General features: G+C 39.5%; 55 protein-coding genes and 2 riboswitches. Of the genes, 13 read left to right on the forward strand and 42 right to left on the reverse strand.

The window, feature by feature from the left end; translation table 11 throughout:
• Positions 1–226: 226 nt before the first annotated feature.
• The 24 genes from IEO70_RS07520 to IEO70_RS07635 all read right to left on the reverse strand — a co-directional run bounded on the left by IEO70_RS07520 (position 227) and on the right by IEO70_RS07635 (position 27300).
• Positions 227–1786 (reverse strand): Na+/H+ antiporter NhaC family protein, encoded by a 1560-nt coding sequence (locus IEO70_RS07520; RefSeq protein WP_190997760.1) that lies wholly within the window; start codon positions 1784–1786, stop codon positions 227–229.
• A 107-nt stretch (positions 1787–1893) separates the two neighbouring features.
• A riboswitch (Lysine riboswitch) is annotated at positions 1894–2081 on the reverse strand.
• A gap of 102 nt (positions 2082–2183) precedes the next feature.
• Positions 2184–2777, reverse strand: coding sequence for an HD-GYP domain-containing protein (locus IEO70_RS07525; protein ID WP_190997761.1), 594 nt, complete (start codon positions 2775–2777; stop codon positions 2184–2186).
• A gap of 50 nt (positions 2778–2827) precedes the next feature.
• Positions 2828–3127: a YunC family protein gene (locus IEO70_RS07530; RefSeq protein ID WP_190997762.1), complete on the reverse strand. Its 300-nt coding sequence runs from the start codon at positions 3125–3127 to the stop codon at positions 2828–2830.
• 110 nt (positions 3128–3237) lie between these two features.
• Positions 3238–4596, reverse strand: a complete 1359-nt coding sequence (locus IEO70_RS07535) for a bifunctional metallophosphatase/5'-nucleotidase (protein WP_190997763.1) — start codon at positions 4594–4596, stop codon at positions 3238–3240.
• A 48-nt stretch (positions 4597–4644) separates the two neighbouring features.
• Positions 4645–5469, reverse strand: coding sequence for a sulfite exporter TauE/SafE family protein (locus IEO70_RS07540; RefSeq protein WP_190997764.1), 825 nt, complete (start codon positions 5467–5469; stop codon positions 4645–4647).
• A 45-nt stretch (positions 5470–5514) separates the two neighbouring features.
• Positions 5515–6363, reverse strand: a complete 849-nt coding sequence (locus IEO70_RS07545; RefSeq protein WP_190997765.1) for a DUF72 domain-containing protein — start codon at positions 6361–6363, stop codon at positions 5515–5517.
• 602 nt (positions 6364–6965) lie between these two features.
• Positions 6966–8363, reverse strand: coding sequence for a Fe-S cluster assembly protein SufB (gene sufB / locus IEO70_RS07550; protein ID WP_190997766.1), 1398 nt, complete (start codon positions 8361–8363; stop codon positions 6966–6968).
• A 59-nt stretch (positions 8364–8422) separates the two neighbouring features.
• Entirely contained in the window at positions 8423–8860 is a 438-nt protein-coding gene (gene sufU, locus IEO70_RS07555; protein WP_190997767.1) for a Fe-S cluster assembly sulfur transfer protein SufU, read from the reverse strand.
• The gene (locus IEO70_RS07560) at positions 8850–10079 is read right to left on the reverse strand and encodes a cysteine desulfurase (RefSeq protein ID WP_190997768.1); all 1230 of its coding nucleotides are present in this window, start codon (positions 10077–10079) and stop codon (positions 8850–8852) included. Before IEO70_RS07560 ends, sufU begins: the two co-directional genes overlap by 11 nt.
• Complete coding sequence (gene sufD / locus IEO70_RS07565) at positions 10079–11383, reverse strand: Fe-S cluster assembly protein SufD (protein ID WP_190997769.1); 1305 nt, start codon at positions 11381–11383, stop codon at positions 10079–10081. The genes IEO70_RS07560 and sufD overlap by 1 nt, the downstream gene beginning before the upstream one ends.
• A 15-nt stretch (positions 11384–11398) precedes the next feature.
• On the reverse strand, positions 11399–12178 hold the full coding sequence (gene sufC, locus IEO70_RS07570; protein WP_190997770.1) for a Fe-S cluster assembly ATPase SufC: 780 nt from the start codon (positions 12176–12178) through the stop codon (positions 11399–11401).
• A gap of 1267 nt (positions 12179–13445) precedes the next feature.
• Positions 13446–14282 (reverse strand): MetQ/NlpA family ABC transporter substrate-binding protein, encoded by an 837-nt coding sequence (locus IEO70_RS07575; RefSeq protein WP_190997771.1) that lies wholly within the window; start codon positions 14280–14282, stop codon positions 13446–13448.
• A gap of 59 nt (positions 14283–14341) precedes the next feature.
• The gene (locus IEO70_RS07580) at positions 14342–15010 is read right to left on the reverse strand and encodes a methionine ABC transporter permease (protein ID WP_190997772.1); all 669 of its coding nucleotides are present in this window, start codon (positions 15008–15010) and stop codon (positions 14342–14344) included.
• Positions 15003–16028 carry a methionine ABC transporter ATP-binding protein gene (locus IEO70_RS07585; RefSeq protein ID WP_190997773.1) on the reverse strand — a complete coding sequence of 342 codons (1026 nt, stop codon included), beginning with the start codon at positions 16026–16028 and terminating at the stop codon, positions 15003–15005. The genes IEO70_RS07580 and IEO70_RS07585 overlap by 8 nt, the downstream gene beginning before the upstream one ends.
• A 126-nt stretch (positions 16029–16154) precedes the next feature.
• Positions 16155–16270: riboswitch (SAM riboswitch) on the reverse strand.
• Positions 16271–16432: 162 nt separating this feature from the next.
• Positions 16433–17749: an O-acetylhomoserine aminocarboxypropyltransferase/cysteine synthase family protein gene (locus tag IEO70_RS07590; RefSeq protein WP_190997774.1), complete on the reverse strand. Its 1317-nt coding sequence runs from the start codon at positions 17747–17749 to the stop codon at positions 16433–16435.
• Between the two features lie 118 nt (positions 17750–17867).
• A complete protein-coding gene (locus tag IEO70_RS07595; RefSeq protein WP_190997775.1) occupies positions 17868–18206 on the reverse strand; it encodes a hypothetical protein in 339 nt (112 codons plus the stop codon).
• A 97-nt stretch (positions 18207–18303) separates the two neighbouring features.
• Complete coding sequence (locus IEO70_RS07600; protein ID WP_190997776.1) at positions 18304–18618, reverse strand: thioredoxin family protein; 315 nt, start codon at positions 18616–18618, stop codon at positions 18304–18306.
• A gap of 10 nt (positions 18619–18628) precedes the next feature.
• A complete protein-coding gene (locus tag IEO70_RS07605; protein ID WP_190997828.1) occupies positions 18629–18985 on the reverse strand; it encodes a toprim domain-containing protein in 357 nt (118 codons plus the stop codon).
• A gap of 184 nt (positions 18986–19169) precedes the next feature.
• Positions 19170–19556, reverse strand: coding sequence for a glycine cleavage system protein GcvH (gene gcvH, locus IEO70_RS07610; protein ID WP_190997777.1), 387 nt, complete (start codon positions 19554–19556; stop codon positions 19170–19172).
• A gap of 56 nt (positions 19557–19612) precedes the next feature.
• A complete protein-coding gene (locus IEO70_RS07615) occupies positions 19613–19969 on the reverse strand; it encodes an arsenate reductase family protein (RefSeq protein ID WP_190997778.1) in 357 nt (118 codons plus the stop codon).
• Positions 19970–20397: 428 nt separating this feature from the next.
• Entirely contained in the window at positions 20398–22182 is a 1785-nt protein-coding gene (locus IEO70_RS07620; protein ID WP_190997779.1) for an acyl-CoA dehydrogenase family protein, read from the reverse strand.
• A 95-nt stretch (positions 22183–22277) separates the two neighbouring features.
• Complete coding sequence (locus IEO70_RS07625) at positions 22278–23456, reverse strand: acetyl-CoA C-acetyltransferase (protein ID WP_190997780.1); 1179 nt, start codon at positions 23454–23456, stop codon at positions 22278–22280.
• Positions 23457–23484: 28 nt separating this feature from the next.
• Positions 23485–25869 (reverse strand): 3-hydroxyacyl-CoA dehydrogenase/enoyl-CoA hydratase family protein, encoded by a 2385-nt coding sequence (locus tag IEO70_RS07630; RefSeq protein WP_268938725.1) that lies wholly within the window; start codon positions 25867–25869, stop codon positions 23485–23487.
• Positions 25870–26130: 261 nt separating this feature from the next.
• Positions 26131–27300 carry an FtsW/RodA/SpoVE family cell cycle protein gene (locus IEO70_RS07635; RefSeq protein WP_190997782.1) on the reverse strand — a complete coding sequence of 390 codons (1170 nt, stop codon included), beginning with the start codon at positions 27298–27300 and terminating at the stop codon, positions 26131–26133.
• A 200-nt stretch (positions 27301–27500) separates the two neighbouring features.
• Here IEO70_RS07635 and IEO70_RS07640 point away from each other — a divergent pair, with 200 nt between their 5' ends.
• From IEO70_RS07640 to IEO70_RS07660, 5 genes are all read left to right on the forward strand, one after another.
• Complete coding sequence (locus IEO70_RS07640; protein ID WP_190997783.1) at positions 27501–28070, forward strand: TetR/AcrR family transcriptional regulator; 570 nt, start codon at positions 27501–27503, stop codon at positions 28068–28070.
• A gap of 189 nt (positions 28071–28259) precedes the next feature.
• The gene (locus IEO70_RS07645; RefSeq protein ID WP_190997784.1) at positions 28260–30431 is read left to right on the forward strand and encodes an MMPL family transporter; all 2172 of its coding nucleotides are present in this window, start codon (positions 28260–28262) and stop codon (positions 30429–30431) included.
• A gap of 190 nt (positions 30432–30621) precedes the next feature.
• Positions 30622–31332, forward strand: coding sequence for an ABC transporter ATP-binding protein (locus tag IEO70_RS07650; RefSeq protein ID WP_190997785.1), 711 nt, complete (start codon positions 30622–30624; stop codon positions 31330–31332).
• The gene (locus IEO70_RS07655) at positions 31329–32078 is read left to right on the forward strand and encodes an ABC transporter permease (RefSeq protein ID WP_190997786.1); all 750 of its coding nucleotides are present in this window, start codon (positions 31329–31331) and stop codon (positions 32076–32078) included. Before IEO70_RS07650 ends, IEO70_RS07655 begins: the two co-directional genes overlap by 4 nt.
• A gap of 55 nt (positions 32079–32133) precedes the next feature.
• Entirely contained in the window at positions 32134–32691 is a 558-nt protein-coding gene (locus tag IEO70_RS07660; RefSeq protein ID WP_190997787.1) for a PadR family transcriptional regulator, read from the forward strand.
• 115 nt (positions 32692–32806) lie between these two features.
• On the opposite strand, the gene IEO70_RS07665 is transcribed toward IEO70_RS07660, so the two are convergent.
• The 10 genes from IEO70_RS07665 to IEO70_RS07710 all read right to left on the reverse strand — a co-directional run bounded on the left by IEO70_RS07665 (position 32807) and on the right by IEO70_RS07710 (position 38377).
• On the reverse strand, positions 32807–32956 hold the full coding sequence (locus IEO70_RS07665; protein ID WP_190997788.1) for a hypothetical protein: 150 nt from the start codon (positions 32954–32956) through the stop codon (positions 32807–32809).
• Entirely contained in the window at positions 32947–33495 is a 549-nt protein-coding gene (locus IEO70_RS07670; RefSeq protein ID WP_190997789.1) for a sulfurtransferase TusA family protein, read from the reverse strand. Before IEO70_RS07670 ends, IEO70_RS07665 begins: the two co-directional genes overlap by 10 nt.
• 47 nt (positions 33496–33542) lie before the next feature.
• Entirely contained in the window at positions 33543–33839 is a 297-nt protein-coding gene (locus IEO70_RS07675) for a rhodanese-like domain-containing protein (RefSeq protein WP_190997790.1), read from the reverse strand.
• An 18-nt stretch (positions 33840–33857) separates the two neighbouring features.
• Positions 33858–34337: a DsrE/DsrF/DrsH-like family protein gene (locus tag IEO70_RS07680; protein WP_190997791.1), complete on the reverse strand. Its 480-nt coding sequence runs from the start codon at positions 34335–34337 to the stop codon at positions 33858–33860.
• Between the two features lie 154 nt (positions 34338–34491).
• On the reverse strand, positions 34492–34752 hold the full coding sequence (locus tag IEO70_RS07685; RefSeq protein WP_190997792.1) for a metal-sensitive transcriptional regulator: 261 nt from the start codon (positions 34750–34752) through the stop codon (positions 34492–34494).
• Between the two features lie 23 nt (positions 34753–34775).
• Positions 34776–35093: a rhodanese-like domain-containing protein gene (locus IEO70_RS07690; RefSeq protein ID WP_190997793.1), complete on the reverse strand. Its 318-nt coding sequence runs from the start codon at positions 35091–35093 to the stop codon at positions 34776–34778.
• A 305-nt stretch (positions 35094–35398) separates the two neighbouring features.
• The gene (locus IEO70_RS07695; RefSeq protein ID WP_190997794.1) at positions 35399–36049 is read right to left on the reverse strand and encodes an amino acid ABC transporter permease; all 651 of its coding nucleotides are present in this window, start codon (positions 36047–36049) and stop codon (positions 35399–35401) included.
• A 15-nt stretch (positions 36050–36064) separates the two neighbouring features.
• Entirely contained in the window at positions 36065–36718 is a 654-nt protein-coding gene (locus IEO70_RS07700) for an amino acid ABC transporter permease (protein WP_190997795.1), read from the reverse strand.
• A 104-nt stretch (positions 36719–36822) separates the two neighbouring features.
• Positions 36823–37632 (reverse strand): transporter substrate-binding domain-containing protein, encoded by an 810-nt coding sequence (locus IEO70_RS07705; RefSeq protein WP_190997796.1) that lies wholly within the window; start codon positions 37630–37632, stop codon positions 36823–36825.
• Between the two features lie 16 nt (positions 37633–37648).
• On the reverse strand, positions 37649–38377 hold the full coding sequence (locus tag IEO70_RS07710) for an amino acid ABC transporter ATP-binding protein (protein ID WP_190997797.1): 729 nt from the start codon (positions 38375–38377) through the stop codon (positions 37649–37651).
• A 372-nt stretch (positions 38378–38749) separates the two neighbouring features.
• Between IEO70_RS07710 and asnB the strand changes: the two genes are divergently transcribed.
• Complete coding sequence (gene asnB / locus IEO70_RS07715) at positions 38750–40636, forward strand: asparagine synthase (glutamine-hydrolyzing) (protein WP_190997798.1); 1887 nt, start codon at positions 38750–38752, stop codon at positions 40634–40636.
• 134 nt (positions 40637–40770) lie between these two features.
• Here asnB and IEO70_RS07720 read toward each other — a convergent pair whose 3' ends face one another.
• A complete protein-coding gene (locus IEO70_RS07720; RefSeq protein WP_190997799.1) occupies positions 40771–41970 on the reverse strand; it encodes an AraC family transcriptional regulator in 1200 nt (399 codons plus the stop codon).
• A gap of 280 nt (positions 41971–42250) precedes the next feature.
• On the opposite strand from IEO70_RS07720, the gene IEO70_RS07725 reads away from it, so the two are divergent.
• Both IEO70_RS07725 and IEO70_RS07730 read left to right on the forward strand, forming a co-directional pair.
• A complete protein-coding gene (locus tag IEO70_RS07725; protein ID WP_407948832.1) occupies positions 42251–42610 on the forward strand; it encodes a DUF485 domain-containing protein in 360 nt (119 codons plus the stop codon).
• Positions 42610–44169 carry a solute symporter family protein gene (locus IEO70_RS07730; protein ID WP_190997800.1) on the forward strand — a complete coding sequence of 520 codons (1560 nt, stop codon included), beginning with the start codon at positions 42610–42612 and terminating at the stop codon, positions 44167–44169. The genes IEO70_RS07725 and IEO70_RS07730 overlap by 1 nt, the downstream gene beginning before the upstream one ends.
• A gap of 98 nt (positions 44170–44267) precedes the next feature.
• On the opposite strand, the gene IEO70_RS07735 is transcribed toward IEO70_RS07730, so the two are convergent.
• The 3 genes from IEO70_RS07735 to IEO70_RS07745 all read right to left on the reverse strand — a co-directional run bounded on the left by IEO70_RS07735 (position 44268) and on the right by IEO70_RS07745 (position 47970).
• Entirely contained in the window at positions 44268–45209 is a 942-nt protein-coding gene (locus tag IEO70_RS07735; RefSeq protein WP_190997801.1) for a cation diffusion facilitator family transporter, read from the reverse strand.
• A gap of 210 nt (positions 45210–45419) precedes the next feature.
• A complete protein-coding gene (locus tag IEO70_RS07740) occupies positions 45420–46394 on the reverse strand; it encodes a 2-hydroxyacid dehydrogenase (RefSeq protein WP_190997802.1) in 975 nt (324 codons plus the stop codon).
• Between the two features lie 142 nt (positions 46395–46536).
• Positions 46537–47970: an NADP-dependent glyceraldehyde-3-phosphate dehydrogenase gene (locus tag IEO70_RS07745; protein WP_190997803.1), complete on the reverse strand. Its 1434-nt coding sequence runs from the start codon at positions 47968–47970 to the stop codon at positions 46537–46539.
• A gap of 351 nt (positions 47971–48321) precedes the next feature.
• Here IEO70_RS07745 and crcB point away from each other — a divergent pair, with 351 nt between their 5' ends.
• The 3 genes from crcB (at position 48322) to IEO70_RS07760 (ending at position 50943) form a co-directional block, all read left to right on the forward strand.
• Positions 48322–48696 carry a fluoride efflux transporter CrcB gene (crcB, locus tag IEO70_RS07750; protein ID WP_190997804.1) on the forward strand — a complete coding sequence of 125 codons (375 nt, stop codon included), beginning with the start codon at positions 48322–48324 and terminating at the stop codon, positions 48694–48696.
• Positions 48696–49040 (forward strand): fluoride efflux transporter FluC, encoded by a 345-nt coding sequence (locus tag IEO70_RS07755; protein WP_190997805.1) that lies wholly within the window; start codon positions 48696–48698, stop codon positions 49038–49040. Before crcB ends, IEO70_RS07755 begins: the two co-directional genes overlap by 1 nt.
• Positions 49041–50151: 1111 nt before the next feature.
• The gene (locus IEO70_RS07760; RefSeq protein ID WP_190997806.1) at positions 50152–50943 is read left to right on the forward strand and encodes a serine/threonine protein kinase; all 792 of its coding nucleotides are present in this window, start codon (positions 50152–50154) and stop codon (positions 50941–50943) included.
• 19 nt (positions 50944–50962) lie between these two features.
• Here the strand turns inward: IEO70_RS07760 and IEO70_RS07765 are convergent, their stop codons facing one another.
• The 3 genes from IEO70_RS07765 to IEO70_RS07775 all read right to left on the reverse strand — a co-directional run bounded on the left by IEO70_RS07765 (position 50963) and on the right by IEO70_RS07775 (position 54030).
• A complete protein-coding gene (locus IEO70_RS07765; protein ID WP_190997807.1) occupies positions 50963–51700 on the reverse strand; it encodes an exonuclease domain-containing protein in 738 nt (245 codons plus the stop codon).
• A complete protein-coding gene (locus IEO70_RS07770; protein WP_190997808.1) occupies positions 51690–52673 on the reverse strand; it encodes a DUF294 nucleotidyltransferase-like domain-containing protein in 984 nt (327 codons plus the stop codon). Before IEO70_RS07770 ends, IEO70_RS07765 begins: the two co-directional genes overlap by 11 nt.
• Positions 52674–52761: 88 nt before the next feature.
• A complete protein-coding gene (locus IEO70_RS07775) occupies positions 52762–54030 on the reverse strand; it encodes an ammonium transporter (protein WP_190997809.1) in 1269 nt (422 codons plus the stop codon).
• A 493-nt stretch (positions 54031–54523) separates the two neighbouring features.
• Here IEO70_RS07775 and IEO70_RS07780 point away from each other — a divergent pair, with 493 nt between their 5' ends.
• Together IEO70_RS07780 and IEO70_RS20500 are read left to right on the forward strand one after the other, a co-directional pair.
• On the forward strand, positions 54524–54796 hold the full coding sequence (locus tag IEO70_RS07780) for a hypothetical protein (RefSeq protein ID WP_190997810.1): 273 nt from the start codon (positions 54524–54526) through the stop codon (positions 54794–54796).
• 97 nt (positions 54797–54893) lie between these two features.
• Complete coding sequence (locus IEO70_RS20500; protein WP_328820891.1) at positions 54894–54992, forward strand: methyl-accepting chemotaxis protein; 99 nt, start codon at positions 54894–54896, stop codon at positions 54990–54992.
• A 231-nt stretch (positions 54993–55223) separates the two neighbouring features.
• On the opposite strand, the gene IEO70_RS07790 is transcribed toward IEO70_RS20500, so the two are convergent.
• On the reverse strand, positions 55224–57512 hold the full coding sequence (locus IEO70_RS07790) for an SH3 domain-containing protein (protein ID WP_190997811.1): 2289 nt from the start codon (positions 57510–57512) through the stop codon (positions 55224–55226).
• Positions 57513–57671: the final 159 nt, after the last annotated feature.

Below are 57671 nucleotides of genomic sequence, written 5' to 3' on the forward strand. Positions count from 1 at the left end.
TTGTTAAGCAAACTCATCCAATGATACTTAGCCTTCTATGAAGTTCGTGTTCCTCAGACCGGAAGTTTGCCGCCCGCTTCCTTCAGATTCCGCGTCACCACGGACACCCTTACGTTAAGCTAACTGTTACTTCTGCCTTCACAGCTCGGGACTTTCACCCTATAGATTGCACCCATGCCGGGCGCACTTAAAGAAAAGTCTGCCGAAATCAGGGCAGACTTTTCACTTATGCTTCTCGCTCACTATATTTTTTTAAAATAACTAACACAATAATACATAAGGCGACAACTGACACAAAACCAATCATTGCGCTTCCTGTAAGTCCAAGCACTAAGAATCCTGCTGCTGCAATAGCAGCAGAAGTTATCGCATAAGGAAGCTGCGTCAGCACATGATCGATATGATTGCAGCCTGCACCGGTTGATGATAGAATCGTCGTATCTGAAATCGGCGAACAATGATCACCGAATACAGCACCAGCCAAAACAGCTGCTAAAGAAGGAAGAAGTACGCTTGTATCAACTGTCGCTGCAATTTCTCCTGCAATCGGAAGCAATATGCCGAAAGACCCCCAAGATGTTCCTGTAGATAAAGCCATCACACCCGCTAATATAAAGAAAATAACAGGCAAAAAGGCAATGTCGATATTTATCGTTTGAACAATTCCCGCTAAATATCCTCCTGTCTCCAAGGCGTCGATTAAATCGCAGATAATCCAAGCAAATAACAGAATGAATACGGCAGGAACCATCGAACGAATTCCCTCGATCAGTCCCGTTATCAATAAGGAAGATTTCAGTGCTTTTTTCAGATATACTTGACGAAGAAATAAGAAGACCGTAACAACAAATCCGAACAGGCCTCCCATTACTAATGATGAAGCAACATCTGTGTTCTCAAACATTTTCAGAATTGTCACGGTACCTTCCGTAGCCTGACTCCCTGTCCAAAGCATTGCACCAACTGTACCGATAATCAGCGCGACAATCGGTATAATTAAATCATATATAGAACCTTTTTCGCTGACAGGCAAGCTGCTGCTCAGTTCTCCCGGAGCTTGTTTATCCGGACTGGCAACAATACCGTCAAATTGCGCGCGGTCTTCATGAACTTTCATTTTTCCGAAATTAATATTTCTCCATGCGGAGACGAAAACGAACAGCAAAGCTGCCAACACATAATAATTTATTGGAATCATTTGCACAAAGGCAGAAAAACCGCTAATTTCCAAGGCATTTGCCGATAAAATCGGAACGAGTAATGCGATAATATAAGCTCCCCAGCTTGAAATCGGCGATATGACACAAATCGGAGCTGCAGTTGAATCAATAATGTAGGCTAGTTTTGCCCGCGACACACCATTTCGGTCCGTAAGTGGTCTTGAAATTTGTCCGACAGCCAAACTATTAAAATAATCATCAATAAAAATAATAATACCTAAGCAGGCCGCTGTCAGTTGTGCACCCGCTCTTGTTTTTACCCGCTTTAATGCCCATTCCCCAAACGCTCTGCTTCCTCCTGATATTGAGATAAGAGCCGTAATGCAACCAAGCAATAATAAAAATAATATAATATTTACATTCCAGCTGTTGATGGATTCATCAACTACAAACAAACCTTTGATAGTTTCCCAAATAATTGATATCGTCTCTCCTAAACGAAAATCAGCAAGCATTATAGCCGCTGTAACACTGCCGATTCCCAGCGACAATAAAACCCTTCTTGTAACTAAAACCATCACAAGTGCTACAATCGGCGGAATCAATGAATAAATTGTACTTTCCATAGTAATCTCTCCTTTGACTGACCCAGAAGCCGAATTACACAAAACAAAAAAGAGCAATGATAGAAAACAACCTATCATTACTCTTCGTAATATATGTTATCGTCCATCGCTTCTGTAGCTCACCATTACATAGTTTTCTTTTCTTTGTAATGACAGTGTTGTCCTTATTTAAGACAACCCCAACAATACTTCATTTGACGTAAAGTATCATTTCGGCGATATCACCTTTCAACTATGTTCATCGTTGTCATCCTCACATAGATTACTCTTTAATATCGCATCCTCTCCCCCTTGCGGTGATAGTGATGTATATTTAATTGTTATTATATTAATATAACAAATAACTTGTCATAATACAATGTTTATTTAATAATATCATACTATTCTAACAAAACGATCATACAATTACACAACCGGTCACAACAATATCTAATTTTTCACTCAAATTAATTACATAAGGACTACTTAACTTTTTGCCGTCTTCCTCGATTATCTCAATTATTGGACGATCTCCCAAGCCTATGTTTTGTTTTTTGACAATTCCAACCGTACGATTACTTAATTCGACTGTTACGCCAACCGGATAGATCGCTACTGCGCTTCTAAACGCTTCGACTATTTGTAAATCAAATAACCGGCCGCACCCCGCATATAATATTTCCAGTCCTTCATGCGGTAACATTGCTTCGCGGTACACGCGATTAGAAGTGATTGCATCAAAGACATCCGCTACTGCTATAATTTTAGCATAGTAATGTATATCCTCATCCTTCAAGCCTTGCGGATAACCGGTTCCATCCAATCTCTCATGATGCTGATAAGCGCAGAGAGCGACGACAAGCGGTATCGTTTTCACTTCCTTTAATATTACAAAGCCGTACTCTGTATGCTTTTTAATGATAGCGAATTCCTCATCTGCTAACTCTCCAGGTTTCATCAAAATTTCACGCGGAACTTTTAGCTTGCCGACATCATGAAGAATCGTTCCCAATTTAACAAATGACCAATTATCTCATTGAAAAAACCGCTGATGTTCAGCGGTTACATATATAAAAGCGCATCCTTTCCGATCATCCCCTTATATACTCCGAGCTTCTCCGCTCCGGCAGTGACGGACTCTAAAGGCGCATTTAATAATTCTTCAATTGTTTTTACACCAACTGCTCTCCCGGCAATAATATTCCGATCTGCAAGTTTTTCATTTAATAAAGCGACATCAAGCGCACCGCACATAATATACCCATGTTCTGATGCAACAGCCAATAAATTCGTTTTAGGCAACTTAACCGATATTGCTGTAAATACCCGATTGTCTATTGTAATTGGGTTCAACTCAACCATATAACCCCTCCTTTTTCATACCTTCATTGAAACTCTTCAATATTTCCCGCATGAAGGAAACTAAAATGAGCTTCAAGATAAAATATGTAAAAGCAGTCCATAAGGTGAGATTAATGGGTTCTGAGACTTTCAGCTAATATATCACGCAAAAACTCCGGCAGGAAATACTGCTTCTTATCTGTCCTTGTAATGCTCGGAAAAAAGTAACCGAACGTGAACATATCAGGCAAGGCAAGCTTATATTGCTTTGCAGGCTGCAGTAGCTCTCCTCCAATATATATTTCATGTTTGCTTAGTATATGAATATTGCTGTAAATCATCATGCCAAAAATATTGCCTCTGAAACCGAAGCCTTTAATTTGCATATGCGGCCATTTCTCGTCCATTGACTGAACCAGAATCTCTTTCAATTCACTTCCGGAAACCTCTATCAAGCATGGATTGATCGGGTGCGGACAAATTTTATGAATATCATACGCCGTTACAATTCCTTCATCCAACCCATCTAACAGTAAGCCGGCATTTATAAAGGCACAATCGGCATCACACCATGCTCTTAAAGAATCGCACAATAACCTGACTAGAGGAGATTCATTGAACCATTCAACTCCAAGCGGCTTTTGAAGAGAACATATTTCGGTCATCATTTTTTCCTTGCCGATTTCATGTAATGAATGAACATATTCCTTCTCATGCATAGCAGCTGGCTGCTTGTTCATATCAAACAGTCTGGTTGAAACATCAGTCAGCTGATGTAAATCGTCCATAGATAATTCCGCATGTCCAACGTATGTACCGCCTTTTCCGGCTCCACATAATAGTGTCTGTTCAATCATCTTGCCCTGATGTAATATGTGATGTGTATGAGCTCCCAAGATGACGCTAATTTCCGGAATAGTTGCAGCTACTTGCTCATCAAATTCCAGGCCGAGATGTGAAAGCAACACAATGCAGTCACATTTGCCTTCCAACTCATTTACAACTCTGGAAATCTCCTCATAAGGTTCGGTAACCCTCCAGCCTAACTTTTCATAAAATACCCTAAAATAAGCAGTCGCACCAATAAAAGCTATGCGTGCACCTAGTTTCGTAACATGAATACTGTAAGGTTGAGCCCAGCTCGGACGCTGCCCGTTCGGATAAAATAAATTGGCTACCAAAACCTTAAACTGCGCCTCGTCATAGAGACGATCTAATGCAGCAAATGGGAAAGTGATTCCTTCATTGTTGCCGATTGTTGCATAATCACAGCCTAATTCGTTTAGAAGCTTTACGTTGCCCTTCCCTAAGAAAGCCTCTGTAAAGGGATGAAAGCGATCTGTATTATCGCCGATATCTAACACAATCGTCTCTTCTTCTGTGTTATTATGTTGCTCCTTCCGCTTGCGAATAAATTGTTGAATTCGAGGCCAATGTTCAAAATGGCTATGAAGATCGTTAATATAATAAAAATGTATGGTTTCTCCCATTACAATTACCTCTTTCTTGACATACAGCCGGTCTTTTAAGTAGATTTATTAACCGTAAATCCCTTCCCAAATAAGCTTCATACCAATTACAAGCAAAATTACCCGCAGAAGCGCAACAACTGTTTTGCTTTTTAATTTTGTGTTGATATATGCCCCTGTCTTCGCCCCGAACCACGCTCCCGGAATTAAAGCAAATGCATAGACCCACACAACATTTCCTAACGCAATGTGTGTAATAGAGTTTGTGATACTTGATAAAAAGACAATAAACATACTTGTCGCAACTGCCACATGAGGAGGGAATAAAAACAACAATATCATTGCCGGAACGATTAAAGAGCCTCCTCCAATTCCAAATAAACCAGAACAAAAGCCGACCAGGAAACAGATAAAAATCGCAATACCAGGCTTATATCCATAAGTATATTCCGCTCCATCCGAATCCTTGTATGTTTTTACTAATGTCGCCTTCTCGATGAGATTGACCGGCTTTAAACGTTCTCTTATAAGCAAAATAACTGAAACAATAATAACAAATGAGCCGAAGTACAAATTGAAGGCCTGTACATCAAGCATTTTATTGATAAAAGAACCGATAATTCCTCCGGGTCCGCTTCCGATGAAAAAAATCAATCCCGTTTGATAATCCACCCTTTTATGTTTAATATAGGCCAGGGTTGAAGAAAGTCCTGTAAAAATCATAATGACTGTCGATATTCCTACCGCTTTTTGCGGTGTCAAGTCACCCAGCATTCCTAATTGATGAAGATACAAGAGAGCGGGAACGATGATAATTCCTCCACCAAGTCCGACCAATGCACCAACAACCCCTGCACAAAATCCTGTAGCCAATAAAAGTATGATCCATTCCACGACAGTAGCCACCTTTACATTCTAATTCGAGCCAGCAAAGTCGTTTTAAAATAAATCCAATTGCTTAGGCGATAGTGTCGTATATTCAATCCCAAGCATGCTAATCATCTGCAAGGCATTTACTGCGGCATCTCCCCCGGAATTATTGTTAAACAGCATAAATATATCTTTCGATTGCGCTTGCAGGCGCTCAAGATATACCTTCCATTGCTGAAGCTCTGTTTCATTATATTTATATAAAAAGCGTACCGCTCTCCAATCCTCACCGGATGCCGGTTTATTCCACCCATACACATTTCGTCCGTGCATCCGTATAAGCGTTACATTCTTATCCGTCGGTTCCAATACAATCGGCACACTATTCTCTCCTGCTTGCGGCTCATCGCATATCGTATGAATCCAACCTTCGTTCCTCATAAACTGTATAGTTCTCTCACGAAATGCCGGCTTGAACCACGTTTGATTGCGAAACTCTAGAGCAACCGGGATATTTCCCATTTGCTGCTTACACCATCTTAAGTATTGCACATTCTCTTTTACGCACTTGAACCATGGCGGAAACTGAAACAAGACCATTGCTAATTTGCCGCCTTCCATATACGGCATAAGCGACTCCCGAAAAGCTTTGAACATTTCCTCCTTGCTTTCAAAAGGAATTTCGCCGCGATTATGTCCGGTCATCCCTTGATAGGCCTTCACAATAAACTTGAAACTATCCGGCGTCTCTTTTACCCATCTCGAACTGTTTCTTACCGGTTGAATCGCATAAAAGGCTGTGTCGACTTCAACAATCGGAAAATGCTCTGAATAGGCCTGAAGCCTATCCCGTGCCGCTATTTCAGTCCCGTATATATATTCATGGTCACCCCATCCTGTAACCCCGATATAAATCATATGTATCAACCTTCATTTAATTTTGTTGACCTTATTTTATCATAGAGTTTGAAGTGAGAGTTATCAGCAGGCTTTAATTAGTTGCTATAATCTTCAGGTCAATCATACTAGAAAAAATGAATAAATGTCATTTTATTACTTTTCCTAAGGAAAAAGAACTTGATTACTTGTTAATTTTCTATGAACTAAGTATCATTGTAATGCTTGCAATACTCAAACTAATTGAGGTTGTTAAGTAAAAATTGCTAAGGAGGAGAGAGACTATGGTTAGAATAAAAATGTATAAAAACTTCTATGGAAAAAAGCAGAAAAGGCTCGTTTTATTTAACCAACTTGTACTATATAAATGGCATGTGAAATAAAACTAATACTCACTATACTATCTAACATTTCTTTAATGGGATGTTTATATATACAGTGTCACCATTAGTTAATCACTAGTTCTCACTACATATGTCTAATACTTCAATATGATTAACAGATGAATGTGAACTATAGCATGAGAAAAGAGGAAACTATGCGATATCGTTTCCTCCTTCTTTATCCATAAATAAAAACGACACATTAAATTGTGTCGTTTTTTATTATAGTATCCAAGTAAATTAACCGATAGAACCTTCCATTTCAAACTTGATCAGGCGGTTCATCTCAACAGCGTATTCCATTGGCAATTCTTTTGTAAACGGCTCAATGAAGCCCATTACGATCATTTCTGTAGCTTCTTCTTCAGAAATACCGCGGCTCATCAAGTAGAATAATTGCTCTTCTGATACTTTCGATACTTTTGCTTCATGCTCTAATGAAATGTTGTCGTTCAAGATTTCATTGTATGGAATTGTATCTGAAGTTGATTGATTATCTAGAATTAGCGTATCACACTCGATGTTAGAACGAGCGCCATCTGCTTTACGGCCGAAGTGAACGATACCGCGGTAAGTTACTTTTCCGCCTTGTTTCGAAATTGATTTCGATACAATTGTAGAAGACGTGTTTGGTGCTAAGTGAATCATTTTTGCACCTGCATCTTGGTGTTGACCTTTACCTGCAAGAGCGATCGATAATGTCATACCTCTTGCGCCTTCACCTTTTAGGATAACGGCAGGGTATTTCATTGTCAGCTTAGAACCGATGTTTCCGTCAACCCATTCCATCGTCGCGTTCGCTTCACACACCGCACGCTTCGTAACAAGGTTGTATACGTTGTTCGCCCAGTTTTGGATTGTTGTATAACGGCAATACGCATCTTTCTTGATGATGATTTCAACAACCGCACTATGAAGTGAGTTTGTTGTATAGACAGGAGCTGTACAACCTTCTACATAGTGTACACTTGCGCCTTCATCAACAATAATTAACGTACGTTCGAACTGACCCATATTTTCTGAGTTGATACGGAAGTACGCTTGTAGCGGAGTCTCTAATTTGATTCCTTTTGGCACGTAAATGAAAGATCCGCCCGACCATACAGCAGAGTTTAGTGCTGCAAACTTGTTATCTGTCGGCGGGATAACCGTTGCCCAATGCTCACGGAAAATGTCTTCATTTTCTCTTAAAGCAGAGTCTGTATCTTTGAAGACAATACCTTGCTCTTCTAAATCTTCTTTCATGTTGTGGTAAACAACTTCAGATTCGTATTGAGCAGATACACCTGCAAGATATTTTTGCTCAGCTTCAGGGATACCAAGCTTATCGAATGTTTGCTTGATTTCGTCAGGAACTTCATCCCAAGAACGCTCTGATTTCTCTGATGGTTTTACGTAATACGTAATTTCATCAAAATTTAATGCAGATAAGTCACCACCCCACTGTGGCATAGGCATTTTGTAGAAGTGCTCTAATGATTTCAAACGGAAATCAAGCATCCACTGTGGTTCGTTTTTCATTTTAGAAATTTCTTCAACGATTTCTTTCGTTAATCCGCGTTCTGAACGGAAAATCGAAACGTCACGATCGTGAAACCCATATTTATAATCACCGATTTCTGGCGCTTTTTTCACCATAGGTCGTATACCTCCCATTTCATCAGAAGGAGGGTCTGTTTAACCCTCCCACTGTTAGCTTACTTTTCGTTCAGTCCCTTTTCCATCGCTTTCCAAGCAAGCGTTGCGCACTTGATGCGCGCAGGGAATTTTGAGACACCTTGAAGCGATTCAATATCGCCAAGGTCTAAATCATCATCTATTTTAACTTCTTTACCTTGCATCATATCAGAGAAGATATGGGACAATTTCATCGCTGTCTCCACATCTTTCCCTTTGATTGCTTGAGTCATCATACTTGCAGAAGACATTGAAATGGAGCATCCTTCACCATCAAACTTTACGTCTGTTACAATTCCGTTCTCGACCTTAAGCGTCAAGTGAATGCGATCCCCGCATGTCGGATTATTCATATCAATCGTTAAGTTACCTTCATCAAGCGACCCTTTATTGCGAGGATTCTTATAGTGATCCATGATCACCTGACGATAGAGATTATCTAAGTTATTAAAAGACATTGCTGAAATACTCCTTCGTTTTAACTAGACCTTCAACCAGTCTGTCAATGTCATCCTCAGTGTTGTATAAATAAAAGCTTGCTCTTGCAGTAGCAGAAGCCTTCAACCATCTCATCAATGGCTGTGCGCAATGATGCCCTGCCCGAACGGCAATCCCTTCAGCGTCTAAAACAGTAGCCACGTCATGAGGATGTACATCCTCTAAATTGAACGTAATTACTCCTGCTCGCTTCGAAGCATCCATAGGACCATAAATCGTCAATCCTTCTACTTCTGACATCTTTTTCAGAGCATAGGCTGCCAGTTTATGTTCATGCTGCTCGATCTTATCAAGACCAATACTTTCAAGAAAATCAATTGCTGCTCCCAGACCGATTGCTCCGGCAATGATTGGTGTGCCGCCTTCAAACTTCCACGGCAGCTCTTTCCATGTTGAATCGTATAAATCAACAAAGTCAATCATTTCTCCGCCGAATTCAATTGGGGGCATCGCCTCTAGTAAGTGTTTCTTACCGTAAAGCGCACCAATTCCAGTCGGTCCGCACATTTTATGTCCGGAAAGGGCATAAAAATCACAGTCTAAATCTTGAACATCTATTTTAATATGAGGAGCTCCCTGAGCACCGTCTACTACCATTACTGCCCCATTTTCATGGGCAATTTCAGCAATCTCCTTGATTGGGTTAATGACGCCAAGAACATTCGATACATGCATAATCGATACAATTTTTGTATTCGGTGTAATGATGTTTCGTGCATCATCAAGCGAAATTGTTCCATCTTCTTGAAGAGGAATGTACTTCAATGTCGCTCCCGTTTGCAGCGCTAATTGCTGCCAAGGAATAATATTGCTATGGTGCTCCATCATGGAAATGACAATTTCATCTCCCTGTTGGATGTTCGTGCGACCATAGCTTGCTGCCACTAAGTTAATAGAAGCTGTCGTCCCCTTAGTGAAAATAACTTCTTCCGTTGCTGAAGCGTTGATGAATTTACGTACTTTCTCACGCGCTCCTTCATAACCATCCGTCGCGCGTGTTCCAAGAGTATGAACGCCGCGGTGGACATTCGAGTTATACTCTCGGTAATACTTATCGATTGCTTCAATGACAACTTCCGGCTTTTGTGAAGTTGCGGCCGAATCAAGATATACCAATGGATGACCATTCACTTCCTGATCTAATATAGGAAATTGCTTACGGATTTCAGAAACGTTCATTAGCGAACTTTCCTTTCAATTACTTCAACTAATTGTTTCTTAACTGCTTCGATTGGCAATGCTTTTACAACCGGAGCCAAGAAACCGTGAATGATTAAACGTTCCGCTTCAACCTTCGGAATACCGCGGCTCATTAAGTAGTAAAGTTGTAAAGGATCAACACGACCAACTGATGCCGCATGCCCTGCCATTACATCATCTTCATCGATTAGAAGCATTGGATTTGCATCTCCGCGTGCTTTTTCACTCAACATCAATACGCGAGTTTCTTGCTCCGCATTTGCTTTTGAGGCACCATGCTCGATTTTACCGATTCCGTTAAAGATTGCTGAAGCGCTATCCTTCATAACACCATGGCTAAGAATGAAGCCTTCAGAGTTTTTACCGAAATGTCTGATGTTTGTTGTAAAGTTTTGTTTTTGTTCACCGCGACCGACAACAACTGTCTTCGCATTAGAATTAGAACCGTTCCCAACAAGGTTAGTCACATTCTCAGAGATTGTGTTACCATCGTTCATTTGTCCAAGAGCCCACTCGATTGTAGCATCGTTAGCAGCAACTCCGCGACGGTTAACATAAGTGACAACATCTTTCGTTAGTGTATCTACTGCACCGTATAAAACTTTCGCGCCATTTTCCGCAACAACTTCAGTAGCGATATTGGCAAGACCAGATCCTTCTGCAGTAGAAATATAGTTTTCAACATAAGTAACATAACTGTTTTCATCAGCAACTAACAGTACATGATTGAATAAAGACGCGTCTTTATTATCACGTAAGAATACTGCTTGCAACGGCTCTTTGATTTCTACATTTTTAGGAACATAGATAAAAATACCGCCGTTCATTAATGCTGCATGCAATGCTGTTAAACGGTGTTCATCAACATGAATGCCTTTAGTCATGAAATACTTTTGCACTAACTCGCCATGCTCACGAGCAGCTGTGAAAATATCAGTGAAAATGACACCTTGCTCTTTTAATGTTTCTGAAAGAGAAACAAACGCAGGCGTATTATTTCTTTGAATATATATATTATGCTTCTCTTCTGCATCTAGAAGCGCCTTCACTTCTTCAGGAAGCTCATCCAGTGATGAGAACGCTTGGCTGTCTACAGTGTGAGCAGCAAACTCTGTGAAGTTCCAGTTTTTGATATTTGTTTTATCTGGTTTTGGCATTTCAAGAGAAGTTAAGCTGTCATAAGCTTTTTCTCTTAGCTCCATAAGCCAGCTTGGTTCGTTATTTGTACTTGAGAAAGACTGTAATGTCGCTTTCTCAAGAGGTAGTTTTATTTCAGTAATCATTGAAATCCTCCTAACTTACGCTTCTTGGCCTACAGTTTCGTCTTCAATACCTAATTCTTGCTTGATCCAGTCATAGCCTTCTGCTTCCAGACGTTGAGCTAATTCAGGACCGCCTGATTTTACAATACGACCTTGCATCATAACGTGAACGTAATCAGGAGTGATGTAGTTCAATAAACGTTGATAGTGAGTGATGATTAAGCAGCCGAAATCTTCTCCGCGCATTGCGTTAATTCCTTTAGATACAACTTTTAATGCATCGATATCAAGACCTGAGTCGATTTCATCAAGAATCGCGATTTTTGGTTCGATCATCATTAATTGAAGAATCTCATTACGTTTCTTTTCCCCGCCTGAGAAGCCTTCGTTAAGATAACGTTGAGCCATATCTGGGTCCATTTCAAGGTATTCCATTTTCTCATCCATTTTACGGATGAATTTCATTAGTGAAATTTCATCGCCTTCTTCACGACGAGCATTAATTGCAGAACGTAAGAAGTCAGCATTTGTTACACCTGAGATTTCACTTGGATATTGCATAGCAAGGAAAAGACCTGCTTGTGCGCGCTCGTCAACTTCCATTTCCAATACATCTTCATCATCTAATGAAATGCTTCCGCTTGTTACCTCATATTTCGGATGACCCATAATCGCAGAAGATAAAGTAGATTTACCAGTACCGTTCGGACCCATGATTGCGTGTATTTCTCCACCTTTAACTTCCAGGTTCACACCTTTTAAAATTTCTTTATCTTCGATTGAAACATGTAAATCTTCAATTTTTAAACGTGACATATTTATACCTCCAGCAATTTCTTGTATATTAATTTACTTAAAATCCAGAATCGAATTCTCAATCTATTCTCATTCTCATATTATAACAAATATAATTTGGAAAGCAACAAATAAAACCCTATTTATCACTATACACGCAGTGTTTATTATTTACTGTTTTTTTAATATATCCTTCGTTCATTATATCACAGCTATTCATAAGAAAGAAAACGAGGGGCCATCACATACTTTTATCATCTTGAAATGATTTGCCGGTTGCTATTAAGCTTTTTTGGCAATCCGGACTGAGTAAATTAAAAGAGCCGGAAAATGAGTTTCCGGCTCTTTTAATTGCTGCTTTGTAAACAGCATGCAAATTCACTATTTCCAAATGCTTCTGCCATATTCATTCTTTATTTGAATACTTTCCATATGACTTTGCGTTCGTCTTCTTTCCACCTGTAATCTGACTTCCAGACTTCGGCAATATTCCGCATAGCTGACACCATGTGCAGCATGCATCGCTTTTTCCATGTCATTGGTTACATTCAAACTAAGTGTACGAATAGTGAATCATCCTTTCATTTACACGCTGTTTTTACAACGCTTTTCTATAACAATCTAACGCTAATCAATCAAGTGCACAAATGGCTTATACCCAGCTCAAAAAGCATATAAACAGCTGAATCCCAAGGTAAGCGTTTACAACCAATATTTTTATAAAATTCCATATGTATACAAAAAGAACCGCGACCAGTCCTTTTTTATCATGAATATACTACTCAGATTCACCTCGACAAAAAAGGAGACATGCGAAAATCGAAAAGCGGAAGCGGCCCGCAAGTAAGGAACAGCGACTAAGGGCGCTACGTCCTGTAGCAACGTCGCTGTGACTCTCGTCCTGAGAGCCTCCGACCTGCATAAGCCGAATCATGTAGGAAATTGTAAAATCTCCGGAATGATTTGGCTTATGACCTCGAGGGGCTGGCAGCTAGACAAGGACTAATATGGAACAGCGACCAAGAACGCTACATCCTCTAGCAACGTCGCTGTGACTCTCATCGTGAGAGCCTCACTCGAGAAACCCAATTCTGGTTTCTTTGGGGAGGCAGGAGGGGAACATCGGCTAAAGGCGCAACGTCCGCATGTCTTCACCGATATGACCTACATCCTGTACGCCTCCGAGCATGGCAGGTGTAAGGTTAGGCAGGAATTATATTCCAAAAGATATTTTCTCAATCAAAAAATCAAGGATCTAGACATAGTCTAGATCCTTGGTTTTTGTATATTACTCAGTAACCGGTACGACTGAACCGCCGTAAGTTTCAGTAATGAAATCTTGAATTTCTTTTGATTTTAGTACCTCTACTAGTGCTTTAATGTTCTCATTATCCGCATCTTTACTGTTAACCGCAATTACGTTCACGTAAGGGTTATCTGTAGAGCTTTCAATCGCAATCGGATCGTTCGCTGGATCTAAGCCTGCATCAAGAGCATAGTTAGAATTAATTAATACCGCATCGCCTTCACCGTTTTTGTAAACTTGCGGAAGAAGAGCTGCATCAATATCTGTTTTGAATTTTAGTTTTTTAGGGTTTTCGACGATGTCATCGACTGTAGCAGTTGTTTTATCAATTCCATCTTTTAATGTGATTAAACCTTCTGCTTCAAGTAATGATAAAATTCGGCCGTGGTCAGGAACAGAGCTACTCATGATGATTTCAGCGCCTTCAGGAAGTTCTTCAAGGCTATCATATTTTTGAGAATAGACACCAATCGGCTCGATATGAATACCGCCAGCATTGACAAAATCATAACCATTGTCAGCAATTTGTGATTCTAAATAAGGGATGTGTTGGAAGTAGTTCGCATCTAAATCCCCTTCAGCCAATGATTTGTTTGGTAATACATAGTCCGTAAAAGTAACAATTTCTAATTCAATACCTTTTTCTTCAAGTAAAGGCTCTGCTTCTTCCAAGATTTCCGCATGCGGCACATTTGATGCGCCAACTACTAGTTTTGAATTAGAGTCCTTATCAGAACCGGAATTCGAATCTGAAGTTCCACAAGCTGCCAGTAACAACGATAGTGCTAGAACAAGTAATAAAGTCCAGTTTTTCTTCATTTAAATCTGCTCCTCTTTTCTCAAAATGGTCTATTATAAGTTATAAAATAACTGCATAATCATCTTTTATCAATTTTTGTTGTAATTCGATCGCCGATAAATTGAACAATGAACACAATAATTAAAATGATAACTGTCGCTATTAGCGTTACATCATTGCGTCCTCTGGAGAACCCTTCTAAGTAAGCAAGATTACCCAGACCGCCGGCTCCGACAACACCCGCTACTGCTGTTGAACCCAGTAACGCAATCGTTGTAACCGTAATACCGGATACAATCGCAGGCATTGATTCCGGTAGCAATACCTTCCAAATAATTGTGCTTGTTTTCGCACCCATTGCTTTCGCCGCTTCAATTACGCCTTTATCAATTTCACGAAGCGCGATTTCTACCATACGGGCATAGAATGGTGCTGTCCCGATAATTAGAGCCGGTAAAGCAGCCTCCCAGCCGATCATCGTTCTTACTATCAATTTCGTAAAAGGAATAAGCAACACGATTAAGATAATAAACGGGATACTCCGGAAAATATTCACATATGCTCCGACAATGCCGTATATTAATTTATTTTCCCAAAGGTTTCCCTTTGATGTTAAAAATAAGACTAAACCTAATAAAATCCCAAATACAAACACAGCAATCACAGATATACCTGTCATAGACAATGTTTCAATCGTCGCTTCCCACATTTTCTCCCAGTTCACATTTGGCAAGTATGTTTCAAGCATTTGTGATCACCTCCACGCCGACACTTCTTTGTTGTAAAAATTCTACTGCTTCCTTTACTTCAGCAGCATCTCCGTCTATATGAACGAATAACGTTCCATAAGAACCCTTTTGGGTCTGCGAGATTTTACCTTGAATGATGTTGATGTCAAATGTAAATTGACGGATTAATTCATTCACTACCGGTTTTTCAGCATCATCACCTACAAATGTAAGTTTAACGACTGCACCTTTTCTATATTTCTTCAGAAGGTGCTCAATCGCATCTGCTGTTTCTTCCGGATCGGTAAGCTGCTTGACAAAGCGTTTTGTAATATCGGCTTGAGGATTTTGGAATACCTCGAGCACATCTCCAAGCTCTACTGCCTTCCCTGCTTCCATAACAGCAACACGGTGGCAAATCTTTTGGATAACATGCATTTCATGTGTAATAAGAACAATTGTTAAATTCAGTTTTTGATTAATATCTACCAACAGGTCTAAAATGCTGTCTGTTGTTTGCGGATCAAGGGCCGAAGTTGCTTCATCACAAAGCAATACTTTCGGATTGTTGGCAAGCGCTCTGGCAATGCCGACACGCTGCTTCTGACCACCGCTCAGTTGAGAAGGATACGCATCCTCTCTGCCTTCTAATCCGACGAGTTTAATAAGCTCATCGACACGCTTCATTCTTTGTGCTTTCGGAACACCTGTAATTTCTAAAGGGAAAGCGATGTTTTCTCTAACCGTTCTTGACCATAAAAGATTAAAGTGCTGAAAGATCATTCCGATTTCGTGTCGCGCTTCACGAAGCTGCTTGCCTTTAATTGAAGAAATCTCTTTATCATTTACAATAACCTGGCCTTCAGTTGGTACTTCCAAACCATTCAGCATTCGAATTAACGTACTCTTTCCCGCACCACTATAGCCGATGACGCCGAATATTTCGCCAGGGTTTATATCAATCGATACATGATCGACTGCTTTTAGCTTTTTAGACTTGTTCGAAAAGATCTTTGTCACATTCTTTATTGCTATCATATTCTTACACACCTCATGTCCTGACAATAATCACTATTATATAACTTATCCATTTGGGCTCAAAAAACGAAAAAACCTTTCTGCACAAAATGAGCAGAAAGGTTCACGAATTCTAAAGGATCCTTTCTCTCATCTATCAAATCAGCCTTAGCTGCTTTGTGTGAATTGGCACCATTTCAAACTGCACGTTTGACGGTTGCCGGGTTTCATAGGGCACATCCCTCCACCTCTCTTGATAAGAGCAATCATATATTAAGTTCATGTAATTTCATTTTAGTTAAGTAAAGTGAGTTTATCATTAACTTAAATATACTGTCAATAAAATTCGGACATTTAATGTGCAGTTAAATTTATGCAGTTGTATAGTCAGGTAATGAGCATGCTATATGCTTATTGATTTATTTTCAAGAAACCGTCGTTAAAGATGTTTTACCAGTCGCGATTTCCAATGCGCTTTCCAGCTCTTCTATTAAATCATCCGCATTTTCTATACCGATTGAAAGACGGACAAGATCTTCTGTTACCCCGGATTTTTTCAAATCCTCAGCTGACAGCTGCTGATGCGTTGTGCTAGCCGGGTGAATAATTAGACTTTTAGCATCACCGACATTCGCTACATGGCTCCAAAGCTCAATATTATCAATCAGTTTGGCTCCGGCTTCTCTGCCTCCTTCAATACCGAATACGACAACAGAACCGGCACCTTTCGGTAAATATTTTTTCGCCAAGTCATGATTTGGGTGATCAGGCTCATCCGGGTGCAATACCCATTTGACGCCGGGATGATTTTTTAAATAGGCGACAATCTTCTTCGTATTGGCGATATGCTCTTTCATGCGCACATGGAGTGTCTCCAGACCAAGATTGAATTGAAATGCATTATACGGGCTAATGGCGGGTCCGAAATCACGCAACAACTGAACACGAGTTTTCGCAATAAAGGCTGCTGCTCCAAGCGCTTCGCTGTAAACCAAGTTATTGTAGCTTGGATCAGGTGTTGTGAAGCCAGGAAACTTCTCCGAATTCCAATCAAACTTCCCGCCGTCGACAATAATGCCGCCCAGTGTTGTGCCATTGCCTAATAGCCATTTTGTAGCTGAGTGGATAACAATATCTGCCCCATATTCAATCGGCTTCAACAAGTAAGGCGTCGTAAATGTGCTGTCCACAATTAACGGAATACCATTTTCATGTGCGATATTTGCCACTGCTTCAATATCCAGCACATGCAGGCTTGGATTACCGATTGTTTCAGCGAAGATCGCTTTTGTATTCGGTGTTATAGCTGCCCGGAAGTTCTCAGGATTGTCCGGATCGACAAAGTGGACTTTTATCCCGTATTTAGGAAGTGTGTTGGCAAAAAGATTGTAAGTCCCTCCATACAGCGTGGACCCGGCAACAATTTCATCGCCTGCGCCGGCAATATTTAAAATCGCTAAAGAAATGGCTGCCATTCCGCTTGCTACAGCTAAAGCGCCAACTCCCCCCTCTAACTGAGCTACTCTTTCTTCAAATACAGTTGCCGTAGGATTATGAATACGTGTATAAATATACCCTGGTTCTTTTAATCCGAATAAATTCGCAGCATGTTCACTATCTTTAAACAAATAGGCATTGCTTTGGTAAATCGGTGTTGAACGAGCCCCCGTCAACGGATCAACTTGCAATCCTCCATGTATGCTAACTGTTTCAAAGCGGTACTTCTTCTCTTTATTAGCCATCCTCTTCTCACTCCTAATATTAGAAACTTCGATAACTATAACAATTCATATAAGCTTAATCGGAAATATATCACCATCCCGAATTTAAGTCAAATATTTATTATAATTTTCTGAATTATTATACAGCACTTTTCTCTCTACATAATAATAATATTGCTTCAATTAATAATATTTGTCGAAAGTTCCCCTTTATTTCAAGTTGCCCAAGCTTTTGCAATTTCCGCAGCGGAAACCGTCCTGTCAGCGCCTCTTCAATACATTGCTTCGATCCTGTAATGATAATTTGATGAGAGCTTTTATCTGTCTTTTTCGCATGACTGAGTCGCTCCGACAGGAATAGGTGCCACTGCTCCTTCTCTGATAAAAACACGATACTCGTGTTTGTCTTCTTTAAAAGCACTTGCAGCTGTGTGTGATTTTGGATATTCGCCAAAACAGATTGCAATTCTTTTATCAATTGCGTCACTCCTTTATAGTTCTCTTAAGGAGTGAATACAACATTTTATTGACTAATCCTTTTTTATTTCCTCGACATATTTCTTAATAGCAGACTCTTAATCAATGAGAGTACTATTAATCGTTTCTACTAGGTATGGAACGGATTGGAAGGCATAGATTTTTTGAATGACAACTCCGTTCTTAATTAGGAGCAAGCAAGGAACGCTTTCAATTTTCAACTCATATGCAAGCTCCTTCAAATAGTTAGCATCACTTTTGGCAAATGTAACTTCCTTTAGGATTTCCTTTGTAATCAGCAACATTTTAGAAGCGACTTGGCATGTGCCGCACAGGGGCGTATATACATACAAACAAAACGTATCCTTTGCCTGCAGCTTTTCTTCAACAGATTGTTTATTCCATTCATTCATCCGGCAAGTTTCATCCTTTATTTAAATACTGTAATTTGACTTCAAAATTGGCGCTCAACAATACTTTTGCAAGGTGATAGTCAGGCGCTTTCGCAACTTCTCTGTACGTTTTATCTATATAAAGATGACCGGCTTCAGGCATTTCCCGTTTGAATTGTTTGCGAAGTCTTTCGCCTGATTCATCTGAATCAACCAAAATATATACGTCCTTATGAAAAAGCTCTTCGATGAAGTAATCCATTTGATTAAAAGAAATTGTGCCGTTTGTGCAGAGAATCTCGATATCGTTCTTCAGCACCTTTTGTACCTTTTGCTTATCTGATTTACCTTCGACAATAATTACTTTGTTTAATTCAAGCTCATCCATCATAAAGCTCTCCTCTGGCCGCATCGCTCTTTACTTGTTAACATGCCCGAAAGGTTAGACATCTATCTAAAAATAAAAACTTTCTTATCTTTTTAAAAGGCAGTTAAAAAGGGCAGCCCGGAATCTGAATATTCCAGGCTGCCGCTTTATTGTGTCTCAGCATCGTAAGCTTTGGATCGTGAAATCAGTCTTCATTCACCATTGCTTCGTATTCATCAGCTGTCATTAGTTTTTCTAATTCGCTGGCATCTGAAGGCTCAATTACAACCATCCATGCTTTTTCATACGCTGATTCATTTACATACTCAGGGTTATCTGACAACTCTTCATTTACTTTTACTACCGTTCCGCTTACTGGAGCATATAGTTCCGATACAGTTTTGACAGACTCGACGCTGCCGAATGCTTCGTCTACTGTAATTGTATCGCCGACTTCCGGCAGCTCCACAAAAACGATATCCCCTAATTCTGATTGGGCAAAATCAGTAATTCCGATTACCATAGTATCGCCATCGACTTTAACCCATTCGTGTTCCTTAGAATAACGTAAATCTTTTAGTACCGTTGACATTCCTTACCCCTCCAATTTCTATGTTCCATTTCACTATATACTCTAGGGCAATTGTTTTACAACCAGTTTATCTTGAAATCATCCTCTTTAAAGCCGATTGTCACTTTTTGCCCATCCGTTACGATCGGTCGCTTAATCAGCATACCATCTGAAGCCAATAGATCCAGCATTTCATCCTCTGTGGAGGTCTTCAATTTATCCTTCAAACCAAGCTCACGATACTTCATTCCACTTGTGTTAAAAAACTTCTTTAATTCTAAACCGCTCTTCTTATAAAGATCGGCAATTTCCTCTCTGGAAGGAGGATTGTCAACAATATGAATTTCTTCAACTGCCAGCCCATTGCTTTCAATCCACTTCTTAGCATTTCTGCACGTTCCGCATTTCGGATACCAGTACATCTTCAGTCCCATAATTCATCGCCTTCCTACACTAAATTCACAAATATACATAACATTTTGTCACTTAAAAATAAAACTTATGTATTTCTTACTATAGTTATATCAAACCTCTGTTTAATTCACCACTATTAAGAAAAACCGTTACCGGTCCTTTTTCATTTTTGATTTCACTCCTTGATTTCACTTCAATGAAAAAGGAGACATGCGGCCAGACTAAGACAAACCGCACGAGAAACCCGGTTTTGGTTTCTTGGGTGGGTGGCTTAGGCCATAGCATGTCAGGTATAAGGTTAGACAACTATCTAATTTCAAAGTTGTACTTTCTTATCTATCAAGAAAAACCGATACCCGTCGTTTTTCGTACAACATTAAAAAGGACCTCCCGAATGAGCAATCTTTTCTCATCCATTCGGGAAAGCCCTATTTTGAGTTAAAGGATATTACAGTACGTATTTTTCAGCTTCAACTAAAAGCTCAGCAGCTTCACGCTTTTTACCGATTACGTTAATTGGAGTGTGACGCAAGAATTTACGCAAACCGCTTAACATAACGCGTAGCGTATCGCCTTCTTCTGTAGCAAGCAATGTTTCTTTCGCATGTTGCTCAATTTCATTGAATGCTTCTTGACAGAAGATTTGTGTGTAAAGAAGTTTTTGCGTATTTTGCTCTAATCCAGTCGCAGCAATTGCCTTTTCTGTACGCAATACAACTGATTCCATTGCATATGCAGCTGAAGCGATATCCGCGATATTTGATAAGATTTCTTGTTCTTTTTCTAATGCTGTGCCGAATTTTTGAGCAGCAACGCCTGCGATTAACAAACCGATTTTCTTTACATTTTTTACAAGGTGTTTTTCTTGTGCTAACGGCTCATCACCGACTTCCTCAGGCATTAGTGACATTAACTCGCCTTGGAGCGCTTGAGCAGCTTGCAGCAATGGCAACTCGCCTTTGAACGCTTTACGCAAGAATGTTCCCGGAACTAATAGACGATTAATTTCATTTGTCCCTTCAAAAATACGATTAATACGAGAGTCGCGATATGCTCTTTCAATTTCATATTCAGTCATGAAACCATAACCACCGTGGATTTGAACGCCTTCATCCACTACGTAATCCAATACTTCAGAAGCGAAGAATTTATTCAATGAACACTCAATTGCATATTCTGCGATAGCATTTGCAACTTTTTTCGGATCTTTAGCTTCTTCCGCTGACAGACTGCTCATACGCTCTTCGAAAAGACCGACTGTACGGTAAACAGAGCTTTCAGCCGCATAAATTTTAGAAGCCATTGTAGCTAATTTTTCTCTCGTTAAATTGAAAGAAGAAATTGGTGTCTTAAACTGTTGACGCTGATTAGCATATTTAACCGCAATTTCAAATGCATGCTTAGATGCACCAACACCGCCTACCCCTAATTTATAGCGTCCGATATTCAAAATGTTAAAGGCAATAACGTGACCTTTACCGATTTCACCTAATAAGTTTTCTTTCGGCACTACTGCATCCTGAAGAATCAATGTGCGAGTTGAAGAACTCTTAATACCCATTTTCTTCTCTTCCGGTCCAACAGATACGCCCGGGAATTCTCTTTCAACGATAAACGCTGTGAACTTCTCGCCATCGATTTTTGCATAAACAACAAATACATCAGCGAATCCGGCATTTGTAATCCATTGTTTTTCACCATTCAGTACATAGTGAGTGCCTTCTGCATTCAGTTTCGCAACTGTTTTAGCTCCTAAAGCATCTGACCCTGAGCTTGGCTCTGTTAAAGCGTATGCAGCCAGCTTTTCACCGGTAGCCAATAACGGCAAGTATTTTTTCTTTTGCTCTTCATTACCGAATAAAACGATTGGTAGTGAACCGATACCAACATGCGCACCATGAGAGATAGAGAAGCCGCCAGCTGGCGCCATTTTTTCAGTAATTAATGCAGAGCTGATTTTATCCAATTCGATACCGCCGTATTCTTCTGGTACATCAGCACCAAGAAGACCAAGATCTCCTGCTTCTTTTAGTAATCTTACAGAAATATCAAATTCATGATTTTCTAATTTTTCTACCTCTGGCAGTACTTCATTTTGAACGAAGTCTTCAGCAGTTTTTGCAATCATTTTATGCTCATCTGTAAGATCTTCCGGTGTGAATACACGATCTAACGCTACATCTTCAATTAAGAAACTTCCGCCTTTAATTAAATCTTTTGTTGTATTAGACATTTTATATTCCCCCTATGTTTTTTCGTTCATTTTGGACAAAAGCTGTGTTAGACAGTGAAGAGTAACAAAGCCTTTAATAATCGATTAACTGATTATTAAGAAATTAACTCAAATACTCCTGCAGCACCCATACCGCCGCCGATACACATTGTAACAACACCAAATTGCTCATTTCTGCGTTGCATTTCATGTAATAGAGTTAGCGTCAATTTAGCACCTGAGCAGCCAAGTGGATGTCCTAATGCAATTGCGCCACCATTTACATTCACTTTCTCTTCATCAAGTCCAAGCTCTCTTATTACTTGGATTGATTGTGAAGCAAATGCTTCATTTAATTCAAACAGCCCAATATCAGAAAGTTCTAAGCCGGCAATTTTCAATGCTTTAGGAATAGCTGCAACTGGTCCGATTCCCATAATTTCAGGTGGAACTCCCGCTACTGCAAAGGAGCGGAATTTTGCGATTGGCTGCAATCCTAGCGATTTCGCTTTTTCTGCATCCATCACCATTACTGCCGCAGCACCGTCACTTGTTTGTGACGCATTTCCGGCTGTAACTGTTCCAGTTGTAGAAAATGCTGGTCTTAGCTTAGCTAAACCTGCTACAGAAGTATCAGGACGAACCCCTTCATCTACTGAGAACTGAATATTTTTTTCAATAAGTTTGTAATCTTTCCCTACAGAACGAAGCGTAACATCAACCGGCACGATCTCATCTCCGAACTTTCCCGCTGCGATTGCTGCCGCCGCTTTTTGATGGCTACGTACAGCAAATGCATCTTGTTCTTCTCGAGTAATGCCGTATTTTTTTGCAACTTCTTCCGCTGTATGCCCCATGCCCATATAGTACTCTGGAGCCGATTGAGCCAATTTAATGTTTGGACGAACAACGTGTCCCATCATCGGTACTAAACTCATTGACTCAACGCCGCCTGCGATGACTGTGTCACTGTGACCAAGCATAATGCGCTCAGCGCCGTATGCGATTGTTTGCAGACCGCTTGAGCAATAACGGTTGACCGTCAAAGCCGGAACAGTGTGATGCAACCCTGCAAGCGCTCCGATATTACGCGCTACATTCAGGCCTTGCTCTGCTTCCGGCATAGCACAGCCAATAATTAAATCATCTATATTACCTTCGTAGTTTCCAGCACGTCTTAATGTCTCTTTAACTACTAATGCACCTAAATCATCAGGTCGAACATTTGCAAGCGTACCCTTCTTCGCTTTACCTACAGGTGTTCTGGCCCCCGCAACAATAACCGCTTCTCTCATGAACGTTCCCCCTTATCCTTTGTTTTGATTAATTACGTAACGGCTTTCCTTTCACAAGCATATGTTGCATTCTTGCTTGTGTTTTCGGATGCTGTATCAAACTGATAAACGCTTGCTTTTCAAGCTCCAATAAATATTCCTCATCCACTTCTGTACCGAACGGTAAATTACCTCCTGCGATTACATAAGCTAACTTTTCAGCAATTACCATATCATGTTCTGAAATATAGCCTGATAGCTTCAGATTTTGAGCGCCTAATAATAGAGCAGCATAACCTGTTTCCCCAACAACCGGTATCTTTTTACGTACTGGCGGTTTATAGCCAGTTTCAGATAAAGCCAGTACCGCTTGCTTCGCATCATAAAGCTGATGATCACTATTGACGCTGATGCCATCCGCTTTATTCAGGAAGTTGTTTTCACGCGCCTCTTCACCGGAAGTAGATACTTTCGCCATTGCAATTGATTCGAATACTTTATTCGCTACGTTTTGTAAGTCAAAAGTAACTCCGTTAGGCAAGCTGTCCAGATGCTTAATGTAAAGCTCTTTATTGCCACCTCCGCCTGGGATCAAACCTACACCTACTTCAACAAGACCCATATACGTCTCCATTGAAGCTTGGATGTGAGCAGCTGGCAAACATACTTCAGAACCGCCGCCAAGCGTCATGCCAAATGGTGCTGCAACAACTGGTTTTGTGCTGTATTTAATTTTCATCATTGCTTGCTGGAATTGACGAATAACCAGATCGATTTCAAAAATATTGTCATCTTGCACTTCCATAAGCATCATTGCCAAGTTAGCGCCTACGCAGAAATTTTTGCCTTGGTTTCCGATTACAAGACCTTTAAAGTTCTTCTCTACTTCATCAACTGAGTAATTAATCATTTGGATAATGTCCATACCGATTGCGTTGTTCGGAGAGTTGAACTCTAGCAACGCTACACCGTCGCCTAAATCTATTAAGCTAGCGCCTGAATTTTTCTTGATAACGCCATTTTTCTTTTTGAGCTGCTTCAAGTTGATTACTTTCGGATTTTCTTGAAGAAGCTTATATTCGCCATTGTTATAGAAGTAAAGATCTCCATTCTCTTCTTTATAGAATGAAGTCACTCCATCAGCGATCATTTTTTCGATCCATGCAGGAACTGTTTTTCCTTCTGCTTTTATCTTAGTTACAGACTTTTCTAAGCCGATGCTATCCCAAATTTCAAACGGCCCTTGCTGCCAGCCGAAGCCCCATTTCATCGCTTTATCAATTGCTACGATGTCATCAGCAATCGTACCGAGCAATTCAGCTGAATAAAGAAGTGTTGGAACAGTGATATTCCAAAGTAATTCCCCAGCACGGTCACCGCTATATAGTAGCGCTTTCAATTTGTTTGCAAGTCCTTTTTGCTGCTTGCTTAATTCTACTGAAGCTGCTTTTAATTTTTTACGTGCTTCGTATTCCAACGTCACTGGATTTAACTCTAAAATTTCTTTGCCTTGTTTCAGGAAGAAACCTTGACCGGATTTAGAACCGTACCATCCTTTTTGAAGCATTTTTATCATAAATTCAGGTATTGTGAAAACCGCTTTTTCTTCACCTTCGACTTGGTCATATACATTTTTTGCAACATGAGCGAATGTATCCAGACCTACTACATCAAGTGTACGGAAAGTAGCGCTGCTCGGACGTCCGATTAATGGACCTGTTACTGAATCTACCTCACCGACACTGTATTCGCCTTTTAGCATTTCTTGCACTGTTACAAGCAGACCGTATGTTCCGATTCGGTTAGCAATGAAGTTCGGTGTATCCTTCGCTTCAACTACCCCTTTACCAAGAACATCTTCACTGAACGTTTTCATGAAAGAAAGCACTTCCGAGTCAGTATGCTTCGTCGGAATAATCTCTAGCAATTTCAAATAGCGAGGCGGATTAAAGAAATGCGTGCCAAGGAAATGCTTTTGAAAATCTTCTGAACGTCCTTCAGCCATTGCCTCAACAGAAATGCCAGAAGTATTTGAACTAACGATGCTTCCCGACTTTCTATATTGATCAACTTGAGCGAAAACTTGTTTTTTAATTTCAAGGTTTTCGACAACTACTTCTATAATCCAATCAACCTCTGCCAAACGCTTCATATCGTCTTCAAAGTTACCAGCCTCTAATAGCGCCAAATTGCTTTTTGATGTAAGCGGCGCAGGCTTGTGCTTCAATAACTTTTGTATATTTGTTTGACTGATTCGATTTCTTACAGCTTTATCTTCTAATGTAAGGCCCTTTTTCAGCTCTTCCTCAGTCAACTCGCGCGGAACGATATCTAATAGCAAAGTCGGAATACCGACGTTGGCTAAATGAGCAGCAATTCCAGCTCCCATGACCCCTGATCCCAATACAGCAGCCTTTTGAATATTTCGTACCAAATTATTGTCCCCCTTCACCCGGTTCTTGAATGAATACTCATTCATTTTTTGGTCAAAAAAATTTAATCAAATCCTTTATATGTATAATATAAAATAAATTGGAAAATTAAGCAATAAATAAAAATACATTTTTCTACAAATGTGGAATTGCCCTTAAAAGCACCATATATCTTTGGGGAGGCCTGCAAATTCAAAGATTTTATGCTCTAAAAAAATAATAAATAAAGGCCGAATCAGTTAAATCTGATTCGGCCTTTCATATTACTTCTCAGTCGAGAACATATACTTTTTATAATGGTAGCCTATACTGAATATGAGACCCATGCCGAGCATGTTGCCCCAGAGCGAGCTTCCCCCGTAGCTTATGAAAGGCAGAGGGATACCGGTAATAGGAACTACACCAATTGTCATACCGACATTTTGGAATACGTGGAAGGTAATCATACTGATAATACCGACGCAAATATACGTATAAAATTGATTTTTCGTATCCATAGCTAATCTCATGATATGGTAAATCAATACGAAAAATAAGCTCAAGACAATACTTGTCCCAATAAATCCGTATTCTTCACCGATGACACTAAAAATAAAATCGGTTTGGCTTTCAGGTAGATATACTTCCCTGTTGCCGGTTCCTTTACCTGTTGTTTCTCCAGATCCGATTGCCAAGAGAGAACGGGTCAAATGATAACCGGCCGAACTTTCATAGTTATACGGATCAAGCCATGAATATATACGACCGAGCTGATACTGTTTAACCCCAAGATACTTCTCAATAAATGCCGGAAATTTCACGACAAGTAATAAAATCAAAGCCCCGATTGTTGCCCCTCCTCCATATATTGGCAAAAGCAACTTCCATGTGATGCCCGAAACAAATATCATTCCTGTTAAAATGGCAAGCATAACAATCGATGTTCCTAAGTCAGGCTGCAACATAACAAAAAACAGAGGAAGAGCCGTAACTAATCCAAGCTTAACAAGAAGCCAAAAATCGCTCTGCAATGTTTTCACTACATGCTTAGCATGATGGGTGACAATCACATTGGCCAAAGCGACAATCAGGAAGATTTTCATGAATTCGGAAGGTTGCAGTGACATACCGGGCAATCTATACCAACTCTTCGCTCCATTGATAACAGGAGCAATACTGCTCGGAGCAACTACCAGAAAAGCGAGCATAGCAATTCCAGCACCATATGCATACCATGATATGCGTCTAATTTGGTCGGAATCCAGTGTGATTACCGACAAGATAATGCCTATTCCGGCAACATAAAATACCATTTGCTTTAATAAGAAATTCTCTGAGTACTGTCCTGATGCCTGTGCACTGTAAATCGCTATGCCGCTGCAGATAGCGAGCAAGGTCAAAATCAGCACTAAAGTATAGTCTACTCTGGATGTTTTAAAATTGATTTTCTGCACTGCAAAATCTCCTTATTAAATTGATAAGGAATACTTATTTCCCTTTTGCATATAGTCTTACTTAATTATACTGCACACATTTAAAATCACAACTGAGAAACTCTATATGGTTTAATTTTCTTTCAATAGCATTTTAAAAACTACTACTAAATAACCGTTTCATGTCATAATGAAAGAAAAAAGAGAAGAAGGAGAAGAGAATGGCTCGAAAGAAAAAAATCGATCATAAGGAACTGATGATTGAAACAGAAAAATTGCTTTTGGAAACCGGCTATGACAGTTTTCATTTTCGCTTACTTGCCGAACGTTTAGGTGTTGGACGGAGCACACTTTATGAATACTACGCCAATAAAGACGATCTTATTACAGCATACGTTCATTCTTTCGCCTATGAACGTGTCGAAGAAAGCAAGCTTGTTTTAGAGATTGATGATTTGCAGGAACAGTTGAAGGCTTTTCTCCGTATCTTTTTGAAATATAACCATATCCAGCAAATTGTAACAATGATCACGCAAATGGAAGGTCAAAACAAGCCCCAAAATGAGGAAAATGTCATCCATATTAAGAAGCTGATTAAAGAAATCAATGCTGTAAGTCTGCAAATTATAAAAAAGGGACAGCGCGAAGGCAAAATCCGACACGATTTGGACGATATGTTCATATCTTATATGATGTTCCACCTCATCCAAATCCCAAACTTCCGACAAAAACCTGATGAAGAGCGCCTTGAGCAATTTGTCGACTTTTTATTGAATGGTGTCAGTACATAGTATTTGACGCCATTCTTATCCTCATGTCATAATTTATTCAGGTTGCCAAATAAATCAAATACTTTTGAAATTGGCGCTATTTTTTATACCATTATCGACACTTATGTCGGAAATACTTTTCTAATGAGAATCACAAATGATTTTTTCACCCACATCCGACACTAGTGTCAAAAAAGAAAGGGGTATTATATGTTTCAGTTTATCGCTCGATTATTCAGTTCCAAACAGGGAGTAGCAATTACATTGTCTTTATGGATAGTCCTGACTATCGCTCTTTCCTTCTTAGCTCCTTCTTCTCAGAATGAGAAATCAGCCAAGGAAGGAAGCGGTCTCCCGGACTCATCTTTATATGAACAGGCGCAAACCATCATTGATGAGAATTTTTCCAACGATGAAGGCACACCTGCCATTCTTGTATTTACATCGGAAAACACATTGACTGATTCTGAACTGGCAAGCATCGCAAAAGTGAGCAAAGCTGTTGCAGAGGCAAAAATCGCTCATGTTCAAGAGGTGTTGCCGCTTGATCAGTTGCCGCCTCAAATCATTCAGTCATTCATTTCTGAGGACGGCACCAGCATTACGATACCGATTATGATCGAGCCGAATATTGAAACCGAAGAAATTACAAAAGCCTTAGAAAGCATTGAGGAACAAGCAGCAAATAATGCATCTGACACACTTATCTTTAAAATGACCGGACCTGCTGCTATTGCCTCTGATTCTGTCAAACTATTCGAGCAGGCCGATGTTGTACTGATTCTCGCGACTGTCGCTTTAATTTTAGTATTGCTGATTGTCATATACCGTTCGCCATTATTGGCCATCATACCGCTTTTAGCATGCGGCATTGTCTATTTAGTTGTTGATCGCGTGCTCGGCTTGGCAGGAGCGGCCGGACTGTTTTTAGATGCCCAAACATTGTCGATTATGGCCATCCTGCTATTCGCAGCGATTACAGACTATTCACTATTCATTTTCTCTCGCTTCCGTGAAGAGCTGAAAACAGGGCAAGATAAATTTACAAGCATGAAAAAGGCGATGTCTAAAGTCGGAGAGCCAATTTTCTTCAGTGGAGCGACCATTATCGTTGCTGTTCTTATGTTATTTTTTGCTTCAGACGCTGCTTATCGAAACTTTGCACCGGTTTTTGCTATTGCCGTGTTCATTATAGGCATTGGCGGGCTAACTTTAGTTCCGGCCTTGTTCACGCTTTTTGGCAAAGCCGCTTTCTGGCCTTTCGTACCAAAGCCGGGAGATGAGGCAAAAAGCAGTTCAAAAGTTTGGTCAAAACTCGGAAAATTTGTCACAACTTATCCCAGAATCATCATTGCGGCTGTGACAATTATTATGATTGCATTCTCGATTAATATCGCTAACATTCAGTACTCTTTCAACATTCTCAAGTCATTCCCTGAAGATATGGAGTCACGGGAAGGCTTTGAAATTTTGGAGAGCAAATATTCACCCGGCAGCTTAGCACCGACAACTGTTTTATTGTCTTCCGAAACAGAATTACAGAATGAAAAGATTGCTGCTGTCATAACTGAACTGGAAAAGCAGCCAGGCATCGAAAGCATTTCACCGAATTCTGACGCTATTATGCAAAACAGCTCCAGCATTCTTTCGAAAGACGGAAAAGCAGCACAACTGCAAATCACTTTAATCGATGACCCGTACTCGCTTGAAGCGATTGAAACAATTCAGCGATTGCAAGACGATAGTGAAGACATACTGCAGGGAGCCGGCGTTGAAGAAGAGCTTTCCGTTTTCTATTCGGGCGAAACGGCTCTACAAGCAGATTTGCAAAGAGCTAATGACCGGGACACATTGTTAGTCGTCGTTCTCGTCACCATCTTGATTACCATTATGCTTGGATTGCTGACACGATCGCTTGTCGCTCCTCTATATATGATGGGCACGATTCTATTATCCTTCTTCTCCGCTTTAGGGCTAGGGATGCTTATTCTCGAAGGCTTGTTCGGAATAGAAGCAATGAGTTCACGCATTCCTTTGTATACATTTGTGTTTCTCGTAGCACTGGGAGTCGACTACAATATTATGCTCGTTTCCCGAATCAAAGAAGAAATCGGGCACTTTTCCATCAAAGAAGCAGTTGAAAGAGGGGTATCCTTTACCGGAGGCGTCATATCATCTGCCGGTCTAATTTTGGCTGCCACATTCGCTGTTTTGACAACACAGCCGATTATGGAATTGTTTATTTTCGGATTTATCGTCGCACTCGGGGTTATGATCGATACATTTATTGTCCGCAGCATGCTTGTTCCTGCCATCATTGTTGTTTTAGGCAAATGGAGCTTCTGGCCGCTGAAGAAAGAGAAAATGAAGCAATTGAATTAATAAAGTAATCCTTTTGCTTAAAAGGGGAAGCATTGGAGCAAGCCGGTCTTTCACAGGATCCGGCTTGCTTTATTTTATTTAAATTAGTGTTCGCCTATTCGTAAAAGAATTTTTGTAACTATTTACATTTTTTACCATTAGTTATATAATCAACGTTGAATATATAACGGTGATTATAGGAGGAAACTTTATGACTAATAATCTTGTTGTCATCAAAGGCATTGAAAAAGATGTTGGAGTAAGAATAATTGTTCAAGATATGTCCTTTACAATCAAGAAAGGAGAAACCATCGTGATTATCGGACCTAACGGCTCAGGCAAGACGACAACATTAGAAATGATTTTGGGCATCCAAAAACCGACAAGGGGAGAAATTGCTTATTGGACTAAAGATTTTCAAACAGCTGTTGGTGTCCAGCTGCAATCTACCCCTTTCTTTCCTGGTTTGACTGCAAAAGAGAATTTACAATTGTTTGCCTGTTTCTACAAAAAGAAATTACCGGAAGAAGAGATTGACTCTCTCTTAAAAACGTGCTCAATGCATGAGGCCAGAAATACAGATGTCGCTAAGCTATCAGGCGGTCAGCTGAAAAGACTTTCAATTGCCACAGCACTAGTTCACCACCCAGCTTTAGTTTTTCTCGACGAACCGACAGCCGCACTTGATCCACTCTCACGAAAAGAAATACACCAAACTATTTTAGATTTAAAAAAACAAGGAAAAACGGTTGTTTTAACCTCTCACGATATGGATGAAGCAGCTAAGTTATCTGACCGGATCTTATTTTTCCATAGCGGGTCACTCATTGCGGATGGATCGAAAGAAGAATTGTTCAGCCAATACCTCAGTCACGATTTAGAAGAATTATATATGTCTTTAACAAAAGGAGAATCAATATGAAAACACTATTTCATTTAATGTTGAAGGACACCTTGTCCGATAAAATCTCTTTAACATATGCCGTTCTTTTCCCACTAGGTTTAATGGTCGGAATTGATTTCTTTATAGACTCGCCTCATAATTCATTTTTGCTCCCGACTGTTATTAGCATCAGTTTGTTATTTTGGAACTTACAAGGCTTGGCCTTTCAAATATTTCGCCAAAAGAGTAAAGGTGTTTATCGCCTGATTAAAATTACGCCAATGAATATGACCGAATTTATCGCTGCAATGATGGCGGTCCGGACATTGATTTCCATTGTAATCAACCTTTTCATTTTCGTTATTGGTATTTACATTCTTGATATTTCCGTATCATTTTTACTTGTTCTACAGTGGTTATGTATTATGCTTGCAGCTTCGCTTTGCTTCTCAGCTCTTGGCTTTTTCATTAGCAATATCTCCAAAAACGAAGGGCAAATTAATGCTTTCAGCAATCTGCTATATTTGCCGATGGTCTTTTGTACTGAAGCTTTCTATTCGTTGCAAAATGCGCCTAGCTTTATCAGTTTCATCGGAAAATGCCTGCCTTTTCATTATGTCATCCAATCCCTTCAGACAACGTTAGATGAGCAGGCAGCATCAGTCCTAACCTATCTTCTACTCATCTTGCTATTTACATTTTTCTTTTTCATCCTTAGTTTATGGACGATTACCGGTCGGAATAAATTTACAATATTAGGAACAAAAGTCACTTCTGAAAAGTGAAATGTGATACAGTAGAAGCAAATATTCAACTTTATCTATTCAATATTGAGGTGTAATGATGACAAGACTTATGGTATTAGGATTATTACGATTAAAACCAATGTCAGGCTATGAAATTCAGCAGCTTCTTCAAGTGAGCCAATCCGATCAATGGGCTGGCATACTTCCAGGTTCCATCTATCACGCCTTAAAAAAATTAGATAAAGAAGGTCTCGTGAAAATTCATTCAGTGGAAACAACCGGCAATCGCTCTAAAGCGATTTATGAAATAACGGAGCAAGGCCAAGATGAGTATAAGCAGCTTTTGATCCAAGCCTTCACTTCGCCTTCTACTGTCTTACCAACTGATTTATATACCGGACTTTCGATGTTATCTTTGCCAAATCCGGCTATCGATTTAAGTGACATCATCAACGCTGTTCAAATTCAATTATCGCAACTTCACCGGCAATGGCATCAAATGAAAACCGGTATAGAGCAAAAAAAACAGTACTCCAACAATATCTTTCAACAATTCACATTTGAGCAAATCAATAAGCAATATATGCTGCAAATCGAGTCTCTCGAGCAATTATTGGAGATTTTGAAACAGCAAAACAGTTTACGGAGCTGATTTCCTTGAGTCAGTTCCTTTCTTTTATATATTTGTATTTACTGGACCATCAAAACTGATATTCTTCTACTTTTTGAATTAATTCTTCCGCTTTCGAAACAAATTCATCCTCAACTCAAACTAATTCGACCACAATCGAAATTAATTCTTCTACTTTCAAAATTAATTCATCCGCTTTTCCACATAATTCGTCCAAATTCAAGGTGCCATCCCTAAAATGCCAAAAAGCACCGCTCATCAAGCGGTGCTCTTTGCTTATTTCCATTGGCTCATGCCCGGAATAACATTGAGTACATTCGAGAAACCTTTTTCTGTTAACTTTTGCGCAGCCAAATCGCTTCTGCTGCCTGTACGGCATACTACGTAAATCTCATCGTCAGCATTCAATTCGCTCAAACGGTCATCCAATTCTCCAAGCGGAATCGAAATCGCTCCAGGAATCGAATGAAAGGCAAATTCTGCGCTTTCTCGCACATCAACAATTACGATCGTTTCATTCGTATCTATCTTCTTCTGCAAATCTTCATTACTGATGACATGCGGATGCTTCTTCTCTACTTCCTCGCCTTGAGATGATTTTCTTACATAATGCTTTAACACATCGCCATCTTCAATAGTACCGATGTATTGATGTCCAACGCGTTCAGCCCAAGCTTTAAGGTCCGCTGTCGATCCTTTATCTGTAGCTTGAATTTCTAAAACTTGACCGGCTTCTAATGTGTCGATTGTTTTCTTCGTGCGCACAATCGGCATCGGACAAGCCAAGCCCTTTGCGTCTAAGGTTACATCTGCTTTTATTGCCATAATTTCATCTCCTTTTATACCGTTAGTGGTATGTCCCAAGTCCAAGATTACTTTACTTCGCCTTCCCAATCCAACATTCCACCGGTCATGTTTGTTACGTTGAAGCCTTGGCTTTCAAGGAACTGAGTCGCTTGGCCGCTTCTTCCGCCCGAACGGCAAACCATGATGTACTCTTTTGATTTATCAAGTTCATTCATGCGGAATTCAATTAGTCCAAGCGGAATATTAACCGCACCCGCAATATGACCTTCTGCCACTTCATGCGCTTCTCTAACATCAATAAGGTTTAATGTTTTCCCTGCATTAATTAATTGTTCCACTTCTTTAGCGCTGATTTGTTTCATTTTAATCCAACCCCTTTATTAAATAAATAAGTTAACGTGTCCTTCTTCTGCATCCGCTAAATAAGCGGCAACTCCAGCGTATTCAATGCCGTCAAGCAGCTCTTCCTTCGCAAGTCCTAGTAAATCCATCGTCATTGTGCAAGCAACGAGTTTTATATCTTGCTCCTGAGCCATTTCAATTAACTGTTGAACAGTCAGAGTATTATGTTTTTTCATAATATCTTTGATCATTTTAGGACCGAATCCTGCAAAATTCATTTTAGAAAGTCCCATGTTTTCTGACCCTCGCGGCATCATTTTCGCAAACATTTTCTCCATAAAACTTTTGTTTACTTGAATCGGTTCATCTTTGCGCAATGCATTTAAACCCCAGAATGTATGAAAAATAGTTACCTCATGATCATAAGCTGCTGCCCCATTTGCAATAATGTATGCAGCCATCGCTTTATCATAATCCCCGCTGAATAGTACAATAGTTGTTTTTTTTCTCTCCGACATTTAAATCCCCCTAAGATTGTTATCTTAAATATACCCTTACAGGTATTTAAAATGCAATAAATATGCCTCTATAAAATTGTTTGCTTGCCACTGGTTAAAATTACCCGCCAGGGTATAAAGAAGACCAAAAATAAAAGAGCGTTCACTCCTTTATTTATCGGCTTTTCACTAATAAGTTCACAGCTTCCTTCACCAATGATTCTGCGTCTTCGCCTTTTTCATTGGCATTTTGCACACATTCCACCAGATTGGAACTAACGACAACTCCAATTGTACGATCGATTGCTGAACGAGTTGCTGATAACTGCGTAATAACTTCCTTACAGTCTTTGCTCTCTTCCATCATTCGCAAAATACCTCTTAGCTGACCTTCAATACGTTTCACTCGATTTTTCATTTGGTCAGTGTATTCCATATATTCAACCACCTTTCTCGAAATTACATAACAGAATATGATGTGACTTGTATCCCTTTTCTTCTTAACATCCTTACGCCTATATTTTTCTCAAGCTCATCATGGACTATGAGATGTACTTTTTCTCGCGGTATTTCTTCATGATATCGTTCAATATAAGCAACCGGGATGTTTATGCTGCCTTCTAACGGATTTTTATCCGAAATATTATAATCTCTAATATCTACAATCACTTCTTGCACTTCTTCCACTTTGCCCTCATACGGCACGTTTTTAACCGGCAAATATCTTCTGATCAGCAGGAAGGCCAACACAAGAGAAAGTGTAAATATAACCAACATTATTGTATCAACTCCGAAGATGTTTTGAAATATAATCTGATATTATACCCTTGCAGGTATATAGTCAACAGAAATGATTAGAAAAACCGTCCTTTTTTAGCAGTTCAAAAGTTCTATGTTTTATTAAAAGGATGTTTTCATAAACTATGTTACAAATATTAATCCGCAAAGGCTGATTTCCGCTCCACTCAACCAAACGGTTTTACTCATTAAAAACATTTAAAAACAACAGCATTTTATAAAAGACTGTAAGTAAAAAAGCAAAAAGCTTTCCCAAAAGTAAACACTTTCAAGAAAGCTTCTCTCTATGCAGTCTTCAATTCGATTCTCTTCGCAAGTTTAGACAGTGCAAAATTCACTATAAAATACATAAACGCCACCATGATAAAAATCGGAATAATATAACGCTGTGATTGGGCATTGATAACTTGAGCATGATGCATTAATTCCGGCAAAGCAATGACGACACACAGCGATGTGTCTTTCAGCAAAGCGATAAATTGGCTGACTATCGGCGGTACCATTCGCCGCAGTGCCTGCGGCAGGACAATATAAGCGAGTGTCTGCACATACGTCAATCCTGATGAACGACCTGCCTCAATTTGTCCTCTCGGTATCGAATTCAAACCGCTTCGAATAATTTCAGACAACATTGCTGATTCAAATACAGTTAATGCAGTCACAGCTGAAGCTGTTATGCTAAGCTTCAATCCGACTTCAGGCAAAGCGAAATATGTAAAGAAAATAATTAATAACAATGGAAGATTTCTCGTAATTTCAACAATTGCCGCTAATAGTCTTGATAGAAACCGAATATTTGCATAGCGTAAAATACCGATTGCGCCACCAATTAGAAAACTTAAAATGATTGATAAGAAGGCAACCTTTAACGTGACGGCAAATCCCTCGAGTAAAAAGCTTAGATGTTCTGCACTATAGGCTCCCATAAAATCCAATTTACTCTACCTCCCTCAATTACTCTTCGCCAAGCGTTTTTCTAACGTATTGACGCCATAGCTTAAAGGAAGAGTGATAATTAAATAGAATATAGCCACAAAAATGTATACATCAAAAACAATGAATGTTCTTGAGGAAATTAAATCACCTTGATACATAAGCTCTGATACAGCCAGTACACTTAAAATCGATGAGTTTTTAACAAGATTAATAAACTGGTTCCCTAACGGCGGCACAACTATTTTGATTGCTTGAGGCAAAATAATGTGTCTCATCGTTTGAATATAGGTCAGACCTGATGAACGGGCTGCTTCCATTTGCCCTTTTGGCACTGACATAATGCCGGCGCGAATCGCTTCGGCAATAAAAGCTGAAGTATAGACAATCAACGCAATGGTACCAGCATACACACCGTCCAATCTGACGCCTATTGAAGGTAGACCGACAAATAGGAAAAACGCAATAATCAGCAGCGGAATATTTCGGATAAACTCCACATAAATGGTGCCGATCCAATTCAGCAGCTTAACCGGCGCGATTCGAAACACAGCTAAAACAGTCCCTAAAATAAAACTCCCGACTAAGGATGTCAAACTGACCAATAAGGTAACTTTGAATCCCTCCAAGTACATATCAATATTCCCGGTCAAAATCGAAAAATCCAGCAAAGTTCTCACTCCCTTAACATTTGATAGATTCTTTCTAAATTCGAATAGACGGGCAGTTGAATCCCCAACATTCTGAGGAACTGCCCGTAACCTGCATAATCCGCTTATTCCATTTCCCCAAACCATTTGTTGTAAATCTCATCATATGTGCCGTTTTCTCTTATTTCTTCTAATACTCGGTTAATTTCATTCAAAAGCTCAGTTTGGCCTTTCTTAACAGCGATACCGTATGGTTCATCTGTAAATGTACCGCCGACTACCTCATAATTAGAATCCTCAGAAGCCATACCATAAAGAATCGAATTATCTGTAGTCAAGACATCGCCTTGTCCTGCTTTTAGTGCTGTGAATGCCTCGGAGTAATTTTCAAATTCAAGCACTTGAGCATCTGTCAACTCACGAATATTATCTGCGGAAGTTGAACCTTTAACTGCCAACACTTTAGTGCTGCTTGTAATGTCATCGATTTTTTGGATCGGACTGCCCTTTTTAACAAGCAATGCTTGACCTGCTTCGAAATACACGTCTGAAAAGTCAACTTGCTCTTTACGTTCATCCGTAATCGTCATCGTTGCGATAATGGCATCAATTTCACCGTTTTGCAGTAATGGAATACGTGTTTTGGATGTTACTTCTTTAAATTCGACATTAGCTTCATCGCCTAAAATACCTTTGGCAATTTCATTAGCAATGTCGATGTCAAAGCCTTCAATTTCACCTGTACTCGGGTTTTTCAGACCAAATAACCGAGTATCATTCTTTACCCCAAAAACCATGGTGTTCGATTCCTTGACGGATTCAAGCACATTTTTTCCGCTGCCGCCGGAAGAATCATCATTGCTGCCGCAAGCGGCTAATAGTACAATAGATATCAATGAAATAAATAGCAATTTAAGAAACTGTCTTGTTTTCATAAACTAATCTTCCTCTCTAATGATTTAAAATGCGACTAAGGAACAATTTAGCTCTCTCTTCCTTTGGATTGGCAAAAAATTCGGCAGGTGTAGAATCCTCCAAAATTTTGCCTTGATCAATAAAAATGACCCTGTCTGCCACTTCTTTTGCAAAACCCATCTCATGTGTCACAACGACCATTGTCATACCTTCTTTAGCCAAGTTCTTCATGACATCCAGCACTTCCCCAATCATTTCAGGATCAAGTGCAGATGTAGGCTCATCGAATAGCATGATTTCCGGACTCATCGCTAGTCCTCTCGCAATCGCAACTCGCTGCTGTTGACCGCCAGATAATTGTGAAGGATACGATTTTTCCTTATCAGGCATGCCGACCTTCTCTAAATAATAACGCGCCGTTTTCTTCGCTTCTTCATCTGACTTTTTCAGTACTTTCATTGGTGCCAGCGTAATATTTTGCAGAACTGTTTTATGAGGGTAAAGATGGAAATGTTGAAAAACCATCCCGATATCTCTTCTAAGCTTATTAATATCCGTCTTCTTATCATTGACAACGAAACCGTTAACCACCAACCTGCCGTCCGATATCGTTTCAAGCTGATTGATGCAGCGAAGCAATGTGCTTTTCCCTGAACCCGAAGGTCCAATGATGACTACAACCTCCCCTTTTTTAATAGTAAGGTTAATATCTTGCAGCACATGAAAATCGCCATAATGTTTATTTACATGTTCAAATACAATCATCGCTTTCACTCCTAACAAACTTTTTAAAAATAGCAATTTCCACTCAACCGATTGTTCCTGTGTACACTTCGTTGCACGCTATTAATCTATTGAAAGCAACTCCAAAAAAAAACTCATTTGCTTATTTTTGCCCCTAATTGCCTTTTATTAAACCAACTGCTATTTATATGGCAGAATTTGAAATAAATTGTTATTCAAGAAAACGGTATAATACATTGTTGGAAATGATGGAATAAATAATCAGGAATACTAGAAAATAATCTCCGGAAAACAAGACAAAAAAGAAAACTATGCCTTATAATAAAATAATGTCAGTAAGGACAACCTTTATATTTGCTAATATCAAAAACTAATTATAGGTAGGTGACAGCCATGTGTGGATTTGTCGGATGTATGCGTAATGATGCCAACATGGACTTAAAAGATACATGCCGTGAAATGAATGCGGTCATTACACATCGCGGCCCTGATGATGAAGGGTATTTTCATGATGAACACATTGACTTTGGCTTTAGAAGATTAAGTATTATCGGGGTAGAAACAGGTCACCAGCCTCTTTCCTACGAAAATGACCGATACTGGATTGTATTTAACGGAGAAATATATAACTATATTGAGCTTCGCCAAGAGTTAATCGATCAAGGATATACATTTAAAACAGAAGCTGATACAGAAGTAATCATTGCCTTATACAGTGCGATCGGCGAAGACGCAGTGAAAAAGCTACGCGGTATGTTCGGATTCCTGATTTGGGACAAGCAAGAAAAAACACTGTTTGGAGCAAGAGATCCATTCGGAATTAAACCGTTTTTCTATGCTGAGCAAGATGATGTCACATATTTTGCTTCAGAGAAGAAAAGTATCCTGTTAGCAATGGAAAACAGCAGTTTGGATAAGGAATCATTGCAACAATACCTAAGCTTTCAATACGTTCCAGACCCACGTTCTATGACAGCTGAAATTGTGAAACTTCTTCCAGGACACTGCTTCACGAAAAAGCTTAATGAAAAAATGAACATCCAATGCTACTGGAAACCAACTTTCAAACCAACGAATTTAACAGAATCTCAAGCAATCGAAGAAATTCGCAATGTACTGACTGATTCTGTCAACATTCATATGCGCAGTGATGTGCCGGTTGGTTCATTCCTTTCAGGTGGTATTGATTCTTCGATTATTGTTTCGCTTGCAAAAGAATTTAATCCAAACCTTAAAACATTCTCTGTCGGTTTTGAACGTGACGGCTTCAGTGAGATTGATGTGGCGAAAGAAACAGCTGCTGCACTTAATTTAGAAAACATCAGCTATGTAATTTCGCCTGAAGAATATATGAAAGAACTGCCGAAAATCATCTGGCATATGGATGATCCGCTTGCCGATCCCGCTGCGATTCCTTTATACTTCGTAGCACGCGAAGCAAGAAAGCATGTAACAGTTGTACTGTCAGGCGAAGGCGCTGATGAACTGTTCGGCGGCTATAATATTTACAGAGAGCCTCATTCATTACGTATGTTTGATAAAATTCCGAGCCCGGTTAAATCAGCGATGCAAGTCATCAGCAAAATGATGCCGGACGGCGTAAAAGGAAAAAGCTTTATCGAGCGCGGTGTGACTCCTTTAGAGCAGCGCTATATCGGTAATGCGAAGATTTTTGAGGAAAAAGAAAAGAAACTGATTCTGAAAAATCATCAAGCAAGCTTGAAGTATACAAATGTTACAGAGCCGATTTATGATCTTACAAAAGGCTTTGACGCAGTTACAAAAATGCAGCACTTGGACATCTATACTTGGCTGCGCGGAGACATTTTATTGAAAGCTGATAAAATGACTATGGCTAACTCATTGGAATTACGCGTACCATTCCTGGATAAAGAAGTATTCAATGTCGCTTCTAAACTGCATACAAACCAAAAAATCGCCAACAACACGACGAAATATATTTTACGTCGCGCAGTAGAAGGCATCGTTCCTGAACACGTATTAAACAGAAAGAAACTTGGTTTCCCTGTTCCGATCCGTCATTGGCTAAAAAACGAAATGCATGATTGGGCAATCAATATTATTAACGAAAGCCAAACAGATTACCTGTTTGACAAACAGCAAGTATTGAACCTGCTTCATGACCACTGCGCTGACAAAGCAGATAACAGCCGTAAAATCTGGACAATCTTAGTCTTCATGATTTGGCATCAAATCTACGTAGAAAAAGTGTATGACTTTCATACAGAAATAATTGAACAAAGCAAAATGACTATGTAACACAAAACGCCTTTGGCTAATGACAGCCAAAGGCGCTTTTTTTACGAAAAACCGGCACCGGTCCTTTTCATTTTTAAATCCCCCTTGCAGTTACTTTATGGAAATAGAGGACACGCGGGAGGACCACTTGGAAATCAAAAATCATCCTCACCCCAATTATGCGAGAATAAAACTTCTTTAGTAGCCCGGTATTGACTCGGAGTCAAGCCAATCTCCTTTTTAAATATTGTGCTAAAGTAGTTTGGTGTATTGAAGCCTAAATCAAGTGCTATTTGCTCAATTGCCTGATCTGTTTGGCGCAGCAGACAAATCGAACGCAAAATGCGCACAATGGTCAAGTAAGAAACAAAGCTATGGCCCGTTTCTTTTTTAAACAAACGGCTAAAATAAGCGGGACTGAAGTTAATCATCGCAGCAACATCATTCATTGAAATGCTCTCTGCGTAATGCTCTTGAATATAGTCCACACTTTTTTGAACCGATATATTAGTCGGGATTTCATCATAGTAGCGAAGCGATAATTGATGTTTCGCCACTGTTCTTCTTGCTATTTTAGCATTTTCGTAGGATTGCCTGACTTGCGTAACTTCCCTGGCAAGCGAGCCTGCTCCTATATAGAGCTGAATGCCATAATTCTCTTTCAGATATGCGATAGTCTGCAAAATGGCTTCCTCGCCCGTCTTCCAAAATGATGGTGTCGCAATATTAGTAGGAACTTTGCACATTAACGCTGCATGCTTATGAAATGGTACAAAAACAGCCTCGCACCCAATCAGAGCCAACGTCTTCAAGAAGGCATTTTGTATGATTGACGATGCCTCCCAGCCCTCCTCCTTCTCACGCTGCGGCTCACTGACAAATCCTTGAATTACACAAACGAGGTTAGGAATCATCGGTAATTGAGATAATTGCTGAGAGAAGTCCGAGTAGTTTGCCGGTTCACCCTTTAATAGCCTACGAAAAAACAAATCTGAATGCATATCTGGGACCACTTTTCTGTTCACTTGCCTAAGCTTTTTGAATTGGCGATGAAAGGCACTTCGCTTCACCGGTTTAATAAAAAATGAAGAAAGTTGAAACTCTGCTGCCAACGGCGCCGTCTTCATCATAGATTGTTCAAGAAGCGGATAGATGATGATTTTATTGTAAGTCTTTTTCATTCTGCGAATTCTAACCCAATCCAATAACGATTTCACTTCTATTAATACAATATCGTTTGCAGAAAAAGATTGATTATCACTAACTTTGAAATTAGAGCAAAAGGAATTAGTCAACCACTCCTTTATTTTCTGTTTTTCTTGAGCGTCTTCAATAAGCAAATGAACTTGAATCATCTGTTGCCCCCTGAAATAAAATCACTTTTATGAATATTTTTAGCCCATTCATACTTCACACAACATTTTAGTGAGAAAATATATGTATTTTCTCTTACATACGACAAAATTCTATATTATTACGACAAATTTTTGTAAGGTTTATACCATTGTAATATAGTACAATCTTAAAAACAACTAACTTTACTATAACAGTTTTCTTTTCTAATAAAATAGTTGTTTTCATACAGATGGGGGTCTGTTTTTAAAAGGGATAACCACACAAAAGGGGGTATATTAATTGGCAAATGCAGCACGTACAATTGTATCTGTTGAAGAAACATCTACTGCATCAGAAATTGATTATGAGACATTCGTAAAAATGGAATCCTTCAACCAGCTTGTCAAAAAGAAAAGGAAATTCCTGTTCACTACAACATTTTTGTTTTTAGTTGCTTATTGTTTACTGCCGCTTTTAGCGTTTACAGATGCTTTACAAACAAAAGCTGTCGGCAATATTACATGGGTTTGGATTTATTCTTTATCGCTATTTTTAATGACTATTATTCTTTGCACGGTTTACGTTAAACGTGCGCATAAATTCGACCAGGAAGCTGCGGCAGTCATTGCCGAATATCAGCAACAGAAAGGCGGGAAATAATGAACTTCGTTACAATCGGTTTCTTTCTTGGCATCGTTGGCTTAACATTACTTGTTACCTATATCGCGGCGAAACGAACCTCTTCTGCCAGCGATTTCTATACTGCCGGCGGCGGCTTGACCGGCTGGCAAAATGGTTTGGCTATTGCCGGCGACTATTTGTCGGCTGCAGCATTTCTCGGTGTTTCCGGTGCAATAGCTCTGCAAGGTTTCGACGGCTTCTTCTTCTCGGTTGGATACGTTGTGGCAAACCTCGTGCTTTTATACATTGTCGCAGAACCAATGCGTAATTTAGGCAAATATACATTAGCTGACATGCTGACTTCCCGCTTTAACGAGAAGCGCATTCGCGGCATTGCAGCAACTTCTACTATTACTATTGTTATTTTGTACATGATTGCTCAACTTGTAGGGGCTGGTGCATTAATTCAAATGCTGTTCGGTATCGATTATTGGGTTGCTGTTCTTATTGTAGGAGTAATGATGACGACTTATGTGTTGTTTGGCGGCATGACGGCAACATCATGGGTACAAATCATCAAAGCTTGCTTGCTTTTATTCGGAACAGCTTTAATTTCGGTTCTAGTATTATGGAAATTCGATTTCAATATTATGAAAATGTTTGACACTGTCGCAACGCAAACGGATCAAGGGGAAAACTTCCTCAATCCGGGAATTAAATATACAAGCTCAATCGACTCCTTATCCATGATGCTTGCGCTTGTACTTGGTACTGCCGGTCTTCCGCACATTTTGATGCGCTTCTTTACTGTAAAAGATGCTAAAACGGCACGCAAATCCATTACATGGACGACGTGGATTACGGCAATTTTTTTCTCATTGACGATTTTCCTTGGCTTCGGTGCCGCTACTTTTGTCGGTCAAGCTAACATATTGGCAGCAAACCCTGGAGGCAACTTGGCTGCTCCATTATTAGCTGAATTTTTAGGCGGAAATGTGCTTCTTTCCTTCATTTCAGCCGTGGCTTTCGCAACCATCTTAGCCGTTGTGTCCGGCCTGGTTTTAACAGGGGCATCCGCAATATCCCATGATATTTATGGAGAAATTATTAAAGACGGTAAATTATCAATGAATCAGCAGCTAATGGCTGCCCGGATTGGTTCGATCTCAATTGCGGTACTCTCGATATTATTGGCTCTAGGTGCGCAAACATTGAATGTTTCGTTCCTTGTATCATTCGCTTTCTGTATTGGTGCATCAGCTAACTTACCGGTTATTCTATATACAATCTACTGGAAAAAATTCAATTCCAACGGTGCAATTATTGCTATGGCAACCGGATTAATTTCTTGCCTTATCCTTGGGGCAATTGGCCCGAATGTATGGCATCCGGAAGCAGGCAAAGCAATTTTTGTCGGAAATCCGCTAATCAGCTTATCGAACCCAGCCATTATCAGCGTTCCTCTAGGATTCTTTGCTGGCTGGCTCGGAACGGTCCTGACGCAAAATAAAGCAGTTATTGCGAAAAATGAAAAAATCTATAATGAAATTCGTGTCAAAGCAAATACAGGCATATCTGTATCAGAAGTTTCACATTAAATAGAAAAACCGGCACCGGTCCTTTTTCATCGTGAATATGCTACTCAGATTTAAAAACTATTTAAAAAGCCAGAGAAAATATTTCTCTGGCTTTCGTTTTAATGATGATGATGTGCCGGTTCATTTTTCATTTCACAAAGGATTGAATCATGATGCTTATGCGTCGCTGTTTCCAACTGAATTGTCACATGATTAATTCCTTTATGCTCCAACTCGTGTTCAATCTTGCGGAGTAGTTGCTCACTTTCAGCAATTGTCAGCTCATTATCTACTACCGCATGACAAGAAAGGGCATTTAAACCGCTTGTAATTGTCCAAATGTGGAAGTCATGCACACTATGAATGCCATCTGTATTTTGGATTATTTGAATAATATCATTGATTGCAATATTATTTGATGTTCCCTCCATCAAAATGTGGACAGCAGATTTTGTTACATGAAAGCCGCTCCTTAATACAAGGAATGCTACAATTACACTGGCAAGAGGATCGGCCCATCCCCATCCAAAGAACATCATCAGCAAGGCTGCCGCAATTGCGCCTACAGACCCGAGTAAATCACTCAAAACATGAAGATATGCTCCGCGCATATTCAAGTTCTCTTCAGTATCGGCTCCACGCATCATAATCCAAGCAACCAAAACATTCACCGCTAATCCAATACTGCTAATTATCAGCATACCCATCGTAGCCACTTCAGGCGGACTAATAAACCGACCAATTGCTTCATAAAAAATAAACAATGCAATTGCCATCAGTGTTGTACCATTAATGACAGCAGCAAGTATTTCAAATCGCTTATAGCCGTATGTCTTTGAATGGCTAGCCGCTTTTTCACCGAGTTTAAAAGCAATCAAAGCAATTGCCAAAGAGATTGAATCACTAAGCATATGTCCGGCATCCGACAGCAACGCCAAGCTATTTGTTAAAAAACCGCCTATCGCTTCAACAAGCATGTAGCCTGTAATGATGATAAAAGAAATAAGCAATACTTTTTTATTCGCACCATGGGTATGATTATGTTCATGATCGTGTCCCATGTCATCTCCTCCTCTATCTCCATTATTGTTTACGATTAATTTTTATCGTATGTCTACCACTCAAGTACAACTTGCGAAAGGGAAATAAATTATATATATGAACATATACACATATATTAATAATGTATTCATTAATCTGAAAAATGTCAATGCAATTATTTACACTCACTCGAAAAAAGGAAGGACCCTTTTAAAGCCCTTCCCGATTAATTATAACCATATATCTGCATTAATTAATGCAGGCGGACGTTCACCTTTTAATGCTGCGACAACATTTTCGGCCGCAAACATGCACATATCTGTTCTCGTTTGCAATGTAGCTGAACCGATATGCGGCAACGTCAAGACATTAGACATTTTCAATAACGGATTATCGACCGGAGTCGGCTCTTCTTCAAATACATCTAAACCTGCGCCGGCAATCTCTTTATTACGAAGAGCCTCAATCAAGGCTGCTTCATCGACTGTTCTTCCTCTAGAGCCATTAATGAAAAAAGCTGTCTCCTTCATCAGTTTGAATTCTTTTGCACCGATTAGCTTCTCCGTTTCCGGTGTTAACGGCGTCATAAGACAAACAAAATCTGATTGCTGCAGCAATTCATCTAAGCTACAATAAGTTGCTTTATATAATTGTTCCGCTTCTTCATTACGATTGCGGTTATGATACAAAATATTCATATCGAAGCCAAGATGCGCCCTCTTAGCGATTGCCGTGCCAATACCGCCCATTCCAATGATTCCAAGCGTTTTATGATGCACATCCAACCCAAATTGTCTTACACCGACAGGTTTCTTCCATTGTCCGCTCTTCACATACGAATCCAATTCCGTGAAACGGCGGGCTGTCGCTATGATTAAACCGAACATTGTATCTGCCGTTGTTTCATTCAATACACCCGGTGTATTAGTCGCTAATATACCACGCCGGGATAAAGCCGGAATATCCAAATTATCATAGCCGACCGAAATTGTAGCCGAGACTTTTAAGTTCGGCGCATGCTCCAAAAGTTCATCATCGATTTTCAGTTCTGCCCCGATCAGACCAATCGCATCGGTCAATTCGCGGCAAAAAGTATCATAATTCTCCTTTGTTATTTTATCAAATATAACCAGATCACAGTGCTCACGCAAATATTGATCCACTACCGCAGGCAGTTTCTTATAGCTTACTACTTTTTGTTTCATGAAAATATACCTCTCTTCCACGCTATATTGTCTCTATCATAGCAGAAATAAAACAGAATATTCATTTTATTTAGAACGTATAAAAGCACTTACCCTTTACAGGATAAGTGCCTTTAAAACGTGAAATATTTCACTATAGCAATTATTGAAGGTTCAAGACTGTCACTTTCTCACGAGTCATTGATTCAATACTTTTGCGGATACCTTGTGTTCCAGTTCCTGATGATTTCACACCAACGAACGGGAAGTGGTCAGGTCCGCGCTCTGTTCTTCCGTTAATTTGAACAGAACCTGTTTCAAGCTGTTCAGCTAAAATAAACGCTTTGCTCGCATCTTTTGTGAAGATACTTGCTTGCAAGCCAAATTCTGATTCGTTTGCTAAAGCTACTGCCTCTTCATCAGATTTCACTCGGATCACCGGAAGAACCGGTCCAAACGGCTCTTCCCATGCAATGCGCATATCAGGTGTTACATTGTCCAGAAGCGTTGGGTAAATTAAATTCCCTTCACGTTTATTGCCTGTTACTAATGTTGCTTGTTTTTCAATCGCATCATCAATTAAACCTTGAACAAAATCAGCAGAACCGTTGTCGATTAATGGTACGATTACACAGTTTTCTTCCGGTGAACCGACCGTCAGCTTCTCGATTTTCGTTTGAAGTTTTGCGACAAGCTCATCTGCCACCGATTCATGAACTAATACACGTTTGATTGCAGTGCAACGTTGGCCTGAGTATGAGAATGCACCAGCAACGATGTGGTCAGCTGCATAATCTAATTCAGCATCTTCACGAACTAGAGCAGGATCTTTGCCACCAAGTTCCATTACAAGCGGTATCATTTTTGTCTTTTGCGCAATACGGTAACCGTTGTTAGAGCCGCCCGTGAATGAAATCATGTTAATATCGCGGTGCTCAACAAGGTAGTCACCAATCACTGATCCACGACCTGTCACTAAGTTAATAACACCTTTTGGCAGACCTGTTTTATGTAGAGCTTCTACCATTTTAATTCCGCTGATTGCACCTTGTGTTGCCGGTTTGAACACAACTGCGTTACCGGAAATTAGTGCCGGCGCAATTTTAGAAGCAGATAAGTTAACTGGATAGTTAAATGGCGCGATTGCTAATACAACACCCAGCGGCACACGGTGAACAATCGCTACTTTTTTGCGGGATCCGCCAACGAAGTTTTCGCCCATCATGCTTTCTCCGTGCATGTGGTAAGCTTCTTCAATTGTATAGCGGATGTAGTCAGCTGTACGCTCTACTTCTTTTATTGCGTCGTTGTGAGCTTTCCCTACCTCTTTCATAATCACTTCCGCAATTTCTTCTTTTGCAGCCAGTAAGTTATCAATCCATTGATATAAATATTCGCCTCTTTCACGAACAGTTAAAGTTGCCCATTCTTTTTGAGCTTTTTTTGCTCCTGCGACTGCTTCGTCAATTTCTTCTTTTGAAATTGCTTGAACAACCCCGACAGGATTGCTCATATAGGGAGAGGGAATACTGATTGTATCGCCGGAAGCACTCTTGCGCCATTCTCCATTTATGTAATAATCATAAACTTGACTCATGTTAAGTATCCTCCACAGTAAGTAATCGATCTGTTGTTGCTTACATTTTGCCACTAACATAGTGTAAATATTATCAAGAAAGTAAAAAACAACAGAGTTTTAAGATTCAGTAAAAAAATCCTTTATCTAGCCTAGTGTACCAAAGAAATCCGACCTTTAACGTTGGAAATGTTTAACTGTGAAGGTTTGAGCAATAATATCTAATGCATATATGAAAAAGTGAAATAGTTTTTCTTCATTTCACTTTCGAACGATCATATCATTTGTTAAACATCCTTTGATATCAATATTTTTGTTTTAAAGTATGCTATAACTAGAGAAAAGTATTTTAAAAAATGGAGTGACCACATTTTGATTTATTTATTAGTCGGCATCGCTGGCGCATTGGGAGCAAGTTTGCGTTATACTTTAAGCCTGCTTTTATTTAACGGAATAGTTTTCCCGCTTGCTACTTTAAGCATCAATTTAGTTGGATGTTTTCTGTTAAGTTACTTGACCGCAGGACTATTTACTAAATCCAGTCTGTCAGCCAGCATTAAAACGGCAATTGGAACGGGATTCATCGGCTCTTTTACAACTTTCTCGGCATTCAGCGTTGAAACAATCACATTGTTCACAAACGAAAAAATCGCTCTTGGCATTCTTTACATATTCATCAGTTTACTCGGCGGGCTGCTCATGACTTCCTTAGGGCTTCAGCTGCAAAAAAGGAGGCTGACTTCATAATGATTTACGTTACTTTTGGAGGATTTTTCGGTGCTATTAGCCGCTTTGCAATCAACTCCAAGCTTTCTAAAAACAACGTTTTTCCGAAAGGAACATTAGCCGTCAATTTAGTCGGCTCCTTGCTGCTCGGACTTATATTCGGCCTTGAGCTGCCAACAAATACAGCACTCTTATTAGGCACAGGTTTTCTTGGGGCATTCACAACTTTCTCCACTCTCTCATTGGAAATGGTCAACATGATTCAAGGTGGTCGAAGAAAGCAGTGGTTGATGTATGTGAGCTTCACATACGGAGGCGGTTTAACACTTGCCTATGCTGGCTTTCTACTCGGAAACTGGTTTTAGAAAAACAGTACAATTTTATTCGATATTTTTTCAAAAAAAGTTTTAAAAAATGATTATATTTTTGTTTAGCGGGTATATATAAGTATGGCGAGGAAGCAAAACATCCCGCCATATGAACCACGGTGGTCGGTTGCTTAAAGTTTATGAATTGAGAAAGCAAGCAAAATCCATACTCCATAGATTAGCTGCTTTTGACTAAACTTAACCAATAACACAGCTGCCAGACAAAGCGAATGTAGATTTTATATACGCGGCGTCATAAAACAATGCTTCCATTCTAGTGAAGTTGTTTTTCAGAAACGGAACGCAAACGTAACAATAAAAGTTAACGAGCTTCCATTTTATCGACAAAAAAGTAGTTACCAAAAAGAATGAAAGCAATGTTCAAATGCTTCCATTAAAAGTGACATACTTGTTGTTATGGTAAATGAAAGTGAAACAAAACAAACCATGCTTCTATCACCAAGCAGTAAAAAAGCAGTAAAAGTTAGCATGTGTGCGTTATGTGAAGCTTCCACTTCAGTAAAACAATGTTATGCTACAAAAGGAAAGCAATCACTCAAATGACGAAGCTTTATTTAGAGTAACATTATGTCGAATAGGAAAACGAAACCCAATTCGTTTTCGTGAATATAACATCTATAGTTACGACAAATTGAAAGTTTGAGTGATAGAGGTTCCAATCTTAAAAAGCACCTCCCTTTTCGACAGCGGAAAAGGAAAAGCAGCCAACCACCATATTATGAAAAAACATATCCATACTTCATACAAACAGCCCTGACAAACATGTCAGGGCTTTACTTTTCACGAAACTTCTAATTTACATAAACTTAACAATTTCAGTAACCTTTCTTCTTTGCATCCGTAATATTATTAACGTTATAATAGCATTCAAATTCAAAACAAAGGGATGAATAATTATGTTAAGAAAAATTATGCAATCGCTCTTAGGCAGCAAAAGTCACAGCCATAAATATAAAAGATACTCCTCTTCAAGCAGCAGCAGACGTCATTATTCACGCAAACATGACTACTACGGTCATAAACATTATAAAAAAGGCTACAAAAGAAGCAGCTCACGAAGCTTTTTTAGCAGCTAAGCAGTAACACTATGTTGCACTACTTTCGAGAACGAAAACTTCACGGCATATTTGAAACGTACATTGAAGAAGAAACACCTTATCATTTCGCGGGCATATTTGGAATGGGATCATATGGTGTTGCCTACTTGCTAATTCATAAGCAAACAAAACAAAAAGTCATTATGAAGCGCTTGCGGGCTAAACATCGCCATAACGCCAAATCACGGAGCAAATTTAAGCAAGAAATCACTATGCTTCAATCACTTGATCTCTCGAGCGTTCCTGCTCTCCTGAATGAAGGAGAAGTGAGCAATATCCCCTTTTATTTAATGGAATATGTCGACGGTAGCACATTTCAGCAAATTATCTTTGAAGAAAATAGGCAGTTTTCCGAGATGGAATGCTTACAGATTGCGAAGCAACTATTTGAAATCGTCTTATCTTTGCATAAACAAGGCATTGTCCATCGAGACTTAAGAATACCAAATATCTTATCTCAAAACGGACAACTGAAGCTCATTGATTTTGGTTTAGCTGCTTATATAAAGGAAGATATCAGTCTATCCATCAAAAATCCGAAAAAAGCGGAAAATCATATAAGCGATTTGTATTATATCGGCCATTTCTTACTATTCTTGCTATATTCAAATTACGAACCATTAAGCAAGAAAGAACGAAGCTGGCAGGAAGAGCTGCAGATTCCCGCGGAACTAAAACAGTTCATTGAGCGCCTATTGCTGATTAGACCGGCATTTTCGAGCGCAGAAGATGCTTATGTACAACTTACTAAAATAGTAAAAAGCGAACAACAAAAATCGTAGTTTGTTCGCTTTTTTATGTTCAGTTTCTCAACTGCGCCAATCGTTCGTATACATCCGTCAAACTATTGCAACCCATATTGATCACTTTTTCGATATAGATGCTCCAAAGCTTAGCAGTCACAATTGCATCTTCAAGCGCATGATGACGATTGACAATCGGTATTTTGTAATGGTCACAAAAATCCTCCAACCTTACAATGTTCAAATCCGGATCCGCTATACGATAGAGAAATGATGTGTCGAGAATACGGTGCCTCAATGGAGTTCGAAACATCTGCCAACTGGCATGCTGCAAAAAGTTTTTTTCATGGCTGGAATGATGCGCAACTAACGTGCTGTTCCTTGCAAATTGAAAAAATTGCACAAGTACATCCGATAAAGGTGGGGCATCCTTCACTTGCTCGTTTGTAATAGCCGTCAACTCAGTAATTTCGTCCGAAATTATATTTTTACATTGAATGAGCGAATAAAATGTCTGTTCTTCTTGAATAATGCCGCCTGAAATTTTTATCGCTCCGATTGAGATGATTTCATCACCTTTATCAGGATAAAAACCGGTCGTTTCAATATCCAATACGACGACATCCAGCTCCTTTAACGGTACCTTCAATACATCATCCTGGCGAATTTCCCGCTGAATTTGTCTTAAATACGCCATTTGGTGTGCACTTTGCACGCTCTGTCCGCCTCGCAGATTATTGCCGGTCAACCTCGTTTGAATTCCTTTTATAAAGTGAACGAATGGTTCAAATGCCATATTTAACACCCTTTTTTATCAGGTTTATTACAAAGGAGTGCAAATTTTCGCCATCCTTTAAAATTCTTTTAATCTCTTTCTTTTGCTCTCGGCTAAGATCGTTAACGTGCAGATAATGGGTATCTTCATATTCTTTCACCAGCACCAGCGATAGTCTGTATTCTAAAAGCCTCTTAAAATTCGCAGGAGCTGTTTCCAATACTTTTTGGTAATTAGGCATAGCCGACAATTTATTCAATCGTTGCTCGGTAGAGGTCTCCGCTATTTGTTCCTTAATCGATAAAATACGAATTGCATTAACATACGGAATGAAGGCAGAGTATTTTAAATCGATTGATCCGCTATGTTCCCCGGTTGTATTGACAAGTATCTGCCCGAGCGGACTAATGGCCTTTTTAATGTGCAACACGTTTTCCATCAGCCGTTTCAACAAATATGGATTTTTTTCCTGATAGTCAAAAATGAACTGCTTTAACTCTTGAACAAACTGTACTTCCCCATGAAGGCAACGTGAATCAAAGAAGATTTGCAAATTGCGGATTGACTCCCAGCTTCCCTCATCCATCCAATTGAAAAGCTGCCGTTTCCATTCATCCAACGATTTGCACCATAAAGGGTTTGAACTCATAATATTCCCTTTGCAATATGGGTACCCAACAATCGATAAGCCATACGATATTTCCGTTCCGAGCTTCAAGAAATATTCTTTATTCTCATTTGAAGCTACTTGATAAATAATTCCATGATCTTGATCACTTATTACCCCTTGTTCGTGCCTTCCCCCGCTGCCGGCAATGAACCAACAATACAGGCAGGGCGGTTTCTCCATTCCCAGTCTGGCAACAGCTATTTCAAATACATTTACCATAACAGCATCATGGAAACTATTTAATGAAATCGTATCAGAAAGGCATTGATGTATATTCTGTTCCTTCCATTCCTTAATAGCTTCATACGTTTCCAATGTAGACATAACCCACTTCCTTAAAACTTAATAACTATCAAAAAGCATATAGGGCCTCCCGAAAGTCTTTGAAAACTTTCGGAATAGCCCTTCTCATTTATACACTCTTTTTCATTTCTGATTCCATTTGCTCCGGATATCCGTAGCTGCCGTGCTCACTCATATCCAAGCCCATAATTTCTTCCTCTTCAGATACGCGAAGCCCGCCTAAAACAAGTTTCGTTACATATAGAATGATGAAAGAAACTACGAATGCGAACGCTCCTGAAGCTGCAACACCCATCACCTGTACACCAAGTTGTTCAAAGCCGCCGCCATAGAATAAGCCTGCTTTCCCACCAACTTGATCAGCCAGTTCAGGAGTAGCGAAGAAACCTGTAGAAATAGTACCCCAAACCCCTGCAGCACCGTGTACAGATAATGCAAAGATTGGATCATCGATACGCAATTTTTCGACTAGTTTCATACTAAAGTAAACAAGTACACCTGCAATTAAACCAATTACAACTGAAGCCCATGGAGCAACGAAAGCACAAGATGCTGTGATAGCAACCAACCCCGCTAAAGCTCCATTCAAAATTGTAGGAATATCTGATTTACCTAAGAATAACCAAGAGATAATTGTAGCAGCAACCGCACCAGCAGCAGCAGCCAAGTTTGTATTCAAAGCGACAAATCCAAAGAACGCTCCATCAACTGATACAGTACTACCTGCATTAAAACCAAACCAACCTACCCACAGAATCAATACTCCTAGGGCCGTATAAACTTGGTTATGTCCAGCGATATTATTCACTGAGCCGTCTCGATTGAATTTCCCAATACGAGGCTTCAGTAAAATTGTTGCAGCTAAAGCACCCATTGCACCAGTCAAATGAACAACCGTTGAACCGGCAAAGTCTTGTTTACCGTGTCCACTTAACCAACCGCCGCCCCAAATCCAATGCGCAACTACCGGATAAACAATAAGTCCGAATAAAATTGTAAATATGATATAAACCGGAAACTTAGCTCTTTCAGCAAATCCACCAAGAGCAATCGTTATTGCGATCCCTGCAAATGCTGTTTGGAAAACGAAGAAAACCGTTTTCGCCAAACTTTCATCATCAACAAGAGCGCCGTCATAGAAAAAGTCTGACATCCCAACAAAGAAGTTAGCATTGTCTCCAAAGATAAAAGCATAACCTGCTGCCCAAAATACTAAAACTGCCAAACCGAATGTGAAGATGGTTTTACCCGCGATGTGCCCTGCATTTTTCATTCTAGTTGAACCAGCTTCAAGCATAATGAATCCGCCAATCATAAAAATAACTAAAATTGCACCTATCATAGTCCAAAGACTATCCATTAAAACAATTGCATCCATCCTTATTCATCCCCTTTTCTCGGTTTTATTCCCTTCACACTAATATGTGAGGAAATCTAACATTTAATTTATATACTAAATTTACCATCATTTCCAGAATTGTCAATATATTTTGAAAATTAATTGTAATGAAACCTGACATAAGATTTTATTCAATAATTCTCACCCGAAATGGAACATATACTTCTGTCAATCGCACAAAGCCATTCAACCCTTGTCAACCTTGAAATTCGGACAAGTACTATCTGACCGGTACTATTTATCTAGTTTTTTGTAAACCGTTTTCATTTATTTTCTTCCTATAATAAAAAACAGTAAAAATCTTTTCGACAAAATCAACAAAATAATGTCGAATTAGCAGGGTTAATCTTTACCTCCCTATAAATATGACGATAAAAGAAAAGACTGAATTACTTTGTACTTAACAGAATCGATCGTTAATGTTAGGGCAACTAATACAGCCGCCGATGAGATTTTACAGGAGGCAATAAAGATGATGAAGTCTAATGCCAATAAAGAAAAAATCGAGGTCATCATCAAGAGAAAACAATTATTCAAAGAACGTTATCAGGAATTTCTCGCCGTAAGAGAGAACGTAACGCAAGAAGAACAAATTGCACATTGGAAAAAGAACATCGAACCTGTCGGAATCACAATTGGTCATCTAGTAGAAGACATGGTAGCTTTTCAGTCAAATGCACTTGATGAGGCTACAGCCGCAAACACTAAACAAGTGGACGCCATTTCAAGAACGGTGCTGATATAAAGTATTGTTGCACTAATACTAGCTATAACAATCTGTTATTCAGCAGTTAGACAGATATTCTAAAGAAATCAGCCTTATTATAGATGCTATAACAGACATTTCAGATCAAACTGATTTATCAGCATTAAATGCTGCGCTTGAAGCGGCTCGTGCAGGCGAACACGGTAAAGGTTTCGCTGTCGTAGCAGAGAGGTAAGAAAACTGACCGAGCAACCAAAATCGTCTTCGGAACAAATCACGAAGCTAATCCACGAGCTTCAAGCCGATAAAACACATGCAGTATCGGCAATGAAAGTCGGTACGGAAGATGCAAGAACCGGATTAACCATTGTTAAGGAAGATAAAAACACCCCAAAAGTAAGTTTTTTGGGGTGTTATACCACATTCAAGTCTTTGTCTAAATTTAAAAACTTGAAAACTAGTTTTCCTATCTATTTAATTCCCTGATTAAAAAGTCGCCAGATACCCAGCCAACTCTTCCATCATTCAACTTAATCTTATACCAACCTATTTGAATAACTGGTGTCAGATTATTATTCAATACCAATTCAACATATTGGTATTGCGATAATGTAGCAATCTTCGTCGCATTCGTTCCAACAGATTCCCTTACATTTAAAGTTGCTGAATTAACACGCGCTAAATTCTTCACCGTAAAACTCTTATTATAGCTGCTGAAGCTGACCTTATTTGTATAATATGTTCGTCCATTATATCCAATTGTTAACCAGTAGTTATTCGATTTCTCTAGTAAGTTAAACTTTTCTCCTTTAGAAATCGTTGCTGTTTGGGTTGAACTACCTATTGCATTGTATAAAGGGATAGATGCATTAGCAACAGCCAATGTCCCATTTGGGAAGACATCTTTCCCTGATGGGTAGCCTGGAGCATTTGGTACTTGTGTATTTGGCTGCTGGTTAAACGCAGCTTCCTGACTAGCTGACAAGATACCTTCCATATGTTTAGCAATTTTCAATCCCCAGTCTGAGTCACTAGCGTAATAATAGTTCATTCCTATACTCAACGCATCTACCCGACTACCATACTGATTTTTGACGGTATAGCCTAAGTAAGCTCCACGATACTTCCAGTTATTAGGGTTTAAATAAGTTGCTTTCATTTCTTGCGCAATATAGTCAATGTTGCTCGCAATAGTACTATATTTTACAGCTCCTACAAACGGAACGAGATCATATGCTCCAAAGCCAAATAAATTATTTTTCGCTTTCGCAATTGTTGATTTGCCATAACCGCTTTCATGAATAGCATGAGCCGCCAAGTATAAAGCATTCACTCCATATTTATTAGCAGCATCTATAAACAACTGACCCGAGTTATATAAAACACTATTCTCCGCTGTCACCCCGTTATTAGCGAGATACTGGTTAATATGACTAGCTGTTACAGATGAGCTTGTTCTTAAATCCATCATGATATAAGGATTATTTTGCTCCATTAACGTCTTTGTATCAAAGTTTTCTTTTGTAGTTTCAGATAAATAGGAAGAAGAAACATATCCTGTTCTTCCTTGATATGAAACTTGATGCCACCCATCCTTTTTAGAAATAGATGTTAGTACAGTTCCCTGTGGAATAACTAGAATAACCTTACCTGAAGCAGAAGTCTGATCTCTCATGTTTAAGTTTGCCGTAGTCACAAAATATGCTCCATTAACCGGTTGCTCTGTAGTGATCTTATCTATCTCTTTTACGTAACTTGCACTTACCCAGCCGGTTTGATTTCCGTATTTTACGTTATACCAATCACCTTGCTTCGAGATATATGTAATTTCCTTATCTTTCGGAATCGTTGTCAATATTTTTCCGCTTATCGAAGGGTCATCCCTCAAATTTAGAGACGCTGTCACAACCCAGTATTTCCCGAATGTTTCTGGTGCCGGGATCACTGTTTCTGGTGCCGGAGTTGACGCTTCTGGTGTCGGTGTTGGCGTTGTCGGAATCATCTCTTTTACGTAACTTGCACTTACCCAACCTTTTTGATTTCCATAACTTACGTTATACCAATCACCTTGCTTCGAGATGTACATAATTTCCTTGTTTTTCGGAATGGTTGTCAATATTTTTCCGCTCGTTGATGATGTGTTTCTCAAATTTACATTTGATGTTGCAACCAAACTTACCCCTGCATTTTCCTGTGGCGCTGCTGGCGTTGGTGCTGGTGATGACTTGGCTGTGACCTTTACATAGCTAGCACTAACCCAGCCGGTTTGGTTCCCATACTTTATGTTGTACCAGCTTCCTTGTTTTGAAATGTACGTGATTTCCTTACCCTTTGGTATCGTCGTCAGTAGTTTTCCTTTAGTAGAAGCTGTGCTTCTCATGTTTAAATTTGCAGTTGCTTGATAGACCATTGTTGCCGGAGGGATGCTGACTTGATTGGCTGCATTTGCTTTCTTTAGGTAACTTGAGCTGACCCATCCTTCATTCGAACCATATTTTACTTTAAACCATGAGCCACTTTCAGAAATATATATAACTTGTTTTCCTTTTGGTATCGTTAGCAGTATCTTCCCGCTTGTAGAAGCCGAACCTCTTAAATTCAAATTTGCTGTCGTTTCATAACTAACGCCAGAAGCCTCAACTTGTATGGTCCCAATTGTTCCAAAAGTTACTGCTGTACCCCCTAACAAGATTCCTGCCGATAGTACAATAGAAGATCCTACACTCAGCGGAATCTTTTTATCCTTCTCTCCCATTTACTCTCCCTCTCTTCCTGGATTTATCAAAATTCCGATATCAGACAAAAATTTTCTCACAAACTACAAAACTATTTTTTTACTATTATCTATATCGACTGATATGTACATGCCTTTAGAATTGTTAAAACCCAAAAGAAGACATAATATTAAAAATAT

Origin of the sequence: Peribacillus faecalis (assembly GCF_014712675.1) — a bacterium.
In the GTDB taxonomy this organism is placed as follows: Bacteria; Bacillota; Bacilli; order Bacillales; family DSM-1321; genus Bacillus_AD; species Bacillus_AD faecalis.

Coding starts and splice junctions, on each gene's coding strand:
- IEO70_RS07520 (WP_190997760.1), bottom strand. CDS start 1,786: ATGGAAAGTACAATTTATTCATTGATTCCGCCGATTGTAGCACTTGTG.
- IEO70_RS07530 (WP_190997762.1), bottom strand. CDS start 3,127: ATGGTTGAGTTGAACCCAATTACAATAGACAATCGGGTATTTACAGCA.
- IEO70_RS07535 (WP_190997763.1), bottom strand. CDS start 4,596: ATGGGAGAAACCATACATTTTTATTATATTAACGATCTTCATAGCCAT.
- IEO70_RS07545 (WP_190997765.1), bottom strand. CDS start 6,363: ATGATTTATATCGGGGTTACAGGATGGGGTGACCATGAATATATATAC.
- sufB (WP_190997766.1), bottom strand. CDS start 8,363: ATGGTGAAAAAAGCGCCAGAAATCGGTGATTATAAATATGGGTTTCAC.
- sufU (WP_190997767.1), bottom strand. CDS start 8,860: ATGTCTTTTAATAACTTAGATAATCTCTATCGTCAGGTGATCATGGAT.
- IEO70_RS07560 (WP_190997768.1), bottom strand. CDS start 10,079: ATGAACGTTTCTGAAATCCGTAAGCAATTTCCTATATTAGATCAGGAA.
- sufD (WP_190997769.1), bottom strand. CDS start 11,383: ATGATTACTGAAATAAAACTACCTCTTGAGAAAGCGACATTACAGTCT.
- sufC (WP_190997770.1), bottom strand. CDS start 12,178: ATGTCACGTTTAAAAATTGAAGATTTACATGTTTCAATCGAAGATAAA.
- IEO70_RS07575 (WP_190997771.1), bottom strand. CDS start 14,282: ATGAAGAAAAACTGGACTTTATTACTTGTTCTAGCACTATCGTTGTTA.
- IEO70_RS07580 (WP_190997772.1), bottom strand. CDS start 15,010: ATGCTTGAAACATACTTGCCAAATGTGAACTGGGAGAAAATGTGGGAA.
- IEO70_RS07585 (WP_190997773.1), bottom strand. CDS start 16,028: ATGATAGCAATAAAGAATGTGACAAAGATCTTTTCGAACAAGTCTAAA.
- IEO70_RS07590 (WP_190997774.1), bottom strand. CDS start 17,749: ATGGCTAATAAAGAGAAGAAGTACCGCTTTGAAACAGTTAGCATACAT.
- IEO70_RS07600 (WP_190997776.1), bottom strand. CDS start 18,618: ATGAATGAATGGAATAAACAATCTGTTGAAGAAAAGCTGCAGGCAAAG.
- IEO70_RS07605 (WP_190997828.1), bottom strand. CDS start 18,985: ATGGATGAGCTTGAATTAAACAAAGTAATTATTGTCGAAGGTAAATCA.
- gcvH (WP_190997777.1), bottom strand. CDS start 19,556: ATGTCAACGGTACTAAAAGATTTACGTTATTCTAAGGAACACGAATGG.
- IEO70_RS07615 (WP_190997778.1), bottom strand. CDS start 19,969: ATGGGACTGAAGATGTACTGGTATCCGAAATGCGGAACGTGCAGAAAT.
- IEO70_RS07620 (WP_190997779.1), bottom strand. CDS start 22,182: ATGTCTAATACAACAAAAGATTTAATTAAAGGCGGAAGTTTCTTAATT.
- IEO70_RS07625 (WP_190997780.1), bottom strand. CDS start 23,456: ATGAGAGAAGCGGTTATTGTTGCGGGGGCCAGAACACCTGTAGGTAAA.
- IEO70_RS07640 (WP_190997783.1), top strand. CDS start 27,501: ATGGCTCGAAAGAAAAAAATCGATCATAAGGAACTGATGATTGAAACA.
- IEO70_RS07645 (WP_190997784.1), top strand. CDS start 28,260: ATGTTTCAGTTTATCGCTCGATTATTCAGTTCCAAACAGGGAGTAGCA.
- IEO70_RS07650 (WP_190997785.1), top strand. CDS start 30,622: ATGACTAATAATCTTGTTGTCATCAAAGGCATTGAAAAAGATGTTGGA.
- IEO70_RS07655 (WP_190997786.1), top strand. CDS start 31,329: ATGAAAACACTATTTCATTTAATGTTGAAGGACACCTTGTCCGATAAA.
- IEO70_RS07660 (WP_190997787.1), top strand. CDS start 32,134: ATGATGACAAGACTTATGGTATTAGGATTATTACGATTAAAACCAATG.
- IEO70_RS07665 (WP_190997788.1), bottom strand. CDS start 32,956: ATGGAAATAAGCAAAGAGCACCGCTTGATGAGCGGTGCTTTTTGGCAT.
- IEO70_RS07670 (WP_190997789.1), bottom strand. CDS start 33,495: ATGGCAATAAAAGCAGATGTAACCTTAGACGCAAAGGGCTTGGCTTGT.
- IEO70_RS07675 (WP_190997790.1), bottom strand. CDS start 33,839: ATGAAACAAATCAGCGCTAAAGAAGTGGAACAATTAATTAATGCAGGG.
- IEO70_RS07680 (WP_190997791.1), bottom strand. CDS start 34,337: ATGTCGGAGAGAAAAAAAACAACTATTGTACTATTCAGCGGGGATTAT.
- IEO70_RS07685 (WP_190997792.1), bottom strand. CDS start 34,752: ATGGAATACACTGACCAAATGAAAAATCGAGTGAAACGTATTGAAGGT.
- IEO70_RS07690 (WP_190997793.1), bottom strand. CDS start 35,093: ATGTTGGTTATATTTACACTTTCTCTTGTGTTGGCCTTCCTGCTGATC.
- IEO70_RS07705 (WP_190997796.1), bottom strand. CDS start 37,632: ATGAAAACAAGACAGTTTCTTAAATTGCTATTTATTTCATTGATATCT.
- IEO70_RS07710 (WP_190997797.1), bottom strand. CDS start 38,377: ATGATTGTATTTGAACATGTAAATAAACATTATGGCGATTTTCATGTG.
- asnB (WP_190997798.1), top strand. CDS start 38,750: ATGTGTGGATTTGTCGGATGTATGCGTAATGATGCCAACATGGACTTA.
- IEO70_RS07720 (WP_190997799.1), bottom strand. CDS start 41,970: ATGATTCAAGTTCATTTGCTTATTGAAGACGCTCAAGAAAAACAGAAA.
- IEO70_RS07730 (WP_190997800.1), top strand. CDS start 42,610: ATGAACTTCGTTACAATCGGTTTCTTTCTTGGCATCGTTGGCTTAACA.
- IEO70_RS07735 (WP_190997801.1), bottom strand. CDS start 45,209: ATGGGACACGATCATGAACATAATCATACCCATGGTGCGAATAAAAAA.
- IEO70_RS07740 (WP_190997802.1), bottom strand. CDS start 46,394: ATGAAACAAAAAGTAGTAAGCTATAAGAAACTGCCTGCGGTAGTGGAT.
- IEO70_RS07745 (WP_190997803.1), bottom strand. CDS start 47,970: ATGAGTCAAGTTTATGATTATTACATAAATGGAGAATGGCGCAAGAGT.
- IEO70_RS07755 (WP_190997805.1), top strand. CDS start 48,696: ATGATTTACGTTACTTTTGGAGGATTTTTCGGTGCTATTAGCCGCTTT.
- IEO70_RS07760 (WP_190997806.1), top strand. CDS start 50,152: ATGTTGCACTACTTTCGAGAACGAAAACTTCACGGCATATTTGAAACG.
- IEO70_RS07765 (WP_190997807.1), bottom strand. CDS start 51,700: ATGGCATTTGAACCATTCGTTCACTTTATAAAAGGAATTCAAACGAGG.
- IEO70_RS07770 (WP_190997808.1), bottom strand. CDS start 52,673: ATGTCTACATTGGAAACGTATGAAGCTATTAAGGAATGGAAGGAACAG.
- IEO70_RS07775 (WP_190997809.1), bottom strand. CDS start 54,030: ATGGATGCAATTGTTTTAATGGATAGTCTTTGGACTATGATAGGTGCA.
- IEO70_RS07780 (WP_190997810.1), top strand. CDS start 54,524: ATGATGAAGTCTAATGCCAATAAAGAAAAAATCGAGGTCATCATCAAG.
- IEO70_RS07790 (WP_190997811.1), bottom strand. CDS start 57,512: ATGGGAGAGAAGGATAAAAAGATTCCGCTGAGTGTAGGATCTTCTATT.